Source organism: Bacillus atrophaeus, from assembly GCF_001584335.1.
Classification (GTDB): domain Bacteria; phylum Bacillota; class Bacilli; order Bacillales; family Bacillaceae; genus Bacillus; species Bacillus atrophaeus.
Genome location: NZ_LSBB01000017.1, coordinates 1 through 57,671, shown reverse-complemented (window position 1 = coordinate 57,671; position 57,671 = coordinate 1). Strand labels below are relative to the sequence as shown.

Below are 57,671 nucleotides of genomic sequence, written 5' to 3'. Positions count from 1 at the left end.
ACGGCACAGGTGTGTGCGGCGCAGTGATTCTTTTTATCGGTGCGTCCAGCAAATCAAACCCCTGGTCAGCGACAAACGCCGCAATATCTGTGGCGATGCTGCATCTGGGATTCGCTTCATCTATAATGATCAGCCTGTTCGTTTTCTCCAGAGAAACCAGAATAGCTTCTTCGTCAAGAGGAGACAGACTGCGCGGGTCGAGAACCTCCGCTTCAATTCCTTTGACCGATAATTGCTCTGCCGCTTCAAGGGCTGTATTCACCTGCTTCCCAACCGCAAACAGCGTCACGTCCGTTCCCTGCCGCTTAATGTCCGCCTTTCCAAGCGGTATCGTGTAATACTCCTCAGGCACTTCGCCTTTCATGTTGTACGATGTTTTGTCCTCGAAAAAGAAAACCGGATCATTGTCTTCAATGGCTGAAAGCAGAAGGCCTTTGGCATCATAAGGATTGGACGGCACAACGGTTTTCAGACCGGGTATGCTTGTAAAAAGGCCGTAGAGCGCCTGTGAATGCTGGGCGGCCGCCCTGAATCCAGCTCCATATGTGGTGCGGACAGTGATCGGCACCTGCGCTTTTCCGCCGAACATATAACGGAATTTGGCTCCTTGGTTAATGACCTGATCAAAGCATGTGCCGATAAAATCATTGAACATCAGCTCGGCAATCGGTCTGAGACCTGTTGAAGCCGCCGCCATGGCCGCACCCATATACCCCGCTTCTGAAATTGGCGTGTCGAGCACTCTGCTGCGGCCGAACTCCTGAACAAGTCCTTTGGTGACACCTAAAACGCCGCCCCATGCTTCATCATCTTGAAGATGATCCACATCTGCGCCCCCAGCCACATCCTCGCCGATTAACAGTACGTTTTCGTCATTTCTCATCGCAAGCTTCATGGCCTCATTGATCGCGTCTGACATGCTCACTATTCTCGCCATTTAAATTCCTCCCTTTTAATAAGATACATATACGTCTGTCAGCAGCTCAGACTCACCCGGATAAGCACTTTCCTCACTGAATTCAACTGCTTTTTTTATTGAATGTGCCACATGTTTTTCTATCTCGGACAGCTTATTCTCGTCTGTTTGCTCTTGTAATAAATAGTTTTTAAAACCTTTAATAGCGTCCCTTTTTTCAAGATGCTCCGCTTTTTCTTCTTTGGTTTTATAGGTTTGGGCGTCTCCCTCGAAATGGCCGTAGTTTCTGTACGTTATACATTCTATTAAAGAAGGTCCTTCACCATTTCTTGCCCGACGAACTGCCTCCTCCGCCGCCTGATAGACTGCTAAAATATCTTTTCCGTCCACAGTCACACCAGGCATGTTATAAGCGGCCGCCCGGTCTGCAATAGAATCACAGGCTGAGGCATATGAAAACGGCGTCGCTTCTCCATAGCCGTTATTTTCAGCAACGAATATAACGGGAAGATTCCAAACCGCGGCAAGGTTCAGTCCTTCATGGAATGTGCCCTGATTGTTCGCGCCGTCTCCGAAAAAGCAAACGCTTACATTATTGGTATTTTTGTATTTAGCTGTCAGCGCAGATCCGCATGCAAGCGTAAAGCCGCCCCCGACGATTCCATTCGCCCCAAGCATGCCTTTATCCAAGTCAGCAATATGCATAGAACCGCCTTTTCCTTTGCATAACCCGGCAGATTTCCCGAATATCTCAGCCATCATACCGTTTAAGTCACAGCCCTTCGCAATGCAATGCCCGTGTCCCCGATGGGTGCTCGTAATGCTGTCTCCATCATCCAGATGGGCACACACGCCGGCTGCAACTGCTTCCTCACCGGCGTACAGATGGACGAATCCGGGAAGCACTCCTTCTGCGAACAGCTCATGCACTTTGTCTTCAAATCCCCGGATTTCCAGCATCTTTTGATACATCCACAGCGCCTTTTCCTCGGTTAATGACAAGCCTTCACGTTTTAACAGTTCCATGTAGTGAGCCTCCTTCTATTTAAGGTTCACTTACTATAGATGCAAAAACCGTGCCAGCTTTTCAAACAGCTAAAAAACAAGAAATAACGGGATTGTTTCACTTAGGTAAGGAGACAAAATGAGACAGCCGTCTCATTTTGTCTCTGTATGAATATGATGTGTCTCAAATTGTATATCAACTAAAAAAGACCGGACTTTCATCCGGTCTTTTGACACTTATCGACTATTTTATTTCCTCGGAAATTTCTTGTCCCTAGTTTCTTGTGAAAAGTCTACTGAATATTTCTCATAAAACCGATTCCCGTCCTTCTCCTTGTACCGCCTGAATAATAAGCGTTTTACGGCTTCTGTTTTTGTTTTGCTATTTATGTTTATCCATGAGGGCTTCTTTCCGCTAATTGATTTCTTTCATTTCCTCAACAGACTTGTTCAGTGCCTGGAGCATGTAACCAATGCCTTTGTAAGCTGACAGTGGGTAGCTGATGCGTTGGTGTTCCCCGGTTACGGCGCTAAGCACACTGCGATATTTTTTTCCGCCAAGCATGACAAGCTCTTCATGCTGCAAAAAGCCTTTTTTGCGAAATTGCGAACTGAGGTCCTCCGCTGACATGATCTCGGAATGATTGGTTCCGAACGTTACATCGTAATTTTCCGGCACGATGTCATCTGGGCGCAGGAACCCATGCTTCGCCGACAAAATCACCCACTCATCGAAAAAGGCTTTCGCATATCGCTCACACGCCTGATGAAACGGGCTGAGATAAGCGTCCTCCGCCCTTTCCGGCCCGGCATTAGGATGGGCATCCCAAATTTTTTTCTTGCCGCAGGGAATGATGCATAGTCGTTTCATTTTTTTCTCCCCTTGATAAGATATCTCTTATCAATGTACCATTATTTTATTTTCACTGCATGTCTAAACAAAAAAAAGAGAGGTCTCCCCCCTCTCCTTCAGCAGTTTATTACCGCCCGCTCCAGTTAGCTGGACACTTCACGGTAGACGGAAGCCCTTGGCAAACGGAACATAGTCCGTATCTGCGCTATTTGTAATTGGGAGCGCGTCTATATTAAAACCCCCATTTTCACCCTTTTTCGGTTTAAAATCGACCGTTTTTCGCCTCTTTTTCACCTTTTTTCTCATTTAAAATAAAGATTTCCGAAAAGAAAACGAAGAGAAATTCGAGAAAAGACAGCTAGGACAAGAGCTGCACATGAAAAAGACCCGAAAATCGGAATTATTTATTTTACCGAAATCCAGGTCTTATTAGGAGATGTTTATTTAGTTAGACATAGTTGAACAAAGAATTAGGATACTTCTACTGTTGCTCCACCCCATCAAGATACTTTATCTCAAAGTCATCGAGCAATGCCCGCACTTCATCCGTTGACTTTGTGTTCATGCATTGATTTCTTAATTCACTCGCCCCGCGGAATCCACGGAGATAAATCTTGAAAAAGCGAGGAAGAGGCTTATACGGTCGGGCTTCTAATTTTGAATATTTATCATGAAGATCCAGGTGCAGCCTTAAGAGATCAAGCAATTCCTTACTGCTGTGCTCTTTCGGCTCCTTTTCAAAAGCAAATGGATTTTTAAAAATACCGCGGCCAATCATAATCCCATCAACACCGTACCGTTGAGCGAGTTCCAAGCCAGTTTGACGGTCAGGAATATCCCCATTGATCGTCAAAAGAGTATCTGGTGCCACCTCGTCACGAAGTTTCTTAATCTCCGGGATGAGTTCCCAATGCGCATCCACTTTGCTCATTTCCGCTCTTGTGCGCAAATGAATGGAGAGATTAGCAATGTCTTGTTTCAAAACGTGTGTCAGCCAGTCGCGCCATTCGTCCACATCCGTGTAACCAAGCCTTGTCTTCACACTTACAGGCAATCCCCCTGCTTTTGCAGCTTGTATTAATTCTGCTGCAACTTCAGGGCGACAAATAAGGCCGCTTCCCTTCCCATTGCCTGCCACATTAGGTACAGGACAGCCCATATTGATATCTAGACCCTTAAATCCTAGTTCCGCCATACCAATACTCATTTGCCGGAAGTTTTCAGGTTTATCTCCCCATATATGAGCCACCATTGGCTGTTCATCCTCTGTAAAAGTCAAACGCCCGCGCACACTATCCTTCCCATCCGGGTGACAATAGCTCTCCGAGTTTGTAAACTCTGTAAAAAACACATCCGGTCTGCCTGCTTCACTTACTACATGGCGAAACACAACATCTGTCACATCTTCCATTGGTGCCAGTACAAAAAAAGGCCGTGGTAATTCACGCCAGAAATTATCTATCGTCATTACATTCAAATCCTTTCATTATAAGTACCAAAACTTATATCCCAAAAATAAAACAGTAAAAATGTTCTTTCCTCTTATACACTTATAGCATGATTAAGCTCTTTTTATCAAATGACAGTAAATTTTGTACATATTAATACGTGTAATTAAAAATGGCAAAGAAAAACTGATAAGAAGTGGAAGGTTAGGTACTTTATCTAGGTTACTACATTATATTCCTGAAAAATCAGGCTCTCACATACTTAGTATTGCTCAGATACTGAATTGCAGAAGCGAATAATAAGGTTTTTCGATTAAGTCCCATTTCAACTGTCTTTAAATCAAAAATGTTCTTTTTTTCGCCTATTCTCCTCCTTTTTTCACCTACTAAAATTAGGATTACTGAAAAGAGAAAGAAGAGTAATTTGAGAAATGACAGTCAGGGCAAAGGCTGCGCATGAAAAAGACCTGGAAATCGGAATTGTTTATTTTACCGAAATCCAGGTCTTATTAGGAAAAGTTTGTTTTTACTGGGAAGAGTTTATTTTAGTTAGACATAGTAGAAAAAAGAGTTATAGAGATAAGAAAATCCAAAGATATTATTTAATATAACTAACTTGAGATAACATTTTTTTGTAATTAACTTTATTAAGTAGTGGTTTAGTCAATTTCATTATATTATATGTATCTAGGTTAGATAAGTACTTTAAGTTTTCAGAGATAGTTGCAAAAAAAGTTTGATTAGAATTAGACAACACATACCTTTCAACTTCCTTGAAAGTTATTGGGACAGTAGCTTCATCAATTTCATTCTTTACAAAGGAATCTATTCCAAATGGGATAGTGTATATACCGTATTCTGCCACCAGTCTCATGTATGTAATATACAATGCTAGTAACGTTTTATTATTATCCATCCCACTTCCTTTAACTTCCTTAAAATTAAAGAATTCAACCTCACTTAATTTAGTGCTACCAAAACGAAAGTTAATATCACTTAATATCTCGTTATATTTTTTACTTATTTCAGCCTTTCTCTCCTTCTGATCTTTTTTCAGCTCCCTTATTTCTTTTGCCAGCCTCTTGATTAGTTCTTCTATGTTAGTTTTATTTGTATTAAGGTTGTCAATAACTTTTAAGAACTCTTCATTTGCTAATCTTTTGGACTCCAAATCAATAAACTTTTGTAGGCTTAAAATATTTTGAATTTCCTTTTTCTGTTGGGTTAAAATTACATAATTCGAACTCAAATCTTTAATTTCGGTTTGTAACTCCTCAATACCTAATTGTAATTTTTCATTTTCCTTTCTATTAGAATCAAGCATATTCTGTATTTCTAATAGATTATTTTTTAACTTTAGCCTTGTTAGTGACTGTTCAAGAGTTAATTTTGAGTGACAATGCACACATTCTAGTTCAACCTCTTTGTATGTTTTCTTGTTAACTTTTAATATTTTCTCTAGCTCCACATTATCTTGAGAGTTTAAATCTTGATTTGCTTTCAAAGAAAGCATCTTATTCTTTTTGTTTGAAATTTCTTTAGATACTCTACTTAACTGTTTTAAGTGATTATTAAAAGTTACCTTGAGTTCATCAATATCATAAGGTGATGAATCTATCATTTCGGTTTGTTCAGCATATTCTTCTTGGAGGCTGTTTAATACGTTTATTTTCGAAGTAATTTGATTAACTTGTTTTTGATTATTTCCTTTTTCAGTTTCTTTCTCAAGTATTTCCTTGTTAGAAATACCCAGAACATACTCTAGAATATCTTGGGGAATATTTGAATACCGCCCTAATGAATCTGAGGTATTCTTAAATATATATCCATTCCACGATTTATCCTGATCAAGGTAAAATGGTGTCAATATTTCTGTTGCATAAACAGATGAAAGTTCATTTGTAGTAGAATTTCTTAATTTTAACATCATGTTCACAGATAGCTTTTGCTGTAACCATTCTGAAAACTCCGTAAGGGTTAATGCACCTTCTGAATCTGAAACATAGAATAATGAATTATCTCGAATAATAAAATAAGCTGATTCGTTAATTTGCACATCTAAACGGAATCGCATTGTTTTAAAATTCCACCCATGTGGAAATTGCTTAATCTCAAATCCTAAAGCATAATACAAAGATTTGATCAAACTTGATTTTCCAACGGTGGTACCATCACTAGTAATTACATTAACATTTTTAGAGAAATTAAATTCATTTGCAACTTCATTTTCATAATCTAATATTATCAATCTTTCTATAATCATAGTCCTTCACTCATTTCCGCCAAGACTTCAATCACAATCGCTTTCTTAGATGGATCGTTTAAACTCAGGAATTCTTTACTTTTATTACAAATTCTAACTGCATTTTTAATTACTTCATCTTCTGTCCCACTAAACAAATCAAAACCTATCAATTTTTCTTGAGCAGCTTTCTTTTCGATTGAGTAAAAGTGTGTTATTTTCAACTGTTCTTTTTTAATTTGTTTTTTTAAAAAGAACGAATCCAAAGTAGATTCCAAGAGTTCATCAAATGCGTCTAAGGTAGAAGACAGTTTAAAAACTTTTTTTAGGTCCTCCTTTAAAATCGCCTTTTTCTGAAAATCCTCCTCACTTTTCACAATATATTCGCTTTTTTGATCAATAAGAGTAAAAAGTTCATTTACCGCTATTTGTCCCCTTTTATGGCTAACATCGATTTCATTCAAGGCCATTTCACCAAGTAACACAGGAATAGCCTCAGCAAGTTTATCTTTAAAAGGTGGGATATAAATATAACTAGATAATAACTTGTCTTCAAACTCTTCTATCTTCTCACTATTTTTTAGCTCATCAAGAATAGATTTCTTTTGTTCGTCATTGTACGAGTATAAAGGTGTACAAATATTTCCTTCAGACAATTCGATCATTTTTTTTATATCCGTTTCAGCGAATGATTTAACAAATATTTTAAAATATGAATTTTTGTTTCCATTACTTAGATTTTTTTCAAGGATTGACTTTCCATCTTTAGTATTTAATAGTTGGTTTAAACTTAGTTTTTTACTTTTCACTTGAATATAAGCTTCATAACCATCATACTTTACTTCAAAATCGTCTTTAGCTTCTACAAATATATGAAAGTTAGGTTTATGGTAATTTTTAATTGCTATTAAGCTAATTGCTGCCTTTTGGAAATTAAATCCCTTAATAGCAACCGCCCCTCCATTTTCAAATTCAGACATACAAATTTCTCCCCATCGTATTGTTATAATGATATGGTAAACGATTCCAATCTTTATATCAATAAACTCTAATATTTGTTTTTCTCAATTAGTACTATATAATAAGTATTTCTTTACTACTTATTTAGAGAAGTAAAATATGGGCTAGTTTACTATTATCTCACTTTTTCCATACATGGCCACGCTCGCATAGGTACGAATACCCTTAATACATATTTACTCCAACATAATTCATTTAGGATTTGACCTTTAATGGACGAGGAAGAACATTTAACAGGATATATATTCATTAAATCCTTCACTGACCATCCGGTTATGTTCATGCCAATTAACATAAAAGTGATATTAGGAATTCTTTATATAGTATTTATCTTTTAATTTATCTATACTCTTTCTAAATTCACCTACATGTTCTTCTCTTATACCTCTAGAAATAGAATCTATCTCAAAATTCCCATAAATTGATTCATCTGAAACATCTAATATATATAACATATCTTTCATTTCCTTTACACAAACATTTGGAATAAATATCTTATATATATCTCTTTGTATACTAGAATAAAAATCTATTGGCCAAATATTGAACCCATGTACAGTGAAGTTACCTGATTGTCTACATATTCTCTTATCAATTGGAGTTCCTTTAATACAAGAAGGGGTTAGATATTTATCATTTCTTCCTAAATATCCTTCTATAATAGAGTAACTCTCATATGTATCTAATGGAAAATCAACAGGTTTATCAGGATTACCACCTTTAAAAAAAGGTGATAATCTTTCATTTATTCTACCTGGGTCGATAACAAATATTGAAGCACCTAATTCACTAAAGGGATTGTTTTTATAATCATTAATTGCCTCCTCAATCGACGTATTGTTGTTACTATCATTATTAGTGGTAGCAAAGAACAAGGCAACTAAAGGATCCGTTGTCCAATCAAGCAAAGTAGTTGGAATTCCATAATGTTGAGCAAGAAAATACCACTCCAAATCATTATCAGGCTTAATTCTGAAATAACCCTCGGTCAATTCTTTAAACTCATTTATCATATTTTCTATATTAATATACGCTACTCTATTACCCTTAGTATTGTAACTAACGATTTGTGGCTCCACTAACTCACCATATTGGTTTTCAGTCTCGTAAGCATATCTTAACGCACTTGGGATTAATCTATAACTTGCATTTGGTTGTCCTCTAAACCACAACTCATTATCGTTCTTCCTGATTAATTTCAAGACCTCTAAATATTCTACAAAATTAGTTACAATAGCAGTTTTAAAACTGTCTTCATTTTCCCATATAAGTGGATTATCAATATTAATACTCACTTTATATACACCCCAATCACTTGAAAAATAACACTACTATTATATAACATTTATGTAAATTTATTACATTTTATATTTATTGATTCAATAGAGACTTCTCGTATACTTAAAACAACAATATGGAGTATACTATTTGCAAGATCCCAAATTTCTCTATTGTTTTTGGCTTTGGTGTAGCAGTAAAGGCAAAGTATGAAATGTTCTTGAATTTCAGATTCATAATGGCAAAGGGAGTTTTTATACTTTTTAAGCACTGTCTTTTCATCCCACTTTAAAGCATCTAGATATTGATTGAAATATTAGAAAATATAGTTCATACACAATTGCATATTTTGAGCTTTTGAATCAATATCAAATTCATTCATCGATCTTCCTTTTTCCTTTATGAAATATACTCTTCAAGTGAAAGCATCCTTATTCTATTCACATCCCAATTTAGCTTCCTGTAACTTTTTTATTAATACTAAATTTGCCTTCCTATTTTCTGTTATAAAATAACTATGTCCCGCATTTCACTGATTTCAACTTGAAATTGTATGGGTAAGTGACAGTTCTGAAAGAAACTGAATGAAAAACGGAATACTAGAATAAAAGATAGCTCCCCTTCCCAAAAATATTCTTTTAAAAGAAGTTCCCTGTATTCAAATCCATTAGATCCTTCTGAGAAATGGAAGCATTAAATTGTTCGCCATATTCACCATTTCGAGTTTGTTCGTCATATTTAAAGGAGATACTACAATACTTTCCAGACTTAGTTTTAGGTACTAAACCATTACTAATTAAATACTTAGCCAACCCCTTTAAATCCTTTTTTTCATCAGTAGAATACCAAACAATCACCCATGAACCATCTTTTGAATGTGGATTAAACATTTCCTAAATAAGACCTCTCCAACCTGCATTCAACCGTTGCAGTTAAAATATAGTTTTCCGATAAAAGAAGGAAGAGAAGATCAAGAAAAGACTGGAAGGGGCAAGGTTTGCGCATGAAAAAGACCCGGAAATCGGAATTGTTTATTTTACCGAAATCCAGATCTGATTAGGAATTGTTTATTTTAGTTAGATGATTTCAATACAAGCTGCGCAACCGCTTCGACATGAGCCGTCTGCGGAAACATATCCACAGGCTGAATATACTCCACTCGGTAATCCTTCGACAGCGTCTGCAAATCTTTCGCTAATGTTGATGGATTGCAGGAAACGTAGACAAAGCGTTTCGGTTTAACTTTTTTGATCGTATCCAGGAACGTAGTGTCACAGCCGGTTCTTGGCGGGTCAACGATGACGACGTCCGGGCGGAAGCCTTCTTTCGTCCATTTCGGGAGCCAGTGCTCAGCTGTTCCTGTTACGTACGTAGCATTTGTCATGCCGTGTTTTTTGGCATTTTTCTTGGCATCGTCAATCGATTCTTTGATGACGTCCATGCCGCGGACTTCCTTCGCTCCGTCCGCCACCCACATGCCGATGGTACCGACGCCGCAGTAGGCGTCAACGACTTTTTCTTTCCCTGTCAATTGAGCTGCTTTTTTCACTTCGTCATACAGCTTGACGGTCTGTTCCGGGTTGAGCTGGAAGAAGGCGCGGGCGCTCAATTCAAATGAAACATCGCCCAGCACTTCTTGGATCACCGTGTTTCCGGCAAGTGCTTTTGTTTTGTCTCCGAAAATAACAGATGTTTTTGCTCCGTTCACATTCTGAATGATCGATTTGACTTCCGGCAGGCGCTTTTGGATGGCTTGGACGATTTCTTCCTTATGGGGAAGCGTTTCTTTGGACGTAATCAGCACAACCTGTACTTCGCCTGTTTCAAAACCGACTCTTGTCACGATGGTGCGGACGTCGCCTTTTCGTTTCCGTTCATTATAAACAGATACATTGAAGTCCTCCAAAATCCGGCGTACGATGCCTGTTGTTTTGTTTGTGGCCGGATGCTGAACTTTACAGTCCTTGATCGGCACAATGTTATGGGAATCCATCCCGTATAAACCGGCGATGATGCTGCCGCTTTGTGAGCGTCCGATCTGGAATTGGCTTTTGTTACGGTAATTCCACGGATTGTCCATTCCGATTGTTTCTTTAATATTCATGTCTTCAACTTTAAATTTCGTATGTCGTTCAAGAGACTGGATCACGATATCGCGTTTTTCCCGAAGCTGTTGTGTGTATGCAAGGTGCTGAAGCTGGCAGCCGCCGCATTGCTCGTATACCGGACAAGGCGGTGTGACCCGATGCTCCGAAGGCTTGCGAATCTTTTTAACCCGTCCCTCCGAAAACTTAGGCTGAACGTTCGTCGCTTGGACCACAACCTCTTCACCAGGCAGTGCGCCGGGGACAAAAACGACCTTTTTCTTAAAGTAACCGACGCCTTCCCCGTTAATGCCGAGACGCTTAATGGTCAGCGGAAAGGTTTGTCCGACTTTTAGTTCGACGGGCGCCTTTTTGTTTTGTTGGTTCACGTTGTTCTCTCCGTTTCTATATAAAGCTTTCTGCAAGTTACAGAAAGTGATATTGTGTTCTATCACATCTCTTTAGTATAACACGCATACCGGAAATCCTTCATATTTTTCAAATGCTTTTCCAAATTTACTCAATAAATCAGTAAGTTAACCGATACACCTTAAGTATACTATTTGATAAAAGAGGGATTCGATGAGGAAATTTCTAATTGCTGTCTGTGCATTGGGATTGATGTTCAGCGCGGCAGGCTGCGGAAACAGAAGCGAAAGCTCTGCTAAAGCAGAAACAAAAGAAGTAGACGAAAGCAAAAACTTAGATTTGCTGAAAAAGGGTTTTAACAGCATTACAAAAGAAGAATGGAAAAAAATCCGCATTTCCAAAAAGGATTTCAACGGAGCTATTGAAAAAATGACAGAAGCCAATTCCAATGGAGAAAAAGTGATTAAAGAAGCGGATGTGAAAAAGAACAATACAGTCGTTGTCACCTTTAATAATTCAGACGGAAAATCCATGGAAAATGGTCTATTGGCGATTGTCTTTGATCAGTTTCTTCGCGCTTTGTATACGCATTCATCTTACTACGACGGCAGCGAGCCGACAATTCGATTTGTTGATCTTAAGAATCAGCTGGTTCAGGAAAGTGATAAGCCGATGGATACCGACAATGAAACAGATGATTCAAGCCAAGACAGCGGGCATAAAATTCTTTCCAAGCCCGGTGAAACATCCACCGAGGACAATGGAGAAATTGTGACATTAGACAAAATTGCTGATGTCCAGAAACAGACAGCAATGAAGCCCTTAACGATTACTGTCGACCAAGTAAAATTGCTGTCACGTACAAATATCAGCCCCTTCCAGCTGAAACTCTTTAAAAGAATGACAGATCAAAAAGTGACTGAACCGCTTCGATACATTCAGATCACTTATAAAGCTGAGAATACAGGAGACACACAAATTGATTGGCAAGGTATCGAATCTGTAGAAACAGATAACGGACAAAAGCTGACAATTGCTGATAATAATATACTAAAAGGCAATGATCATGTTTTCGCACCGCACACAGAAAACGAAGGTGTGATAGGAGCTGTATACAGTGGAAAAGCGGAAGATATCCATCAATTAAAAATTGCATTTTTCCCTGTTAAAAGTGACGATTCAGGCCAAAACATCACAGTGAAGCTAGATTAACCTCCAGCTGCGGCTGCCAAAAAGGCAGCCGTTTTTCATTCGATACTCCTCCACAAATACAACGACGCATAGCTTAAATACGGCTCCCACTCCTTGCTCATCGCCAACATGACATCTTTCGCCGGTTTATCATCGAGAGCAAAATGGCGTTTGATTGCGTTTTGGAGCCCGATATCAGCAAGCGGGAATAAATTAGGGCGCCCAAGTCCGAACATGAGCACGTTTTGCACGGTCCATGGGCCGATGCCTCTGATTTTGATCAGTTTTTTCATAATTTCTTCATCGGTCAATTGCGCCGGCTCTGATAAGTCGAGTATTCCTTCTGTGATCATTCTTGATGTATCAATTGCATATTCCGCTTTTCTCATACTGAACTGCAGATCGCGTAAGTCTTGGTAATCCAGCGCCGCAATCGTTTCAGGCTTCGGATAGCACCACACGCCGTCCTTCTGCTCGCCGAACGTATGGACAAACCGTTCCGTTAATGTGTAGGCGAAGGATAGATTAAGCTGCTGGTGGACGATGCACTTCATGATACAATTGTACACACTGTAATCCAGCACAAGCGGCGTGCCCGCATGCTCTTCAAAAATAGCCGAAAGACTCGTTTTCGAGAAATGATCGAGTACGTGCCGAAGGTCATTCTCCCATTGAAAAATTCGCTTAATTTCCATCATCATGTCTTCCTGATCCGTTTCCCCGCTGACAAGAAACTCAGGTTCGTCTGCATGGCCTAACGCTTGCACCTTCACAATACACACGTCTCCGGCCCGGTTCCTGATCGGCACACGAACGTTCCGCGCTTTGATATCAACCGCATTCAGCGGATCTAACGACAATCTGTCCAACACACGATCAAAATGGTACGGCGGTGTAACTGAAACCTTTTCCTTCCACATGTGATCAACCCTTTTTCCATTTTTTTGTTCAGTATAACACGTCCCGGGAACCGGATTGAAAACAGTATACTTTTCTCGAAAACACCGCATGATATAATGGCAATCGGAGGGTTGTTTATGATCAACATTACCGCAATCACAACACAGCATCAGCTTCTGAAAAATATACCGATCGAACGGGTTGAGCAGCCGGATATTGCATGGTATTGGGTTGATTTTTTCGGGCCTGAGGAAACAGAAACCGCATTATTGAGGGATTTTTTTCATTTTCATCCCCTTGCGATTGAGGATTGCTTCCAGCATATGCAGCGGCCGAAGCTTGATCATTATGACGGCTATCGTTTTTATGTGCTGCATGCGTTGAATCAGGATACGCTGGAAACAGAAGAGGTTGATATCTTTCATGGCGAAAACTATGTCGTTACCTTTCATTTGCATGAATCACACGGAATTGCCAAAGTGAGAGAGCGTGTTTATGCGTCACCGGACATTTTAAAGAAGGGCCCCGGGCATATTTCATACATGGTGATAGACCAGCTTGTGGATGAGTATTTCCCTGTGCTTTATAAAATTGAAGACCGGCTGAATGAGATTGAAGACAGCCGCAGCCATAAGACATACGGCACGCTGATGAGCGAGGTGTTTGACCTGAGGACAGATCTTCTGCACCTCAGACGGACCATTATTCCGATGCGTGACTTGCTGTATCGGATTTTAAGCCTTGATCATGTGAAAGACCAGCGCGAAACAAAAGCATATTTCAGCGACATTTACGATCACTTGTTGAAACTGTCGGAGCTTGTCGAGTCGAACCGCGACATGACGTCTGATTTAAGAGACAGCTATGTGACGATGAATTCAAACCGGATGAATGCCATCATGATGACATTAACTATCGTGTCGACGATTTTTATCCCGCTCACGTTTATTGCCGGCGTTTACGGAATGAACTTTGACAACATGCCGGAACTTCACTGGAAATACGGATATTTTGGCGTGCTTGGTGTAATGGGAGCCGTAGTTGTCGGTATGATGATTTGGTTTATACATAAAGGATGGTTCAAAATATTTAAGTAAAGAACAGCTTTAGGCTGTTCTTTTTTTATCCACATCCTTATAATGGTAATTAAAAAGCCTCTGGAGAGGATGACACGTATGGTTTCCTATAGAGGGGTAATTGCCCTCTGTCTGATGATGGTCGGATTGCTCACTTCCATCCCCCTTTACAATGGCACAACTCTTGGCGATCTTGTTTTTCAGCTGGCCGGCCTTTCAGATTGGACGAAAAAAGGCTCGCATATTAGCGCGGTTTACGGACTGGTTTTGTATTTGACCGGTTGGGTTTGGAGTTCGTTTCATTTTGTGAAAAAGCTTCCCGCGGCGGGCTTTACATTGTTATTACTCAGTTTTACAGCCGCTGCCGCTTTGCAGCCCTTATCTGAACATATTGTTTTTTTCATTAAAAGGCCGGCTGAGGGCAGCAGCGCTGTCGAATACATTCAGCCGCGCAGCTATTGCCACAATAGAATAGAACAAAAGAAAGTGCATATTACATGTACTCTCCGAATCAATCACTACGGAAAACAGGCTACCGAAGTAGCGATTCAGCCTTATTTTGATAAAGAAATGATAAAACCTCAGGATGTCAAAATAAAAGCAAAAACCTTTACCCTCAGTCCCCGCTCTAAAACAAATCTAAACATCCGATTTACCGGGATTTCAAAAAAAGATATACAGATGGAAGGCGATTCTGCTGACATGAAGTTGACCGTTACGAACCATACAGAATGAGCAGAGTCATGCTAAGGCAATTTTAATGCTGTCACTTCCCATTAAATATATAATGTGAAAAAACCTATAGTGGAGTGATACAAATGAAAATTGCAATCATCGGTCTCGGCAACATGGGCCGCCCCATCGCCGAAAATGTCATACAAGCGGGCTATGAATTGATTGTGTACAACAGAACGAAACAAAAAGCGGAAGAACTGATATCAAAAGGAGCGCACACAGCGGATACGCCGCGCAAAGCAGCGGAGACAGCAGACATCGTTCTGACAATGCTTGCTGACGACGAGGCTGTCAGCGCCGTAACCTTCGGAGTCGACGGAATTTTAGAAGGCTTATCAGAAAGCGGAATTCACATTTCCATGAGCACGATCAGTACCGAATGTTCCCAACAACTGTCGTCAGCTCATAGAGAGAAGGGCCAGTTCTTTCTCGCGGCGCCTGTACTCGGCCGCCCCGATGCCGCAGAGAAAGCCGCACTTCGCATCATCGTTGCCGGTCCTGAGGAAGCAAAGAAAAAAGCGAAGCCGCTTCTTGAAAGCTTAGGCCAGCAATTGTTTGACGTCGGCGAAGAAAGCCGCACAGCCAATGTCGCCAAAATCGGGAACAACTTTTTGCTTGTTTCCATGCTGGAGGCTTTATCAGAAGCTTTTGTCATGATGGAAAAGTACGGATTGGAGCAAAAACAATTTTTAGAAATCACAAACGCGCTTTTTGGCTCTCCAGTGTACCAGAATTACGGAACCATTATGGCCGAGCAGACATTTGATCCTGCAGGCTTTAAACTCAAATTAGGATTAAAAGATACAAACCTTGCGCTCGCCGCGGCCGAACAGGTCTCCGCCAAGCTCCCGACAGCCCAGCTTGCAAAAACTCATTTTGAAAGCGGGATAGACAAAGGCTGGGGAGATTTGGACTGGGCCGCTCTCATCAAAAGCGTTGAGCTCTTGTCAAAACAAAAATAACGCGCTATCAAACAGAAGCCTCTCCCTTTAATTGCGGGAGAGGCTTCATCAGCATTAAAACTTGGGCAAGCGCATTTCTTTTTCAAACATCAGATCGTCAATGCTTTTAAACGTATACCCTTTTTTCTTCAAGTCAGTGATCGCATCATCAAGCGCTTCTGAATTGTCTTTTGAGACGGTATGGAGAAGATAAATCGCCCCGGGATGCGCCTGCTTCATCATATGGTCGTAGGCATATTGTTTTCCCTTCTGATGATTGATTTTCCAGTCCACAAACGCAACTGACCAAAACACCGTTTGATACCCGAGCCGTTTTGCTTCCTGAAGCACATATTCGCTGAACACGCCGCGCGGCGGACGCAAATAAAGATTGTCCTGTTTCCCGGTAATCTTATACACTTCTTCCTTCACCGAATCCAGTTCATCCTGAATTTCATCGGCCGTTTTGGTTGTCAGATCAGGGTGATGAAAGGAATGATTGCCGATAATATGGCCTTCATCAGACATGCGTTTGATGAGTTCCGGCTGATCTTTAACAAAATGTCCCGTCACAAAAAAGGTTCCAGTCACGTGATGCTTCTTCAGCACATCGAGTACTTTCGGCGTATAACCGTTTTCGTAACCGTTATCGAATGTTAAATAGATCGTCTTTTCTTTAGTGTTTCCTAAGTAAAACGCGTCATATTTTTTGATCAGACTGTTCAGTTGTTTGCCCGCGTCAGCCGGCGTGTGATTGACACTTCGTTTAAATCCCCAGTTTACCGGTTCGTTTGATACTGCTTTTGCACCGCTCACTCCGCCTGTGAGCAAAGCGGCAATGCAGCATACAGAACAAATCCATTTCATGGTCAGCGCTCCTTCTGCAGTTTTTCTTATTTTGCAGTAGAGCGCTTTGTTTTATACCATTGCTTTCTTTCCAGGTCTGTATGTCCGTACAGCCGTTTTTTGGCATAAAAAAAACCGCGGCGTCCGCCCCGGTTATTCCCAATCTTTTTTGAATCGTTCATATTTGGCTTCAAGATCGTCAAGCATGCTGATGAGGCGGTCTATATCTTCAACGTCTGTTGATTCAGGGTCTAATGAATCAATCACGTTCATAAACATATCCAGTCTGTTCTTCAAATAATCAATCTGCTGATCCTTGTTGTTTATTGCATTCCCCATTTTTCTCCTCCTTTCATTTTTTTAATGGTAGCTCATTTTTTCCTGTTTTTCAACGGCTTCGCCCCTTGCGATCTTTGTGGATCAGGTCTAAAATTAACAGTTGGCAGACGTTAGTATGCCCCAATAATAAAGGAGTTAGATATGATGCAAAATACGAAGCTCCGTCCGATTACGCCCCAATTTGATCCGTGGGAAGCGTATATGGACGTAGACCAATATGGAGACATGCAGCTGACGAACGTTGAATTCACAACGACGACACTGTGCAATATGAGATGTGAGCATTGTGCTGTCGGTTACACGCTGCAGCCGAAGGACCCCAATGCTCTTCCGATAGATCTTTTGTTACAGCGGCTTGAGGAAATTCCGCTTCTTCGGTCCATCAGCATTACCGGCGGTGAACCGATGCTTTCATTAAAATCGGTGAAGGAGTACGTTGTCCCTTTATTAAAATACGCTCATGAACGCGGCGTGCGGACACAGATTAATTCCAATTTAACGCTTGATATCGAGCGCTATGAATGGATCATTCCTTACCTTGACGTTCTGCATATTTCCCATAACTGGGGAACGGTTGAGGATTTTGCCGATATCGGTTTTGCGATGATGGATAAAAAACCGACCTTCGAACAGCGCGCCCGATATTTTGAAAAAATGATTCAAAACAGCCGCACCTTGGTCGACGCCGGCGTAATGGTCTCAGCGGAAACCATGCTGAATAAACGCACACTTCCCCATATCGAGCATATTCACCGGCAAATCGTTGAAGAAATGAAGTGCCAGCGCCATGAAGTGCATCCGATGTATCCAAGTGATTTTGCCAGTGCACTTGATTCACTCAGCTTAAAGGATATGAGAAAAGCCATTCACAAACTGCTAGATGTGCGTGATGAAAACACGTGGATGCTGTTTGGCACATTGCCGTTTTACGCGTGCAGCCCTGATGAAGAAGATCAGACATTATTAAAGCGGCTGCGCCAGGCGAAAAATGTGACAGTGCGAAATGATCCCGATGGCCGTTCACGCCTGAATGTAAATATTTTTGATGGGAATATTATTGTGACAGACTTTGGGGATACACCTCCGCTTGGCAATATCCAGACAGACAGCCTGCCTTCCGCTTATGAAAAGTGGAGAGAAACGAAGCTGGCTAAAGAGCTGAATTGCCATTGCCCGAATGTGCGGTGCCTCGGCCCGAATGTTCTGGTGAAAAACAGTTATTATCAAAATGAAGATTTTTCAGTACGCCAAGCCAGGAGTTAGATGCGGATGAAAGAAACGTTTATTGACATTCTGAAAAGCAAAACATTCGATATACTCATTGTCGCCGCCCTGCTTTGGGTTGGTGTGTTTATCATCAATCGGTTTGTGCAGGCGTTTTTTAAACGGACTGACTTTATTGAAGAACGGAAAGAGAAAACAATTGAAAGCCTTGTTCGTTCGCTTACCCGTTATTCAGCGACCATCGGCTTTATATTGTATGTAGTTTCACTGTTTGTGGATGATTTCGGAAAAATACTCGCAGGAGCCGGTGTCGCGGGTATCGTTATCGGGTTTGGCGCCCAATCGCTGATTAAAGATATAGTGGCCGGGATTTTCTTAATATACGAGCGCCAGCTCCATAAAGGCGATTATGTGACGGTGAACAATTTGTTCAGTGGCACTGTGGAAGAAATCGGCCTTCGTTCGCTGCAAATCAGGGAATGGAGCGGGAAGCTTTTAACCATCAGCAATGGGGAAGTCAGACAAATTGAAAACTACAATATTAATTACATGCGAATTACTGAGTCTCTTCTTGTGAGCTTTAAGGAAGATCCCGAGCGCGTGTATCGCGTGCTTGAGGAAGCGTGCGATATGCTGAACCAAGAGCTTCGCGATTCCTTAAAAAGAGACGAGTTTCTAAACCCGGAAGAACCGTTTCAAGTACACGGCATTACAAGCCTGAATAAGATCAATCGCGGGATCGAGTTTACAGTGAAGGGCATGGTGAAGGATCAGGATTATTTCAGCGCCAGCCTCACAGTAAGACGGGTCCTTGTCCGTCAGCTTTATCAACATAACGTACAAATGCTTGAGGAAGCGATCCGGGTTGACAAAAGCCAATAAAAAACTGATTCCGTTTAAGACGGAATCAGTTTTTTTATTACCTCGGCTGTGCAGAAAGCTGGAAGCTGAAAGTGACGTGGTCTTGAACGGGGATCCAAGCGCCGATCCCTTGTGAAGTGACATTTTTCACAACGAGCTTTCGTTTATTGCCTTTCAGCACCAAGTACACTTCTCCGTATGTGACTTTCCCCTTTTCATTCACGGCCGGAGCATAAGCGTTTAGGTAACCAAGTTTTTTGGCTGCTATTTTATACATTTGGTCACGCTTCGTTCCGGCTCCCACAACTGTCTCAAATGCGAGCGGAAGGCTGGTTTTCTTCATGGCTTTTTGCATCATCATGCTTCTGACATCTTCTGCGTTTGGAACCTTTGCCGTCAAATCGCCTTTTACTCTGAATTGCCGCTCCTGAGAATATCTCATTTCAGCCGTTTGCTCTCCGCCTCGGTTGTCAGCGCGGTTTGTATTGATTTTTTTGTACTCCCAGTTGGCGACGGTTTCGTTTGATTCGTACCCGAGCGCCCATTTCCCGAGAAATACTGTCGCCCTGTAGCCTACAGCAAGAGGCGTTCCGGAGATGGTGGACTCGTTCAACATTTTAATCAGATGCGGGTTTTCAATTGCCACCTCTGATGTATCTAGCAATTCTTGCGCCAGCTTACTCGGCTGGAGAGTCGGCTGATCTTGCGAAGCATTCGGATACGTATTTTCCTTAGAAATGCTTGCAACAGAATCAGGGATCTTAAACGGTTTTGTAGCATGGATAGGCTGAACGCCGAAAAAACTAAAGGATAATAACACAATGAGTGTGGCCTTACATAGCTTTTTCATCATATCACTCTTTCTATGGCATTTTCCTTTAGTCTTTTCCGCCCTCTACATTGTTATCCGTTATTTTTTCAGGTTAAAGCAGGAAAAAACCGATCGCCATAATGACATATGCCGCAAGCAGGGTGGCTCCTTCAAACCAATTGGAATCACCGTCATTTGAAATGGCAATCATCAGCAGCACCGCCGATACCATTGAGACGAGCTCCGGCAGCGTAAAGACGAGCGGCATGCTTGTCGGGAAAAACAGCGAACAGATGACGAGTATCGGTGCAACAAACATCGCAATCTGCAATGTGGAGCCGACCGCAATTTCAACAGCCACGTCCATTTTATTTTTATAGGCCATAATAATAGCAGACGCGTGCTCCGCCGCGTTTCCGACAATGGCGACGATAATGACCCCGATAAAAAGTTCGCTCCAGCCGAATTGCGCTGCAACCGAATGGAAGGTGTGCACAAGATTTTCTGAAATGTAGGCGACGACAATGGTTGCCGCAAACAATACCGCAGTAGCCGCTTTCAGTGACCATTCCGGCTGTTCCTCTTCCTCAGGTTTTGCTGTTTCATTTTTCGGCTGATAGACGCCTCGGTGCGTGACAAGCTTGAAATAAAGAGCAGCCACATACAGGAGAATCATGATCACGCTGATGCCGACACTTAAATTAAGCTTGCTTGTATGCCCCATACCGATTGAAAAAATCTCAGGAATAACAAAAGCGACGATAACGGCAAAAACCAAAAGGCCGGAATTATGGCGTGCATCATGAATATTGAATACCTGCCGCTTGTATTTCAAACCGCCGACAAAAAACGATAAGCCGGCAACCAAAAGTAAATTTCCTAAAACAGAACCGGTCAAAGACGCGAGCACGATGCCCGTTAATCCTTCCTTTAAAGCGAAAATCGAAATGATAAGCTCAACTGCATTGCCGAAGGTCGCGTTTAAAAGCCCGCCAATTCGGGGCCCGGCAATAATGGCCAGCGATTCTGTCGCCCTTCCCATATAGCTTGCCAGCGCTATAATGGTGATACAATAGATGGTAAATAAGATTGCCGCAGGCCAATGCACCAAACTGCCGATGACTGACAGCGGCACCCCCGCCGCCACTAAGATGAAAAAGATACGATTCATTTGATTGGCTCCTTTTATCATATTGATTTATTTTTTATTCTTCTCAAAAAACATCATGATTACACCAAGTCACACGTTTCAGCCCTCACCTCCTTCACGTGCCGAATTTCCTGTTGCCGTCTTTTGGAAATCGGTGTACGATCAAGAATAGATCCCATCTAAGGAGAAAACGCGATGTCACGATTTCATTTCTTTATTCTTGTGCTGCTTGTTTCAATTTCAGGATTTTCTCAAGGAATGCTGCTGCCTGTGATCTCAATTATTTTTGAAACACAAGGCGAATCAGCCGCTGTAAACGGATTGCATGCGACCGGATTATATATCGGCGTATTGCTCGCGGCGCCTTTTATGGAGGCGCCGCTTCGAAAGCTTGGGTTCAAACCGCTCATTGTGATCGGCGGCGCCCTTGTTATTGTCAGTTTATTCAGCTTTATATGGCTTCAATCCGTCTGGATCTGGTTTTTCCTGCGCCTTTTAATCGGAATCGGAGATCACATGCTTCATTTTTCCACTCAAACATGGGTGACCTCCAGATCGTCTAAACAAAATCGCGGAAAAAATCTTTCACTGTACGGGCTGTCATTCGGCCTTGGGTTTGCCGCGGGCCCTTTCATGGTGCCGCTCGTTCAGTCAAATCCAGCGCTGCCTTTTATCGTATCCGGCTGCATCAGTCTGTTGGCGTGGCTTTTTGTGTTCTTTCTACAAAATGAATACCCGGAAACCAGTCCTCACGAAACCGGGACGGAAAATAGTTTTTCACGATTTTATCAGGCTGTGCTTTTAGGGTGGATCGCCTTTATGCCGACCTTTGGCTACGGTTTTTTAGAAACAGCGTTAAACGGCAGTTTTCCCGTGTACGCGCTGCGTCTGGGAATTTCGGTTGATGCGGTGGGACTCATTCTGCCGGCTTTTGCCATCGGAAGCATTGTGTTTCAATTTCCGCTCGGCATAATAAGTGATAAATACGGCAGAAGGAACGTCCTGCTCATCATTCTATTAACGGGCGCATTGTGTTTTTTGACAGCCGGTCTGTTCCCGTCGCCTTATGTATTGGGGTGCTGTTTTTTCATTGCCGGAATGGCTGTTGGGTCAACCTTTACACTCGGGATCAGTTATATGACCGACCTTTTGCCGTCCCACCTTCTTCCGGCGGGGAATTTGCTCTGCGGTATCTCATTCAGTCTCGGAAGCATCATCGGTCCGATCGCCGGCGGCTGGTATATGCAGATATTTGAAAATGCCAATCTGTTTTACTTCATCACCTTTGTTTTATCAGTTGTTTGGATTGCTATTGCTTTTGGCAAAACAAAACATCCTTCCCATAGTGGGTCACACTCTGTCACCCATTAAAAAAAGAGCTGACGCTAAAAGCCAGCTCTTTTTTTTAGGGGTGTCATCCCCTCTGTATCTAATGGTAACCGTTTTGTCCGTTGGAACTTCCGCTCGTTTTTTGTTTCGGTTTGCTTTTCGAATTTTGTTTGTTATGGCTTCCGCCTTTTTGCTTTGTCATGATGATCCCTCCGCATGCCTGATTGAACAATACCTGTTCGTTTATAGGTTGCTCGAATCAACCGGATTTTCATCAGGAAGCTTTTTACGTTTATGTAAAAGCGCGTTGATTTCTCCTCCTAAAATAATTAAAATCCCGCTTAAGTAAAACCAGATCATCAGCACGATAATTCCCCCGATGCTTCCATATGTCGCACTGTAATTCGCGTAGGTGCCCACGTAAAAGGAAAATAATGTGCTGACCGCGATCCAGCCAATGGTCGCAAACAGCGCGCCTGGAAATACGAAACGCAATGACAGTTTTTTGTTCGGGGCGAATAAATACAAAGCGGAAAATACGATCAGCAAAATCAAAGGGCTGATTCCCCAGCGCACCGCGGCCCATACCGCTAAAAACATATCAGACGCGCCGACAAATTCAGCGGTTAAAAGCCCGATCTGCTTACCGAATACCGGCAGCAGCAAGGCAACTAAAATGGTAAATACCATCCCGATCGTTAAGAAAATAGAGGTTAGACGAACAATGATAAAAGAGCGGTTTTCCTTAACTTCATACGCGTGGTTAAACGCTCTGACGATGGCGTTCATCCCGTTTGAAGCCGACCAGAGAGCCGCGATGATTCCGAAAGAAAGCAGCCCGCCGTTGCGGTTGTTTAATGTTTGCTCGGTAATAGATTGTATAAGCGACATAGCGCCGTCCGGAGCATATTGATCCACTACTCCGAGCACGTCATCCGATGTCAGCGGGAGATAGGCGGCAAGCGTTAAAATAAAGATCATAAACGGAAACAAAGATAGAAGAAAAAAATACGCCAGCTCTGCTGATTTGCTTTGCCCTTCATGCAGGGTAAATCTCCCGAATAGCTCTTTTATAAAGTCCATGTCTGTCTCACCTCAGCTCAATTGTCAGTTGTTTTCTTTGAAAAATGCTCCTTGGTTTCCTCAACAAGCTCCATGACTTTCGGTGTTGTTTTCTTTAATTCGCTTACTTGTTTATTCAAAAAACCTAAATCATCTGAAAGTGATTGGGCGAGCTTTTTTGTATCATCCAATTTTGTGATCATCGAATTTTTCAAAAGCTCCGGATTGCTCCGATACAGCCGGACCTTATTTTTGCACATCATCCATTTCAACCCGCACGCGTCCCTTGTCGGTTTATGAAAAAGAGACAACGCGGCGCCGATGGATGCACCGATCAGCATATTCTTCAGCATCATTCGTTCATTTTTCATCATACAAAACCCCTTTCGTTTTCGATTACAGATTTTGTTCTTTTCTGATGGATTCCAGCAAATTCCGGCAGCCTGACTCAACCAGCTGATAAACTTCATCAAAATTTCCTGTGTAATAAGGGTCCGGCACGTCGGCCGCATCTGACTCCTTCACATAATCAAGCAGCCTTCCCAGACGGGGCGCTTTTTTAAAACCCGCCATGCTTCTCAAATGTCCGATGTTTTCCGCATCCATCGCTATCACGTAATCAAAATCAGCCAAATCCTGCTCACACACTTGGCGTGCCAGCATGCCTTCAAAGCTGATCCCCTTCCTCCGCAATATCTCCTGTGTCCCTTCATGCGGAGGGCTGCCGATGTGCCAGCCGCCGATTCCGGCAGAATCTGTTTTGATCTGCTCTTGCAAACCGTTTTTTTCGGCCAAATCCTTGAACACTGCTTCTGCCATGGGTGACCGGCAAATATTCCCCAAGCAAACAAATAAAACTTTTATCATGTTGTATGACCTCCCTAATCTTTCCCCACATTTCTTTAAAAAGAAACCTTTAGGATATCATAGTAAGAAAACCGAAATGTTTTCAACCATATGCCGTCATTTTTTTAAAACTGTCTGCGTCCTGTACAAGCCGGTTTGATGCTTTATATTTTATGTGGTCTGCGGACTCATCATTCTCTTTTCGGAAATCGCCGGAGAAACAGCCCCCTAAAAAGATACGCCAGCTTACATACTAACCACTGCGAAAACGCGCTTTTTTTCTCAGGGAATTCTGTTAGAATATAAAGGACAAATATGGCCTAAAGAAAGGATGGATGCATTTGTCCAGCCAAAACACAGAGACATTGAACCAAATGATTGAAGAGATTTCCCAAAAGCTCAACATGCTGAATGTCGGCGTGATCAGAGCGGAAGATTTCAGCGATGAAAAAATTGAGGATCTTACCTACCTTCATAAAATGGTAATGAAAAAAGCATCATTCAGCCCAAGCGAAATGCAGGCGATCGCTCAAGAACTTGCCTCTCTTCGCAAATAACAAAAAGACTTGCCGTAAACCGGTAAGTCTTTTTGTATGCCCTGGTTTAAATAATAAATTCTCACTTTAAATAATAAAAAAATATTTGTTCACAAGTTTGACATAGATAAAAAGAAGGAGTATGATAACTGTGAGTTTGGTAGAACGATATACTAAACAGAATAAAATATCGGCTAAGCAACAAACGGACCGTTTTATTTCTGGGATATTAGTTCACAAAGTGAAATTCTTTATTCTTTAGTATAACGATGTACCTAACAAGCTGCTCTCTGTTTTTATCAGCTTGTTAATCACCAAGTTACATGAAAGGCAGGGATTATATCAGAAGAGGAAAGCGCTTTAATTACACACTGTTTTAAACCATTCGATTCTTTATTAATTCACATAGGGGATGTCATCATGAAAAATCAATACACAAAAATGGCAATTGGTTTGTATATCAACTACTTTTTATTAGGTATGGTTAATATCATCCTTGCCTCAAATATGGAATCTCTTTCAAAACAATTAGGCACCACTGCCGCCGGGATCAGCTATTTAGTATCAGCGATCGGAATCGGGAAATTAGTTTCATTGGCCGTGGCTGGAAGGCTGTCTGATAAATACGGCAGAAAACCATTTGTCGTTGCGGCATCATTTATTTATCTGATCTTTCTTATCGGCATACCGCTTGCCCCTAACTATGCGTTAGCGTTTATCTTTGCGGTCAGCGCGGGAATTGCGAACTCATTTTTAGATTCAGGTACGTACCCTGCACTTATTGAAGGATTTCCGAAAAAAGCAAGTTCTGCGACTGTACTGGTCAAAGCCTTTGTATCCATCGGCGCTACATTGCTGCCGTTTTTCATCTCATTCATTGTGGCGAAAGATTTGTTTTACGGATACACGTTTTTCTTGCCGGCTATTATCTACTTTATTAATGGATTCTTCCTGTTAAAAGTCGCTTTTCCGAACCATAACCAAAAAGATGCGGCCGGAACATCAGGCGCTTCGGCGCAAGACCAATTTAAATCTCAGCCTAAATTGCGGCAAGAAGGGTTGGCCATCATTATTTTAGGCTTTACATCAACGGCGTTATTCGTGCTTGTTCAAGTATGGCTTCCAAAATTCGGACAAGAAGTATTGGGAATGCCTGAGGTGCAATCCGTACAATTGCTCAGTTACTACAGCGTCGGGGCGCTTGTTTCAGTCTTATTATTAGCTGTTCTGTTAAACAAAGTCATTAAGCCTGTTACTGTCATGATTGTCTATCCGGCTATTGCGCTTGTGTCATTATTGGCTCTGTTGTTTATCCATCAGCCGGCGGTTTCTGTTATCAGCTCGTTTGTCATCGGATTATCAACCGCAGGTGTCTTCCAATTGGCGATGACGGTTATGGCAGAATTGTTCCCTGCCAATAAAGGGACCATTACATCATTTGTAAACACCGCAGCCAGCCTAGCGTTCATTCTGATTCCGCTTGTTACCGGCATCCTTTCAAAGAGCGCCGGACTGACTTCTGTATTTATGCTTGATGTCGGCATTGCCGTCATTAGTATTTTATTAGCACTATTCATTGGTTACCGCTATAAGCAAGTCATGAGATAGAAAAGGAGTTTACGCGATGAAAACCATTACGATAAAAAACACAACCATCGGCGAAGGTGTGCCGAAGATTATCGTGCCTTTAATGGCGGCAACAGAAGAACAGCTGCTTCAAGAAGCTGAATCCGTTACATCATTACATCCTGACATCATTGAATGGCGCGCGGATGTATATGAAGAAGTCGATCGCTTAGAAGCTGTTGCCGGCATGGCAGCAAAATTGAGAAAGGCTCTGCCTGACACGCTTCTTCTCTTCACCTTCAGAAGCCATAAAGAAGGCGGAAATAAAAAAATTGAAGACAGCTATTATATTGAATTGCTGAAAACAGTCATTAGAACAAAACAAATTGACCTTGTAGATGTGGAATTATTTTATGATGAATCCGATGTGAAATCTGTTGTGAAAACAGCGGAAAACAATGGTGTTTACGTCATTATGTCAAACCATGATTTTCATCAAACGCCTGAAAAGGAAGAAATCATTGCCCGTCTCCGTAAAATGCAGGAGTACGGCGCGCATATTCCAAAAATTGCAGTCATGCCGCAAACGACGGAAGATCTGCTGGTGCTGCTAGATGCCACACATACGATGAAAACAAAGTACGCCGATCGTCCGCTGATTACGATGTCAATGGCAGGGACAGGCCTTGTCAGCAGGCTCGCCGGAGAAATTTTCGGTTCAGCTTGTACGTTCGGCGCCGGAAAAGAAGCATCCGCGCCAGGCCAAATACCTGTGCCTGAATTGCGTGATGTACTGAATATATTGCACAAAAACCTTTAATCTTCGCGTTTTCTTCTTGCTTATCCGTAAGCTTGATTTGAAAATAGATCATTTGCCATCATATGAACTGGAGGAATTTTATCATGACGAAAGAGCTTGGACGGATTAATGGAAAAACACAATTAATTGGACTTTTAGCAACACCAATCGGACATTCTTTATCACCGACAATGCATAACCTAGCATTTAAAAAACTAGGTTTGAACTATGCTTACCTAGCATTTGAAGTCGGCAATGAACAGCTTGAAGACGTTGTCACTGGAATGCGCGCTTTAGGCGTAAGAGGATTTAACGTTTCTATGCCGAACAAAATGAAAATCATTCCTTACCTTGATCAGTTAGCTGACAGCGCTAAATTTTCCGGAGCCGTCAACACAGTTGTCAATGATAACGGAACACTGACAGGACACAGCACAGATGGTATGGGCTATGTAAGAAACTTAAAAGAACATGGCGTAGACATTGCAGGCAAAAAAATGACGCTGATCGGTTCTGGCGGAGCGGCTACTCCGATCGCCATTCAATCTGCTTTAGAAGGTCTTGCTGAAATTTCAATCTTTGCCCGTAACGACGCGTTTTTTGAAAAAGCGGTGGAAAACGTGCGCATTATTAATGAAGATATGAAAGATTCCAACTGCAAAGCAAATGTGTACCCGCTTGAAGATCAAGAAACATTGCGAGCTGAAATCGCTTCAAGTGATATTTTAGCCAATGGGACAGGCGTTGGCATGAAACCGCTTGAAGGGTTAAGCGTCATTGAGGATGTTTCTATGCTCCGCCCTGATCTCATTGTATCGGATGTTGTCTACAATCCGGTAAAATCCAAGCTGCTTGAGCAAGCTGAAGAAGCTGGCTGTAAAACGATTAATGGCTTGGGAATGATGGTTTGGCAAGGGGCTATGGCATTTGAATTATGGACTGGAAAAGAAATGCCTGTCGCTTACATCAACGAGCAAATGTTTGAATAAAGCAGGATTCACCTATTATTTAAACCAGACAATCGGACATGTTGAGCTAAGAAAATCCGGGGTTAAATCCCGCGTTTTCTTAGCTCTTTTTTAGGGATGTATAGGCAGCATCTTTCCAATATAGCGGATTGTATGTTCCATTATTATCGCCGATAATAGGTATATCATCTTTCTGCTGCTTATATCACCTAAAAAAATGCAATGTTTATTAATGATGCAGGCCGAACAAGCCTGATAGAATTCTATCAATTCTTTATTATGCAGTGCTATCATGATGAACAAACAGGGGGTTAATAATGAAGAATCGATATATGAAAACTGCGTCAGGAATGTACATCAATTACTTCTTGCTGGGGATGGTCAATATTATACTTGCTTCCAATATGGGCCCCCTCACCCGACAATGGGATACTGACCGCACTGGAATCAGTTATCTCATCGCGGCAATCGGCGCGGGGAGATTGCTGACATATGGGATATCCGGTGTTTTATCAGATAAATTCGGCAGAAAACCGTTAATCGTTGTTTCTGCTGCGGCCATGGGAATCTTTTTGGTCGGCATTCCCTTGTCCCCGAGTTATGAATTAGCCTTTGTGTTTGCTTTGCTTGCCGGTATTTCTAATTCAGCTATGGATGCGGGCACATATCCCGGGCTGACTGAGGTATTCCCGAAATCTCCCGGCTCAGCGAATGTGATGGTGAAGGCATTTGTTTCCTTGGGGGCAACGATTCTGCCGATCATGATTTTGTTTCTTTCCAAGCATCATCTCTTCTATGGATTTGCCTTTTTCATTCCGGCCGCTGTTTATTTTTTAAACGTAGTGTTTTTGTCCACGCTAACTTTTCCGAAAATTAAGCTGGGACAAGCCGGCCAAGAAGGCGAGTTACAACTGACATCCTTTTTGACTGAACCGGTATTTCGAAAAGAAGGGACCGCCCTGATTGTTATAGGGTTTACTTCTACTGCTCTATTTACGGTTTCACAAATCTGGCTGCCTAGCTATGGCCAGGAAGTGGCGGGAATGTCCGCTGACGCTTCGATTCAATTACTCAGCTTCTATAGTGTCGGCTCTCTCATTTCTGTTCTTCTTTTAGCTGTGATGTTAAACAAATGGATAAAACCCGTTATGGTGATTTTGCTTTATCCAATGATTACGCTGGTTACGCTTACGATCATTCTGACAGTTCATATCCCGATCGTGCTGACTGTTACTTCCTTCTTTTTAGGTTTTTCAACAGCAGGCATCTTCCAGCTGACCATTACAACAGTGACGGAATTGTTTTGGAAACGAAAAGGAACGGTGACCGGGATTGTAGCGACAGCCTCCAGCCTGGCGTCTATCGCCTTGCCGATTGCGACAGGTTTAATTGCAAAAAATGGCGGTATTGCCCATATCTTTGTATTTGATTGCTTTATTGCAGCGGCCGGAATCTCAGCTGCCTCCTTCCTGTACTACAGATACAGCAAATTAACCAAACCTCGGTCCCAAAAGATATGGAGAGGGAATGAACATTGATGATGAACGCTTTCCTGCATCCATGGGAGAGCGTTTTTTACTGATTCACTGCGTACATGAGGACATATTTCTTTATAAAGGCCAACAATTTGATTAATGAAAGCCAGCTTTATTATGGTTACGTTATGATGTAACATAGGTATCAAAATACAATGTAAGTGGTGAGTTCATAGTATGAAACAGTCTAAAAAACGCAGAGTCACATTACAGCAGGTCGCCGAGCATGCCGGCGTCTCAACGTCGACGGCTTCTCTTATTGTCCGCAATAATCCGAGGATATCAGAAGCAACTCGTCAAAAGGTGCTGCAGTCTATGCGTGAACTGGGATATGTTTATGACCGGGTGGCCGCCAATCTCAGATCGCAGAGTTCTACTACCGTCGGTTTAATCATAACGGATATTTCCAATACATTTTTCTCTGAATTTTTGATAGGTGTCCACGATGCGTTAGAAGAGGTCGGATATACGGTGCTTCTGGGAACAACGTTTGACTCCATTGATAAGCAAGACCATTTGATTTCAACCATGCTGGAACATCGAGTCGGCGGTCTGATTCTATGCCCTGTCTCGGGAACGGCCCAAGAGACCGCCCTCCGCTTAGAACAACTGGACATTCCGGTTGTATTAGCCGTAAGAGAAATACCTGAAATAAAGTGTGATTATGTAGGTGCTGACTATAGAGAAGGCGCGCTTAGTGCTGTGAATCATTTAATCCAAAAAGGCCATAAGAGAATTGCATTTTTAGGAGGAATAAGAGAATCTTCCACGTGGGTCAAACGGATGGAAGGATATCAAACAGCCCTTCTTGAAGCAGGAATAGAAGTCGATGATTCACTTGTCATTGACAGTGCCCCTACTCGCGAAGGAGGATTGGAGGCTCTGTCAAAAATTCTTCGTCTCTCAAAACGTCCGACCGCTATTTTTTGCTTTAGCGATTTGATCGCATTTGGTGTGATGCAAGGGGTAAGACAGGCAGGCCTGATACCTGGTGAGGATGTGGATATTGTCGGCTTTGATAATGTACCTGAAGCGGAAATTTCCCACCCGCCTTTAACAACGGTCTCCTCATTTCCCCGCCGTTCCGGGACCGAGGCGGCAAACCTTTTGCACCACAAAATGTCCAATACGAATCATAAGCAGCAGCGGATTATTTTAAAACCGGAGCTGATAATCCGGGAATCTTCTTGATCAGAGTACGGAAGCAACAAAAAAGCGGACACCAGCACGGGCGCCCGCTTTTTTTATTAAGTTAGGCGAGTAATTTTAAAGACTCGCGGTTAAACGCTGGAATATCATCCGGCGTACGGCTTGTCACCAATTGGTTTTGGCAGACGACAACTTCTTCATCCACCACGTTCGCGCCGGCGTTTTCCATATCGACACGAATTGATGTAAATCCTGTTGCTTTGCGGCCGTCAAGCGTTTTTGCGTTGATCAGCAGCTGCGGCCCATGGCAAATGGCAAATACAGGTTTCTTGTCATCCATAAAGGATTTCGCAAACTGTACAAACCGATCATCCGCGCGCAGCATGTCAGGTGAGAAACCTCCCGGAATGAGAAGCGCATCGAAATCTGAAGGATTTACTTCATCAATAGACGCGTCAACCGTTACTTCCGCATCACCTTGTTTTCCTTTTACAGTCTTCCCTTTTTCATTTTCAATAACTGTTAAGTCATGGCCCGCTTCTTTAAATGCTTTTGCAGGCTCAGTGTACTCAACATCCTCAAAATAATCCGTTAATACAACTGCAATTTTTTTTCCCATCGTTGATTACCTCCTGCTCAATGTGTCTACATAAAACAATGTACCCCAGCCACACTAAAGTAAAACATTGTCTTCTAACAACAAAGGAATTCTGAGCAATAAGGCTCATTCAGCAAGTCGGACACATGCGCCATTATCCTCATTTTTTCACCCTTTTACAATAATCGAGGCGAAACATCTACAAAAGTTTACAAAACATTCTTACAATAGGGAATGTGACATAAATTTGGTTGAAAGGTGGAGAACAGGTGGGAATACAGAAAAGCCGAGGCAATAACAAAACGATTCTCCGTATTCTGCTATCCTCAATTATGATACTTAGTCTAATCCTCCCAGCATCACCCATTCGAGCAGAAGAAAACGCCGATCCTCATGTGAATCTTAGTATTTTAGCGACAACGGACATTCATGCCCACATGATGGATTATGATTACTACAGCGACAAAGAAACAGCGGAATTCGGCCTCGCAAGAACAGCTGAATTAATCGCAAAGCACCGCAAAGAAAACCCAAACACCCTTCTCGTTGATAACGGAGACTTAATTCAGGGGAATCCGCTTGGCGAGTATGCGGTGAAATACGAAAAAGACGACATTATCTCGGGCGCAAAAACCCACCCGATTATTGATGTCATGAACCACTTGGATTATGACGCCGGCACACTCGGCAACCATGAGTTCAATTACGGCCTCGACTTTTTGGACGGCACGATAAAAGGCGCCGGTTTTCCGATTGTAAACGCCAATGTCAAAACACTCAGCGGCAAGCATCGCTTTACGCCGTATGTGATTGATGAAAAAACCGTAACAGATGAAAACGGAAACGAGCAGCGCATTAAAGTCGGCTATATCGGCTTTGTTCCGCCGCAAATCATGACATGGGATAAAAAACATCTGGAAGGAAACGTCCAAGTTCAGGATATTGTCGAATCGGCCAATGAAACGATTCCGCAAATGAAGGCGGAAGGCGCAGATGTCATTATCGCCCTCGCCCATACCGGTATTGAAAAACAAGCACAGTCAACCAGAGCGGAAAATGCGGTATTCGACCTTGCTACAAAAACAGACGGCATTGACGCCATCGTCTCCGGCCACCAGCACGGACTCTTTCCTGATGCAGAGTATGCCGGAATCGACAAGTTCGATGTTGAAAAAGGCACGATTAATGGCATTCCGGTTGTGATGCCGAGCAACTGGGGCAAGTATTTAGGCGTCATTGATCTTAATCTGGAGCAATCGGACGGCTCATGGCGGGTCGCTGATTCCAAAGGCAGCATCGAACCGATTGCAGGTACAGTCACAAGCAGAGATGAAACGGTAACAAACACAATTAAGCAAACACATGAAAACACGCTGGAGTATGTCAGAAAACCGGTCGGGCAAACGGAAGCTGATATCAATAGCTTTTTTGCACAGGTGAAAGACGACCCATCCATCCAAATCGTGACAGACGCGCAGAAATGGTATGCGCAGGATGTCATGAAGGATTCAAAATATAAAGACCTCCCGATTTTGTCGGCAGGAGCGCCCTTTAAAGCAGGCGGGCGAAACGGGTCCAATTATTACACCAACATCGCAGCAGGCGATCTGGCAATTAAAAACGTAGGTGATTTGTATCTGTATGACAATACCGTGCAAATCGTAAAACTGACCGGAAGCGAGGTTAAGGATTGGCTGGAAATGTCCGCAGGCCAATTCAATCAGATCACACCAAATAAAGGCGGGAATCAGGCTTTGCTGAATGACAGCTTCCGTTCTTACAATTTTGATGTGATTGACGGCGTCACCTACCAAGTTGATGTCACAAAACCTGCTAAATTTAACGCAAACGGCAAAATGATCAATTCCGATTCCGGCCGAATCATCAATCTTTCCTACGAAGGAAAACCGATAGACGCCGATCAAGAGTTTCTTGTCGTCACAAACAATTACCGGGCTTCGGGCGGCGGAGGCTTTCCTCATTTGTCCAATGATAAAATTGTGTATGCATCAGCTGATGAAAACAGACAGGTGCTGATGAATTACATTCTTGATCAGAAAAAGATCAATCCAAAAGCGGATAACAACTGGTCCATCGCCCCTGTAGCAGGAACGAACCTTACGTTTGAGTCCTCTCTGCTTGCTAAACCGTTCGCAGAAGAAGCTGATGACGTTGCGTATCTGGGCGAATCATCTAATGAGGGCTATGGATTGTACAAGCTGCAGTTTGATGATGATCCGGTGACAAATCCGCCGGATGATGACATATGGAATCTAACGGTTATGCATACCAATGACACGCACGCCCACCTCGATGATGCAGCAAGACGGATGACGAAAGTAAACGAGGTGCGTAACGAAACAGATCACAATCTTCTGCTTGACGCGGGAGATGTGTTTTCCGGCGATCTTTATTTCACAAAATGGAACGGGCTCGCTGACCTTCAATTCATGAATAAGATGGGATATGACGCGATGACTTTTGGGAACCATGAATTTGACAAAGGCCCGAAAGTGCTTGCTGATTTTCTCAGCGGAAACAGCACAGCCGTCGACCCGGCGAACCACTATCAATTCAAAGCGCCTGAGTTTCCGATCGTCAGTGCCAATGTGGATGTCTCCAAAGAGCCTAAACTGAAGCCATTCATGAAAGATCCGCAGACATTCACCGCGGGAGAAAAGAAGGAAGCAGGCATCCACCCATATATTTTGCTTGACGTTGACGGCGAAAAAGTCGCCGTATTCGGACTCACGACAGAAGATACCTCGACAACATCCAGTCCGGGAAAAAGCATTGTTTTTAATGATGCCTTTGAAACAGCGCAAAACACAGTGAAGGAAATTCAGGACAAAGAGAAGGTCAACAAAATTATCGCCCTGACCCATATCGGGCATAATCGTGATCTTGAGCTGGCCAAAAAAGTAAAAGGCATCGACTTGATTGTCGGCGGACATTCTCATACGCTCGTTGACAAGATGGAGGTTGTGGACAACGAAGAACCGACAATCGTGGCGCAAGCTAAGGAATATGGCCAGTATTTAGGCCGGGTAGATCTTGCGTTTGATAAAGACGGAATCGTTCAGACAGACAAATCAAATCTCAAAGCTCTTCCGATCGATGAAACCATTAAAGAAGACCCAGATGCAAAAAAACAGCTCAGCAAGTTCAAAAACGAGTTAGAAGACGTAAAAAATGAAAAAGTCGGCTATACCGACGTGCCGCTCGACGGACAGCGTGAACATGTGCGAACGAAGGAAACCAATCTCGGTAACTTTATCGCTGACGGCATGCTGGCAAAAGCGAGAGAATCAGCGGGCGCACAAATCGCCATCACAAATGGCGGCGGCATCAGAGCGGGCATTGATAAGGGCAAAATCACACTCGGAGAAGTTCTGAACGTCATGCCGTTCGGCAATACCCTTTATGTCGCAGACTTAACAGGAAAACAAATTAAAGAAGCCCTCGAGCAAGGCTTGAGCGGCGTGGAAGACGGAGGCGGTGCTTTCCCTCATGTGGCCGGCATTGAATATACTTTCACGTTACAAAATGAGCCGGGAAAACGCGTGATTGATGTCAAAATGGTAAATGGCGACGGAAGCACAGAGAATCTAAACGAGGAACGCACCTACCGTGTAGCGACAAATAATTTCGTCGGAGCGGGCGGTGATGGGTATTCCGTCTTTACAAAGGCTTCCCGCGGAGAAGACTTAGGCTATGTTGATTATGAGATTTTCACGGAACAGCTTGAAAAAGAAGAAAAAGTTTCTCCGAAAATCGAAAACCGCGTCAAGGAAGTCTACCTGCCGACAAAGCAAAAAGATGGCAGCTGGACGCTTGACAATGATGAATTGTTTTCCGTTTATGCAAACAACGCAAACAAGGCGATGGTCTACTTTGAAAAGGACGAAGGCACTGCAAACAAAATCAATCTCAAGCTGACGAAAAATCAAATAGATTTGTTAAAAGCACGGAAAACCGATCCGACTGTCACGATATTTAACCATTGGTTCGGCATGAAGCTTCCGCTTTCCAACATCGAATCAGCCGAGGCCGCAATCGGGATCGAATCGACAGAAGATATGGACGCTGCACTGACAAATGTGTACGATTTCAGCATTGAGCAAAACGGAAAAGACGTTAACACCTTCAAGGAACCGGTTCAGCTGTCCCTTCGGATCAATGATATGAAAAAAGCGAAAAATCCCGCGGTCTACTATATTGACCGGAAAAAGAAACTATTCACAAAAACAGACAATGGCTCCGTTCGGCATGACGTTGTCACCGGATATACGAATCACTTTAGTGAATACACCGTCTTAAACGCCGGAGCTGACGGCACACCGCCTGATTTTCCAGCCGATAACCCGTCAGATGGGAACCACGGCAATGATGGCGGCGGCAATGACGGAAAACAGCCGAATGATGGCAGTGACACGCAAACACCGCCAGGCACCGAACCGACAGACACAACAGGAGGTTCAGGAGATGACACGCCGGGCGGCGGCTTACTGCCTGACACCGCCACCTCTATGTACTCCATTCTGTTAGCCGGATTTTTGCTCAGCGCACTCGGCACCGCTCTGTATCTGTATCAGCGGAGAAAGCAGAATAAAGCGGATCAAGCATAAAAAAAGAGCTGCTCATAACGAGCAGCTTTTTTTACACCCACTTCACAACATCTTCAACAGCCGATCTTGTTTTCGGACGAGGTTCTCTGACACGGTAGCCGAATGCCGCCATAACGGAGATGTCGAAGCTTCCGTTTTCAAGTAACCCTTCTTCCTCAAGAATACGGTGGATCTCGTCGTAATTGAATCCTTCGACAGGGCAGGAATCGATTCCGATTTGCGCGGCAGCGGTCATCATGTTGCCAAGCGCAATATATGTTTGTTTTGAAGCCCAGTCAAATATGGCTCTGTCGCTTTCTAACAAATGAAAATCATGTTTCTGGAATTCCTCTGTCTTTTTTAAGTATCCTTCATACATTTCTTCCGGCATTTGTTTCACTTCTTTTAAATGCTGTTTCACGTAATCGGAATCAAATGTGATATCCTTTGCCGTACGCGCGAGGATCAGCACAAAGTGGCTTGCCGTCGGCAATTGCTTTTGCGCGCCCCATGTATATTCGCGAAGCTTTTCACGCAATGCCGGATCTTGCACGACTACGAATTTCCAAGGCTCAAGACCGAGCGAGCTTGGAGACAGTCTGCCTGTTTCTAAAATAAATTCAAAATCACTTTCTGATATTTTTTTAGCAGGATCAAATTCCTTCGTCGCGTGTCTGAATTTGTATGCATCAATAATTTGTGTTTTTAAATCTGCCATGTCAGCACCTCTCCTTTTGGTTAATCTGATTTCTATTGTAGCCATTATTTTAAAAAGTAAAAGTACGCACATTTTTGTTGGATAGTATCAATTTTGATACCAATCAGATACAAAAACGCGGTCTGCCAAAGGCAGCCGCGCTTTATTTTCCCCGTCTCGCGAAATCTACAAAGCGGAATTTATCCAGACGGTGTCTGCTTTCCGTATATTGAAAAAGGGTTGTGTCCTCTAAGAAGACGTAGTTTTTTACGACCACCATATGATCATATCCGTACAGATCAAGATAGTCCCTGTCTTCATCTGTGCACGGCTCTGCGACGATTTCTTTTTGCGCGTAGCTGATCGTAAGACCAAGCTCCCCTTCAATATATTCGTAAATCGAGTCTTCGCAAATTTCCTTTGTCAGATGCGGGACATGTTTTCTGTAGAAGTAATCCTTGTCCAAGATGACGTGCTCGCCGTCAATCTTTCTCGATCTGATCACTTCCCATACATCTTCATCCGGCAGTGCCTGAAGCTGCTTTTGAATCAGATCTGGGGGAAGAATCAGTCCGAATTTATGAACGGTTGTTTCGGTTTCCTTGCCAAGCGTCTGCGCAAGTTCTTTGAAACTGACAAGGCCTGAGACGGGAAATTGCATTTTTTCCCTGTTCAGAATGACCGAGCCTTTGCCTTTGATCTTCTGAATATAACCGTTTTGCGCAAGCATGTTGAGCGCCTTGCGGACGGTTTCTCTGGATGTATCGTATTGTACGGACAGGTCATTTTCAGACGGGAGAGTCTCCTCCGCCTTCCATTTTTCCCATTCAATGTGCTGTGCGATGTCTTTATAAATCGAAATATATTTATTTGCTTTCATTTATTACCACCCAGAATAGTTTAGCACGGTTTTGTCAGATGATAAACGATGGATTCATATGGGCGGAGCGTAAGCTGTTTCGGGCATCCTTCCCTCACTTCTTCGTCGTTTGTGAGAAGCACCATATACGTCCATTGTTCAAGCTCAAACTGCTCAGGACGTGTAAAAACCGCCTCCGTGCCATAAAAGTTATTGATGACGAGCAATTTTTCATTCTCACCGTGCCTTACATACGCAAAAATGTTCGGATCATCTTTGTCAATCAGTTCGTACTTCCCATCGGTGACAATATCATATTCTTTTCTGATCTGGATCAGTTTTTTGTAATGGTGAAAAATCGAGTTTTTGTCCTTGCGCGCGGCTTCGGCGTTGATCTCCCGGTAATTGTCTGCAACCGGTATCCATGGCGTCCCGGTTGTAAAACCCGCATTCGCCTCGCTGTTCCACTGCACAGGGGTTCTGGAATTATCACGGGATTTCTCTCTCAGTATTGCCAGAATCTCCTCTTCCGCCACACCATTTTTCTTCATAAGACGGTACATATTCAGCGATTCCACATCCCGGTAAGAGCTTATTTGCTGAAACTTCGGATTGGTCATGCCAAATTCCTCACCTTGATAAATGTACGGAGTGCCCTGCATCATATGAATCGCGGTTGCCAGCATTTTTGCTGACTTTTCCCGATACATTCCGTCATCTCCGTATCTGGAGACAATTCGCGGCTGGTCGTGATTACACCAAAACAAAGCGTTCCAGCCTCCGCCGGCATGCATTTCCGTCTGCCAAGCCGACAAAATCTCCTTCAATTTCAGAAAATCAAACGGAGCCAGCGCCCATTTTTCTCCATTCGGATAGTCTACTTTTAAATGGTGAAAGTTGAATGTCATATCAAGCTCTTTGCTTGCCGGATTTGTATACCGGACGCAATGATCAACCGATGTAGAAGACATCTCCCCGACGGTCATGCTGTCATAATGGGAAAACACTTCTATGTTCATTTCATGAAGATATTCGTGCGCCCGAGGTCCGTCAGTGTAAAACGAACGCCCATCGCTACCGTCCTCTGCATCAGGAAAACGCCGATCTTTGGAAATCAAATTGATGACATCGAGCCGAAAGCCGTCAATGCCCTTTTGAAACCAAAAATGCATCATGTCATATACATGCTTTCTGACTTCTTCATTTTCCCAGTTCAGGTCAGCCTGCGTCACATCAAACAAGTGCAAATAATACTGCCCGCTAAAAGCGTCAAATTTCCATGCGGAGCCCCCGAATTTCGATTCCCAATTAGTCGGAGCCGAGCCGTCTTCCCTCGGGTCCTTCCAAATATAAAAATTACGGTACGGAGAATCCTTTGAAGAAGCGGCGTCCTTAAACCATTGATGCTCAACTGAGGTATGGTTCACAACAAGATCCATCACAACCTTGATGCCTCTATTGTGCGCTTCATCTAATAAGCGTTCAAAATCTTCCATTGTACCGTAGTCCTTATAAATGCTGTAATAATCCCTTATATCATAGCCGTTATCATACTGCGGAGAGTCATAAACAGGCGTCAGCCATATGACATCAACAGAAAGCTCCTTCAAATAATCAAGCTTTTCTATCACACCATTCAAATCGCCAATGCCGTTTCCTGTCGTATCGTTAAAGCTTTTCGGATAAATTTGATAAACCACGGCTTTTTTCCACCATGGCCGTTGCGTTGTTTTCATATTCAGCACCACCACTATTTTTTTCTATTGAAAGGGGAAAAGGGACTGCTGTATATGCGTCCCGCTCCCGTTCTATTATTATTTTCGCTTCAATCTTGCGTAGGCGTATGTGCCCGCAAACGGCACGATCAGCACAATCGCCATTCCGATCGCAAACGCGCCCCAGTACTGGCTCATGATGGAGAAGATCCCCGGCACGCCGCCGACGCCGACTGAACTTGCCAATACACCTTGTGTAGAAATGTACATGCCGGCCAGCCCTGAGCTGATCATGGCGATGATAAACGGAAATCTGTAACGGAGGTTCACCCCGAATATCGCCGGCTCCGTAATGCCGAGATAGGCAGAAATTCCCGAGGTTAAAGAAAGTCCTTTTTGTTTCTCATCCTTTACGATAAACATCATCGCTAACGCAGCTGAGCCTTGTGCGATATTCGAAAGCGCAAGCATCGGCCATAAGAACGTGCCGCCGAGCTTGGAACCGATCAGCTGAAGATCGACTGCTAAGAACGTGTGATGCATTCCTGTAATAACAAGAGCCGAGTATAACCCGCCATACAACAGACCGCCAAGCGCGGAGAATGATCCGAAAATCGCAATGAGTCCTGATGTCAATACGTTGCCGATCGCAAAAGTAATCGGTCCAATAATGATAAAGGAAGCAAATCCGATGACAAGCAGAGTGATCGGCGCTACCACCAATAGCTGTATGCCCTCAGGCGTGCGTTTTGTTAAAAACAGCTCCAGCTTCGCCAATAAATAGGACGCAAGCAGGATCGGAAGCACTTGGCCTTGATAGCCGACCTTTTGCACCTCTAGGCCGAATAAATTCCAGACCGGAATCTCGCCGCTTTGCTCTGCCGCACCGTAGCCCCACGCGTTTAACAAATCCGGATGTACAAGCATTACGCCAAGCACAATACCGAGCAGAGGATTTCCCCCAAATCGCTTCACCGCCGACCAGCCGATTAAAGCAGGCAGAAAGGTAAAGGCCGTTCCCGCAATCAAGTTGATCATATTTGCTAGGTCCGCCCACTGCGGATAGACTTGAACAATTGATTTGGAGCTGAAGAAAATGCCCTGAGCGGTTAAAATGTTGTTAATCCCCATTAGCAAACCCGCTGTAACAATCGCAGGCAAAATCGGGATAAAAATATCAGCAAGCGTTTTCACAGCACGCTGCAAAGGATTCATGTTTTTTTCTGAAGCTTTCTTTACCTCATCCTTTGACGACTCACCGATTCCCGTTTCCTTCACCAGTTCCGCATATACTTTATTGACTGTTCCCTGGCCGATGACCACCTGAAACTGGCCGTTTGTTGAAAAAGATCCCTTTACCACATCAATTTGATCAAGCACCTCTTGATCAACCTTGCTATCATCCAGTAACGCAAACCGTAAACGTGTAACACAATGAGTCGCCGCTGCTATATTTTCTCTTCCGCCGACAGCATCGACAATCTGCTGTACAGATCTAGTAAGCTCACCCATGCCAACCCCTCCGTAACCGTTTTCATTTCTATTGATAAACTTGTATATACATGTTATGAATCTATTGTATTCTTGTATATACATGTAGTCAACAACTTTTTATAGCGCTTTCATACCAGAATCGTGCCAAAAGACCTTTACACACAAAAAAAGCCCTGAATATCAGGACTTTACGACTTTCTCAGATGATTTTGTTTTTTTTATATCCCGTAAATAAAACTGTTCGGATTGAAAGAATTCGTCAAATAAGGCGCGGACTTTCCTACTTAATAGAAGCAACGCGATAATATTAGGCAGAAGAATGCCGCACAGCGCAAGATCAAGAAAACCCCAAATCAGCTTCGCGCCGCCGACTGCACCCACAATGATGGCTGCTAAATAAACAGCCTTCATCACGGGGCCTGCTTTTAAGCCGAATAAAAATTCTGCCTGTTTGGCTCCGTAAAAAATCACAACCAATATTGTTGAGACCACAAAGAATACAAGAGATACGGCAACCAAATACCCGCCAAAAGCGCCGAAATAATGTTCAAAGGCTGCTGCTGTCAAAGAAGAAGGATCAGACGCTGCATTCTCTTTCGTCCATACCCCTGACGACACCACGACAAACGCTGTCACCGTACAAATGATCAGTGTATCAATGACAATTCCGATAATCGACCAGAAACCCTGTCTGACAGGATGATCGGTCATCGCCGCGGCGTGGGCAATCGGAGCTGTTCCCATTCCCGCTTCGTTGGAATAAAGCCCCCGGGCGAAACCCCAGCGGATCGTTTCCGCCAATGCGGCGCCGCCAAAACCGCCGACAGCGGCAGAAGGCTGAAACGCGTCAGAAAATACCAGTGAAAAAAATGCAGGAATACTCGAGCCGTTCGTTACCATAATCCATACGCCCGCTCCTATGTAAATTCCAGCCATCAGCGGAACGAACCACTCCGTCACTTTCCCGATTCTTGTAATCCCGCCAAGCACGACAAATCCAACAATAACAGCCATGACAATGCCTACAGCCCATTCATTGAAGGAAAAGGTTAAGGCAAGCGATGAAGAAACGGAATTCCCCTGTACCATAATGCTTGGAATCAACTCCACAATAAGTGCAACTGAAAAGAAGACGCCAAGCCATTTCATCTTTAACCCTTTTGTTATGTAATACATCGGTCCCCCGACAAATTCGCCCTGTTCATTTTTTTCTCTGTAATGAACGGCAAGCACGCTTTCCGAAAACTTAATCGCCATGGCAAACAGCGCGATCAGCCACATCCAAAAGACTGCTCCCGGTCCGCCGAACATAATGGCTGCCGGCACACCGACAATATTAGCGGCCCCGATAGTCGAGCTTAGAGCCGACGTCAATGCCTGCAGCGGCGTGACCGTCCCCTCTCCCTTCGGCTCTTTTCCTACACTGCCGATCGTTTGTTTGAAAATATATAACGGATAACGAAACTGAAAAAATTTCAATAAAATCGTAAAATACAGTCCTGTCCCCGTCAGCAATATAATCAGAGGAGGACCCCACATCCAGTCAGATACACTTTCCACCCATTGCAATAACTGATCCATCCCATCACCCTTTTTTTCATTTATGGGTCATTACCACAATAGGAAGAAAGTAAACGTTGTTTGGCGTTTTTTAGGAACGGATTGAAATGACTATCGTCCCAGCTTGTCATCCACCTTGCTTTTATAAAAGGCAGAAGCCGGCTTGGCAAACATGTCTTTTTTGCTGATCAGCTTGTCGAGCCTGAGCTGTTTTTCCGTTTTCGTTCTGATTAAATGCTTTCGCTCTTCTTCGTCATAGCATTTGGCTATCAACTGGTTAATGGTCATCAGCTCTTTTTTGAGCGCGCCCTCGTCTTCTGCCATTCCGGCATTTTTCAAGATGCGGTATCCCATTCTGAGCGATTCCGGCAAGTGGGCTGCGTCATCCTTTGGAAGCGGCTTTCCCATCCCCGGCAGGTTTTGAAATTCTCCTTCTTGAATGGCGCGTTTGATTTTATCCTCAGCCACAATTTGCGCAAAATCCATGATCCCGCTCCTTTTTCATTTATTGTTTCTATTTTACCATATGCGTGCATACCGACCCATATCCATCCATATTTACAAATAAACAACATCGCAAAAAAGCCGGAAAAACCTATGATAACCGTTGATTCGACAGTGTTTTTCGGCACTTTACCCATAAACCGTTTTTCACTTTTCTAATCGCCGGATTCATGGTATATTTAATTACGTTCGTTTTTTCTATCGTTCCGCCTTGAACTGTGATCGGGAAAAAGGAGTGTAACAATGAAAAAATTTATAAAAGAAAAAGGACTGGCCTTCTTCTTGGTTGCCGCCGTCCTCTTATGGATCAAAACGTATGTCGCTTATGTTCTGAACTTTAATTTGGGAATTGACAACATGATCCAAAAAATATTGCTTTTTGTGAATCCGCTCAGCTCCAGCCTGTTCTTTCTTGGATTTGGACTCTTATTCAAGAAAAGATTACAGCAGACAGCCATTATAGTGATTCATTTTTTAATGTCTTTTTTACTGTACGCAAACATTGTGTATTACAGATTCTTTAATGATTTTATTACCATTCCCGTTATTATGCAGGCTAAAACAAACGGAGGGCAGCTTGGAGACAGCGCCTTTTCGCTGATGAGCCCGACTGACGTTTTCTATTTTATTGATACGGTCATTTTGATTATTTTGGCCCTCAAGATCAATAAGCCTGCCGAAACAACGTCGAATAAAAAATCTTTCCGCATTGTCCTTGCCTCTGCCGTGCTGGTTTTCTTAATCAACCTTGCCGTGGCTGAATCGGACCGTCCTGAATTGCTGACAAGATCATTCGACCGCAACTATCTCGTCAAATATCTGGGAACCTATAACTTTACGATTTATGACGCCGTGCAAAATGTGAAATCAAACAGCCAGCGTGTACTTGCGGATTCAAGCGATGTAACGGACGTTGAAAACTATATGAAAGCCAACTACGACGTGCCGAATAATGTGTACTTCGGCAAAGCGGAAGGCAAAAATGTGATTTACGTTTCTTTAGAATCGCTGCAGTCATTTATCATTGACTACAAAATTAACGGCAAGGAAGTCACGCCGTTTTTAAACAAACTGGCACACGATAACGAAACGTTCTACTTTGATAACTTTTTCCACCAAACGGGACAAGGCAAAACCTCTGATGCAGAGTTTATGATGGAAAACTCTCTGTATCCATTGTCTCAAGGATCGGTATTTGTAAACAAAGCGCAAAACACGCTTCAATCGGTTCCTGCCATTCTGAAATCTCAAGACTACACGTCTGCAGCTTTCCATGGCAATACGCAAACCTTCTGGAACCGGAATGAAATGTACAAAGCGGAAGGCATTGATAAGTTTTTCGATTCCGCTTACTATGACATGAGTGAAGAAAACATTAAAAACTACGGTATGAAAGATAAACCGTATTTCAAAGAATCCATGCCGCTTTTGGAAAGCTTACAAGAACCGTTCTATACGAAGTTCATTACGCTGTCCAACCACTTCCCATTCGGAATGGATAAAGAGGATACAGACTTCCCGGCCGGAGACTTTGGCGATTCTGTCGTCAACAATTACTTCCAGTCCGCGAATTACCTTGACCAGTCGATTGAGCAGTTCTTTAATGATCTGAAAAAAGACGGTCTGTACGATAAATCCATTATTGTGATGTACGGAGACCATTACGGCATCTCTGAAAACCACAATACAGCAATGGCAAAAGTACTCGGCAAAGACGAAATCACCGATTATGATAATGCTCAGCTTCAGCGGGTTCCATTATTTATTCACGCTGCGGGCGTAAAAGGTGAGAAAGTTCATAAATACGCCGGTGATGTCGATGTGGCTCCGACTGTTCTTCATTTACTCGGAGTGGATACGAAGGATTATCTAATGTCAGGCTCTGATATCTTATCGAAAGAGCACCGCGAAGTGATTCCGTTCCGAAACGGGGACTTTATTTCTCCTAAGTACACGAAAATATCCGGTAAATATTATGATACAAAGACCGGAGAGCTTCTGGAAGAATCTGAAGTCGATAAGAAAGAAGACTCGCTTGTCAAAAAAGAACTCGAAATGTCCGATAAAATCATAAACGGCGATTTGCTGCGTTTCTATACACCGAAAGGTTTCGAAAAAGTGAACCCGTCCGACTATGATTATACGAAGCATGATGAATCTGAAACAACTTCATCAGACGATAAAGATAAATAAAAAAGCGGAGAGGCTGCCCTCTCCGCTTTTTTTATTTCATCAATCTTTTACCGCAGCTTTTAATTCTTCCGCTGCAAATTCCACATTCGGCCCGATGATAACTTGCACCGAGTTGCTGCCAGCTTTCACAACGCCTTTTGCTCCCGCTTTTTTGAGCAGGGCCTCATCTATCAAAGACGTGCTGTTGACAGTCAGCCGAAGCCTTGTCGCACAGTGGTCGATGGTTTGAAGATTCGTTTTTCCGCCCAGGCCCCTCAGCATGAGGTTGTCATTGACGGAATTTGCTGTGTCCTCATCCAGCACTTCATCCGGATCATCATCTTCCCGTCCAGGTGTTTTCAAGTTTAATACCCTGATCAGCACATAAAAGACGACAAAGTATAAAACAGCGTAACACAACCCGACCACTAGCAGAAGCAGCGGTTTTTCCGCTATTCCGTAGCTGGTCAAATAATCAATGCCTCCGGCAGAAAAAGTAAATCCGGACCTTATTCCAAGAACATTTACGATAAATAAGGACAATCCCGTTAATATGGCATGAACAACATATAACAGCGGTGATAAAAACATAAAGGAAAATTCAATCGGCTCTGTAATTCCCGTAATGAAAGCGGTCAGCGCTAATCCAATCATCATGCCTGCCGTCGCTTTCCGTTTTTCAGGCTTAGCGGTTACAATCATCGCAAAACAAGCCGCGGGCAGACCGAACATCATAATCGGGAAAAACCCGGTCATATATGTGCCTGCTGTCGGGTCCTTGGCAAAAAATCGCGCCAAATCGCCTGTGACTCCATTAAACTCACCAAACTGGAACCAGAAAATATTATTCAGCACATGATGCAGCCCCACCGGAATCAGCAGCCGGTTAAACACACCGAATATTCCCGCCCCGATTCCGCCGAGTCCAAGCATCCATTCTCCAAAATCATTGATTGCCGACTGAATCGGAGGCCATACAAAACCGAATATTCCTGCCAGTATAACCGTCACGATAGCGGTTACAATTGGAACAAGACGCCTTCCGCTGAAAAACCCAAGGTATTCCGGCAGCTTCGTATCCTTAAAGCGGTTATACGTATAACCCGCGATTAAACCAGCGATAATTCCTCCAAACACCGCCATGTTGTTCGTTTTATCAATCGCTTTTGTCGCGGCATCCAGCATAACATAGGATATCGCACCCGATAAGGCCGCCGCTCCATTGCTGTCTTTGGCAATGCCGATAGCTATCCCGATCGCAAAAACAAGCGGCAAATGAGCAAAAACCGCTGACCCCGCTTGATACACAAATGGGATATTAAACAAATCCTCTCTCCCTATCGCAAGGATAATCCCGACTGCGGGCAGCACCGCAATCGGGAGCATAAATGATTTCCCGAGTTTTTGCAAAAACTGAAGCATAACACCCATCCCCCTCTAACCCTTTTTTTCAAATATACCACATAAGATAACTAGTTATCTATACCAATTTTCCTGTATCACTTTCATATTTATCAGGCCGGCGTGTTTCCTATTTTTGAACCAGTTGTGGTAAGCTTAAATGAGATTATGTAAAAAGAAAGCGGGAATGAAGATGATTGTAACAAACGATCAAGAATTAGAAGGCCTTAAAAAAATCGGCAGAATCGTTGCCTTGGCACGAGAAGAAATGAAGAAAAAAGCAGAGCCCGGCATGAGCACAAAAGATCTTGACCTGATCGGTAAAGCGGTGCTTGATGAACATGGGGCCGTGTCAGCTCCGGAAAAGGAATATGATTTTCCCGGTGTGACATGCATCAGTGTAAATGACGAAGTGGCTCATGGCATTCCGAGCACATCGACCATTTTAAAAGCGGGCGATCTGGTTAACATTGATATCTCCGCTGAATTCGGCGGCTTTTACTCGGATACCGGCATTTCCTTTGTTCTCGGTGAAGGAGAAGAACGCCTCCATAAGCTTTGCCAATGCGCTGAAGACGCCTTTCAAAAAGGGCTCCAGCAGGCCAAAGCGGGCAAGCGCCAAAACCAGATCGGAAGAGCCGTATATCATGAAGCCCGTTCTCAAGGCTTCACCGTCATTAAAACTCTGACCGGCCACGGTATCGGCAAAAGCCTGCATGAAGAGCCGAATCACATCATGAATTATTATGATCCGTTTGATAACGCCCTTTTCAAAAATGGCACGGTGATTGCGCTCGAACCGTTTATCTCAACGAAAGCAGAAACCATTGTTGAGAGCGGAGACGGCTGGACCTTTAAGACACCTGACAAAAGTCTTGTCGCCCAAGTTGAGCATTCGATCGTGATTACGAAAGACAAACCGATTATCTTAACAATGCTGTAAAAACAGGTCTGGACATCCGGCATGTTTATCCCCTTCAAGAACAGGTAAAACAATACTATCGGCGAAGGAGGGATAGTCATCAACAGAGATAAAGAAAAAATCCAAATCGAAAACGAAATGCATGCGATGCACGGAACAGATAAAAAGGACATTTTAAAAGACTTTGAAGAATTTAAAGCTTATTTGAAAAAACAAGTGGACCTAGGAAAGAAATTCGGATTAGATGATGGAAAAATCATCAAAAGCGCCGCCATCCTCGGGGACTATCTCGCCAAACACGAGGAGCCGCAAAACGGAGAAGAAATGCTTCTGCAAGAGTTGTGGCGAGTGGCAGACGAGGATGAAAAGCAGCGTTTGGCCCAGCTTCTTGTCAAGCTGGTTGATACAGAATAATAGGCTGCCGGGCACAGTACAGTGCCCGGCATTTTTAATGTGCGCCCCAGGCTCAAGGCTTTCCATTATGGTACACTATACATGATGTTGCGAAAGGAGCCAGCCCGCATGTGGTTTATTATTTTTGGGATCATTTTTTTCATTGAGAGCATCATCCTGACCTTTTTTGGAATCAAGAAAAAAAACGGGATGCTGATCTATATCGGAATCGTGTTCGGCATTATGACGCTTGGCATCGTTATTTTAAAATTGACCGGCCATTAAAGCATGAAACGCTTGTCCTTTACATATACATGTTAGAGAACTTCACACCTCTAGACCGAAAGACTCAGTTTGCCAAACACCCCTTTTCAACGTCTTTTTATAGATGTTACAATGCCAAAAGTTTGGTAAAAAACTGAACAAACTCTCCTGTGCAGGAGATGGGAAAGGAGTTTTCTGACATGCATTATGGCAGTAAAGGCTGGTATGTAGAAGAATTAAAAAAACACGGTGTAACACACTATGAAGGAAGAAAGCTTCAAAGCTTTAAAACCTATTTTCTTGCCAACTTGCTTGAAACGAGAAAAAGCCAACAATCCTAACGTTTAAAAGCCGCGCACATTAAGTGCCCGGCTTTTTTTGCGGTCAAGCTTGCAGCAGTCTGTCCCGTTTCTTGATAAAAGACGTTCTCCAGCTTTCTGACAGTGTGTCCTCACGCAGGATCGCTTCAATCGCCGTCAGATTTTTTGCGTCATGGTATTTTACTTGGTTCGCATACGAGACTGAAATCTTTTGCGCGCCGCGTGACAGCAATTCCAGCTCAGCACCCGGCGAAACGTTCCCTTCCTCAAGCACTCTGAAATAAAAGCCTGTATATCCCGTTTTCTGAACTTGAAGCACCATATCCTTCACACCGTATTTCTTCGCAAGCTTCACACAGGGCTGGCGCGGCTGGCTGACCTGAACAACCGCTTCGTCCAGCTGATACACATCTCCGATCCAGACGTCCCGCTCCGTCAGTCCTTTTACCGTCAGGTTTTCGCCAAACGCCGCTTCCGGCAGCCGTCTTGCCAGGGCGTTCTCCCAATATGGATAATGCTCGGACGGATATACACAAACCGCTTTATCACGGCCGCCGTGATTGACCAGGTCGGCTTGTCCGTCTCCTGCAAAATTCTCACGGTACAGCATGACAGCCGACTCTGCCGGGCGCTTCACAATCCCGGTTTCCACTTTTCCCCCTTCAAATTCATAGATTTGCGGTTTGCCGATATTAATAGAAAGAATGGGAAAACGCGTTGAATTCATATAAACACATCCTTTGCAGTGATAGGAACCATTCGATTATCATAATAAGAAAAGGTGGTTTTGACATGCTCCAATATCGAATCATTGCAGACGGCCGTGTCCAAGGTGTGGGTTTTCGCTACTTTGTTCAATCAGAAGCGGATCGCTACAAGTTGGCCGGCTGGGTGAAAAACCGGGATGACGGCCGGGTCGAGATTCTGGCGGAAGGTTCCGAAGAATCCTTGAAGCCTTTTCTGAACGCTGTCAAAAAGGGCAGCCCTTTTTCAGAAGTCACAAACGTCTCTGTTTCAGAATCGCGCACCCTTGAAGGCCATCACAAGTTTTCCATCATTTATTGATAAGGCTTATCTTGGTAGAAATAATTCGGTTTGACGATCGTGTTGTCATAGCAACGGTGAAAAATATGGGTGGAAGCGGGAGATATCGGCGGAATCAGCCACGTCCAATCTCCCGTCAGCTTCCTGCCAGCCTCTTCTTCCTGTTCTTCAAACCGTTTAAATTGGCTTGCGGCTGTATGATGGTCGACAATACTCACCCCGTGTTTTTTGTAAGAATAAAGCACGGCTTTGTTCAATTCCACAAGCGCCTGGTCCTTCCACAGATCGGTATTAAAATCAGCGGCAATTCCCAAGATGGAGGCGATTTTTTTCAGCATATCATATCTCTTTTCATCAGCGAGGTTCCTTGCTCCGATCTCCGTTCCCATGTACCAGCCGTTGAACGGAGCGGCGTTGTAATGAATGCCGCCGATTTCAAGCTTCATATCCGAAATAATCGGCACACCATACCACTTCAGCTCTAAATCTGAGAACGACTCTATTTCGGGGTGCGAGAGCGGCACCTCTATGACGAGCGAACGGGGCAGCTCATACCAAACCGGATGCGCCTCACCCTTCAAGCGGAAGACGATCGGCAGCAAATCAAAGTCGGTTCGTTCCCCGCGCCAGCCGAGCTTCTCACATGCAGCCGTCAGGGAAGCGGATGCCGTGTCACCGATTCTACCGTCTTCGGATTCATATCCGGCATAGCGGATTAACTGATGGTTCCAGATTTCAATCTGTTTTTCTCCTTGGCACTCTGGGGGAAAAATCGTAATTGTCGGCTTGATTTTCCCGTTATTTGTTGCGGTTTCAATATGTTGGAATAATGCGTCACGCACCTCTTCCTTCGTCCGGACATCCCGCCTGTCAATGACATTCAGCGAGTTCCAAAACAAACGGCCGATGCAGCGGTTGCTGTTTCTCCATGCCATCTTTGCCCCGTGTTCCAGCTCTTCTCTTGTATGTACATAACTTCCCGTCTGATCAATCTCGTTCTTAATGTCCTCAAGACGTTGTTTCGCTTCTTCCCCTCTTTTCCCCAATTCCTGATAGCAAACGGCAATAAATTCTTTCGCTTCGTACCAGAGCATTTCTAGATCTTTCAACAAACTCTCTCCTTCATATCACAATTCATGCTTTTCATTGTATCGTTTTTGTTATGGAACATAAATTGTTTTTTTGTATCTTTTGGTAAACTGGGCATAAAAAAACACCCGCTGGGGGTGTTTACGTAATAGCCGACAAACGTTCTGCCAATGCACTCAAGTCTTGGCGATAGTTCCTGCCCGTCATCGGTATGCCGTGTCCTGTCAGCAGCGCTTCCGGCTCGAGCTTCGCAAGCCTTTGAATCGACTCGGATGCCAATGCTGTGTCCATCGTAAAATATGCCGGCGGGCCATGAAGCTCCTGCTTTTGGATGACGACATCGGCCAATGATTCCTGTTCCACCGTGATGACGGCATCACCTGCCAGCAGCACACGGCCGGATTCACGAAATAAAGAAACATGGCCGGGGGTGTGTCCCGGCGTAAACAGCCATTCCCACTCCTCAAGAAACGGAACTGAGCCGTCTTCCGGCAGTGTGTGCACATGGGAAGAGATATTAATGGAGTGACGCGGGAACAGAGGAGACAGCTTTGCGACAAGCCCGCTTTTACTGTCTGGCCGGGCCGGCGGATAATCCTCTTGTCCCGTCACATACGGCAGCTCTTTTTCATGAACATAAACCGGGACTTTCCATTGCTCCAATATCTCCTCAATGGCTCCGATATGATCGAAATGCCCGTGTGTCAGAATAATTGCTTTACATGTACAATTGTCTCCAAACCTTTGTTTCGCTTCTTTTATAATCATGCCGGCTGATTTCGGCATCCCGGCATCTATTAATACAAACTCATGAGGCTGCGACGGATTTTGAACAAAATACACATTCACAATTTGCACAGTCAGACCATGCACGCCCTTTGCCGCTTCAAACCCCATACCGCTTCTCACTGATGACAGCGGCATATAAGGATCACTCATTGTTGGCACCTCCGTCATAACATTGAATGCCATTAGTCTGCGTCTTTTAAATTGAATTTATGTTTATACAATAGAAATCGCGCCGATTAAGAGAGCGCACACCGTCATCACGACGACAGCGAGAACGGCCCATTTCATCGCAAACTTCTGATGCTCATCAATTGATACGCCGACAAGGCCGACTAACAAATGTGTAGACGGAACCAGCGGGCTGAGCATATGAATAGGCTGCCCGATGATGGAGGCTCTTGCGATTTCAACTTTATCCACGCCATAGGCAACAGCCGTTTCGGATAAAATCGGAAGCACCCCGTAGAAATACGCGTCATTTGGCATGAGGAACGTAAATATGCCGCCCGTTAACGCTACAATCACCGGAATAAACCCGCCCATTTGTTCAGGGATCATAGACACCAGGGAAATCGCCATTTCATCGACCATTTTTGTTCCTGTTAAAATTCCGGTAAATACACCCGCCGCAAAGATCATTGATCCGATTGCGAGCACATTGCTGGAATGGGCAGAGATGCGTTCTCTTTGATGATCAAGCCTCGGATAGTTCACAATCAGGGCGACACAAAACGCGATCACAAACAGCACAGTCAAATTCACTTTTCCGGAAACTAAAAACCCTATTAATGTAAGCGTTAACAGTAAATTAAACCACCAAAGCTTCGGCCGTTTCCATTCGTCCTCTACTGCGGCTGCCGTTTCGTTCGTATGAGCGGGCTGCTTAAGCTCGATGACGCCGAGACGTTTTCTTTCCATTTTTCCCAGCCCATAAGCGACCGCAATCATACAAAGCATCCCGCTTGCTATAACAGGAATCATTGGTCCCGTCAGCTCAGCCGGATCAACTCCCAGCGCGCTCGCCGCTCTTGGTGTCGCACCGCCCCACGGAATCGTATTCATAATCCCCATGCCGACGCCGGCAATACCGGCTAAAATAATCGGCCGGATACCAAGCAGCAAATAAAGCGGAAGCATGGCGCTTGTCGTAATCATATAGGTAGTCGAGCCGTCTCCGTCCAAAGCGACAAGCATTGTCAGCACCGCAGTCCCGACCACGATTTTTAACGGATCGCCTTTGACCAAATTTAATATTTTCGCGACCATGGGGTCGAACAATCCTGTATCAATCATAATACCGAAATATAAAATCGCAAACATAATCATGACCGCAGTGGGCGCCACCTGCTGAATCCCCGATATCATCATGTCACCGATAGCGTTGAATCTAAACCCGGCAATCAGCGCAAATATAATTGGCGTCAAGACTAATGCCGTCAGGACAGAAAGCCGTTTCGTCATAATCAGCACCATAAACACAAGCATCATAAAAAAGCCTAAGATTGCTAACATAGTATCCCCCCAAGTTATGAATCCGCTTTCATTTCGAAAGGCTCTGCTCCCCTTTGCTTTGCCTTTTTGTCATCTTATGAGAAAAAAATACTAAAGTAAATATTTTGAATTTTATATATATTTAATTTTTTATAACCTTTTTGTTCATTTTGATCATAAAAAAAGTATTCTGCGAGTTTACAGAATACTCATTGGTCTCCGCTCATGATGTCTTTATAGAACCTTGATTGTTCTTCTAAGAACCGTTTCGTTTCCCGGCTGTTTAAATAAAAGCTTTCCCAGTCCTGCTCCTTTATTTTCAGCTTCCATTCAGCTGATGATGTGACTTTTTTTAACGCCTGATCCCAATATAAAATCTCTTCATCCGACATGTTTTTCGGTCCCATGATACCTCTCCAATGAGAAAAGACAAACGGAATGCCTTGCTCTTTCCAAGTCGGCACGCTGCGAAAGCCGGCGAGCCTTTTTTCTGATGTCACCGCCGCTAATGTGATCTCGCCGGTCTTGTAGTATTTTTTTGCTTCAGATGCCGTCATCGACGCCGCTTCTATCTCATGGCTGATGAGCCCCTGAATCAGTTCTTCGCTGCTGTCGTACTGATAAAATTGGATGTCAAAGGGGTCAATGCCGTACATCTCAGCCGCCCTGACGAATGATAGCTGATCATCATTTCCAAGTCCGGGCGCAAAGCCGATTTTGACCTCGCCTGGATATTGCTTAATATGGCGCAGCAGCTGTTTTCCGTTTTGTATCGCCGACCCTTTTGGCAGGGCGACAGTCTGCCATTCTTTTGCGAGAATGGCTAATGGAGTGAAATCGTCTGGCTTCAGTTTGCTTTGGCCGAGAATGTAATTGCTTAGTATCAAGCTAGATGTCATGCTGATGGTGGGTTTATCCTGTGTGTTCACGTAATTCCAGCCTTTATCACCGCCGCTTCCGGGCTTATACACAATGTGAACGGAGTTTCTTACAATGTCTTTTTGCTTGAGCACAGACTGGATAGCCTGTGCTGTTAAATCCCAGCCTCCGGATGGCTCTGCGGGCACGACGATTTCAATCGGCCCGTCCGGCAAACGGGGAGCGGTTTTGTGCCGTATATCCCCTGACAACACGATCAGACTAACGATGAACATAAGCCCCAGCTTCTTCATATCTCCCCGTCCTATTCCGCTGCCAGATAATATTTTCTTTCGGGTCTGCCGATAATGCCGTATTCCAGTTCAGCGCGCGCTTCTTCCTTAGAGACCAGATACTCGGCATAGCGGCGGGCTGTTGTCCGTGACGCGCCCATTTTTTCTCCCAGCTCTTCAGCCGTCATTCCCTCTTGTGCATCGCGCAGCGTATCTTTTATCTTTCGCAGTGTAATGGAGCTGATGCCGGTGGGTAAGTCCTTGACTTGCTCAGCTTCTTTCACACTGGTGCTTCCCCCGAAAATATAGTCAATCACAGACTGGCTCACCTCTGTTTGAGACAGCAGCATCTGTCTTTTTTCTTTATACTGCAAAAGCACCTGTTTGAATTTATCTGCGGTTACAGGTTTAATGAGATAATGTGAAATACCCGCCCGAAGTGATTCCTGCAGAAGACGGGTTTCTGTGGCCGCTGTAATGATCATAATATCCACTGCCGGAAAACGGCTTCGAATCACCGGAAGTAATGCTGTTCCCAGTTCATCAGGCATATAAATATCTAAAAGCAGCAGGTCCGCCTTTTGGGCGGCCAAAAGCGACATGGTCTCTTTTGCATTGGCCGCTTTGCCTATGATATTGAATCCATCAAGCTGTTCAATCAATCTCTCATGAATTTGCGCTACTCGAAAATCGTCCTCCGCAATCACGATGTGAATCAAATGGATTCCCCCCTTTGTTTATTTCTCCTTCGGTATAAATACAGTAAATACCGCCCCGCCGTTTTTTTGATTTGTCAGTTCGACCCATCCGTTGACTTCATTTACTGATTCCTTAACATTGGCTAACCCATAGCCTCTCTTCATCCCCTTTGAAGAGTATCCCCTTTGAAACACGGTATCCATTTTGTCAGGCGGCACCCCGTCACCTGTATCGGACACTTCTATCACAATGTCATGCCCGATATCCGTGATGAAAAAAGAGACCTGCCGCATTTTCTTATCAGCCACAGCTTCGAAAGCGTTATCAATTAGGTTTCCGATAATCGTAATCAAATGTGATAAACCGATATGCTCTGGGAGCGGTTCTAACGTGCTGTTTTCATCAATGAAAAGCTTGACCTTTTTTTCAGACGCCTTGCCCATTTTCCCTAATAGAATGGCTTGTACCTGCTGTGAATGAATGTTTTGGAATAAGATATCGTGCTGTTCATTTTGGATAGCGTATTCTTCTTTAATCAGGTCGATCGCCTCTTCAAACTCACCAAGTTCAAGAAGTCCCAATATCGCATAGAGCTTGTTTGAAAATTCATGTGTTTGCGCCCGGAGATCTTCTGAGTATTTCCGCACCTCTGTCAGAGCATCAATCAGCTTTTTCAGTTCTGTTTTTTCCCGAAAGCTCACAACAATCCCGTATGCTTGTCCGCCTTGTGTCATGATCTTTGTATTTAAGATAAAGACTTGATCATTGACACAGACCTCCTGATTCAGCAGCATCTTTTCTTGATGGAGGACAGACATCAGCCCGGCTCCCGGCATCACATCATCAATAGGACAATGAATGACCGGCTCGGGAAGCTTGAGCATCTCGGCTGCCGATACGTTCATCATCGTGACGACACCTTCACGATTGGTGGCGATGATTCCTTCCTTAATCGCACGAAGCATCGCATTCCGTTCCCGGTAAAGCGAGGCAATTTCCTGAGGTTCAAGACCGAGCGTATCCTTTCTGATGCTTTTGGCGAGCGCAGCGGCACCCCCAAAACCTAACAGCAAAACGAGCACTGCCATATAGCTTAAATCGCGTAAGTGATCTTTAATTCCTTGTTCGGTTTCATTTTGCAAGAAATCAACAGACACACTGCCAATAATCTGGCTATGTCCCTTATGCTCTTGCATAATGGGCGCACTTCCTCTGATCACTTTGCGGTCATCGTCTTTTGTTCCGGATACGTGAGATCCCCCGAATAATATCGCTCTGCTAGGGGTCAGCCTTGTTTTTCCGCTGTTTTCTGAAGTTGTTTTAATTTCTCCTTTTTCATCCAATACATAAATCGCATAGGCGCCGGTCTGTTCTTTCATTTGCTCAATGACCTCTTGTGCCTCTTTCATCCTATTGCCTTCTGTATTTATGGATTCCTTAACCGGGGGCATATACGAAATGGTACGCGCCGTCTGGACCGCGAGCTGTTCTGCCTGTTTTTGGCCTTCCTTTGTTTGCTGAACAGCAAACGTAACCGTCAGCACCCCGATCACAAACATGAGGAGCACCGCAATCAAACCCATAATTTTTGTTTGCAGAGAAAAGTTGAACCGCTTTTTGACCACAGACACCAGCCCCTCCTTTCTACCTAAAATGATACCATTTTTCTATTCAGAAATTTTAATGTTTTTAAAAACTTCTTTCCTTGTTATTGTTAAACTGAGGTTAAAGTTGTATTTTTACATAATAAAATAAGAAGGATTTTATGATGCAGGATGATTGGTTGGGAGGAAATTGTCACGAGTACGTATGCCATCAGCGAGTATAAAACCATTGGGAACAGGTTTACTCTATCATTCTGATAGGCATACGGGATCGGGGATCGATCAGCATATTTGAGCGTGAGAGGGGATATCTGTTTGCTGTGATCTTCGGCCTCACACTACAAGCTTGGCCTGTTCTTGAGAAAGCTGGTCATGCCGTTCAGTATTTAAAAGAAATAGACCTGGCCGCATATGGGACAGGTCTTCATACCTTGGTTTAGTGTATAGTTTTTGGAGTTAAAAAGTAATACTATTCCGCAAAAATAAACGGGACATGTCATATCGTTGAAAATGGGGAGCTTTTCGAAAGTAGCTTAAGAAAAACGAATTGCGTTTATATCTAAATTTAATGCACTAGCGGAACTGACATTACTTACTGATGTAAATATAATTCTAACTTCATAAGTTGTGGCTCCGGTAGTAGCTGCTGTATTTACATTGGTCGAAGCTATTGGAAATCTAGAAGTTATTGCAACGTTAACATTCCTTTGTACTGTTCGTGTATCTAACAAAGTCCCATTTCGATACGTTCTCACTTGAAAAGTAAAGTTAGAGTTAGCTGTTGTGACAACATCTACTGATATTGCAAAATCCACTTTTATATTTTGACCGATAGTGGTTGGCACATTTAATGAACCTATTGTTGTTTCAGTGCTATTAACTGCGACAGTAACTGGGCCTGCAACTTCTGTGAAAAATAGCTGTGGACTTTCACTTGTTGGTCCTGTGACTCCAGTTGCTCCCGTTACACCTGTTGGTCCAGTTGCACCTGTTGATCCTGTTTCTCCTGTTACTCCGGTTACACCTGTTGATCCGGTTGCTCCTGTTGATCCGGTTGCTCCTGTTACTCCGGTTACACCTGTTGCTCCGGTTGATCCTGTTGCTCCTGTTACTCCTGTTGATCCTGTTACACCTGTTGGTCCGGTTGATCCCGTTACTCCTGTTACACCTGTTGGTCCGGTTGATCCTGTTACTCCTGTTGATCCCGTTACACCTGTTG

52 protein-coding genes and 1 pseudogene (1 of these 53 running past the window's edge) are annotated in these 57,671 nt (G+C 43.6%); 20 read left to right on the top strand and 33 right to left on the bottom strand.

Annotated elements, in window-relative coordinates; translation table 11 throughout:
* The 9 genes from AXI57_RS08400 to rlmD all read right to left on the bottom strand — a co-directional run.
* On the bottom strand, positions 1-937 hold the 5' portion of the coding sequence (locus AXI57_RS08400; RefSeq protein ID WP_061669803.1) for an alpha-ketoacid dehydrogenase subunit beta. The gene continues 92 nt to the left of window position 1, outside the view; 937 of the gene's 1,029 nt are visible here — the first part of the coding sequence; it begins with the start codon at positions 935-937; its stop codon lies beyond the left edge, outside the window.
* A 15-nt stretch (positions 938-952) separates the two neighbouring features.
* The gene (locus tag AXI57_RS08395) at positions 953-1,942 is read right to left on the bottom strand and encodes a thiamine pyrophosphate-dependent dehydrogenase E1 component subunit alpha (protein WP_004430515.1); all 990 of its coding nucleotides are present in this window, start codon (positions 1,940-1,942) and stop codon (positions 953-955) included.
* 394 nt (positions 1,943-2,336) lie between these two features.
* Positions 2,337-2,792 carry a DUF6884 domain-containing protein gene (locus AXI57_RS08390; protein WP_061669802.1) on the bottom strand — a complete coding sequence of 152 codons (456 nt, stop codon included), beginning with the start codon at positions 2,790-2,792 and terminating at the stop codon, positions 2,337-2,339.
* A 463-nt stretch (positions 2,793-3,255) separates the two neighbouring features.
* Positions 3,256-4,242 carry a tRNA dihydrouridine synthase gene (locus AXI57_RS08385; RefSeq protein WP_061669801.1) on the bottom strand — a complete coding sequence of 329 codons (987 nt, stop codon included), beginning with the start codon at positions 4,240-4,242 and terminating at the stop codon, positions 3,256-3,258.
* Positions 4,243-4,820: 578 nt separating this feature from the next.
* Positions 4,821-6,485: a coiled-coil domain-containing protein gene (locus tag AXI57_RS08375; protein WP_061669799.1), complete on the bottom strand. Its 1,665-nt coding sequence runs from the start codon at positions 6,483-6,485 to the stop codon at positions 4,821-4,823.
* Complete coding sequence (locus AXI57_RS08370) at positions 6,482-7,444, bottom strand: hypothetical protein (RefSeq protein ID WP_061669798.1); 963 nt, start codon at positions 7,442-7,444, stop codon at positions 6,482-6,484. The genes AXI57_RS08375 and AXI57_RS08370 overlap by 4 nt, the downstream gene beginning before the upstream one ends.
* Positions 7,445-7,789: 345 nt before the next feature.
* Positions 7,790-8,779 carry an FRG domain-containing protein gene (locus AXI57_RS08365; RefSeq protein ID WP_061669797.1) on the bottom strand — a complete coding sequence of 330 codons (990 nt, stop codon included), beginning with the start codon at positions 8,777-8,779 and terminating at the stop codon, positions 7,790-7,792.
* A gap of 621 nt (positions 8,780-9,400) precedes the next feature.
* A complete protein-coding gene (locus tag AXI57_RS08360; protein ID WP_174522101.1) occupies positions 9,401-9,652 on the bottom strand; it encodes a hypothetical protein in 252 nt (83 codons plus the stop codon).
* Between the two features lie 182 nt (positions 9,653-9,834).
* The gene (gene rlmD / locus AXI57_RS08355; RefSeq protein ID WP_061669796.1) at positions 9,835-11,235 is read right to left on the bottom strand and encodes a 23S rRNA (uracil(1939)-C(5))-methyltransferase RlmD; all 1,401 of its coding nucleotides are present in this window, start codon (positions 11,233-11,235) and stop codon (positions 9,835-9,837) included.
* Between the two features lie 193 nt (positions 11,236-11,428).
* Here rlmD and AXI57_RS08350 point away from each other — a divergent pair, with 193 nt between their 5' ends.
* A complete protein-coding gene (locus AXI57_RS08350) occupies positions 11,429-12,427 on the top strand; it encodes a hypothetical protein (RefSeq protein ID WP_174522100.1) in 999 nt (332 codons plus the stop codon).
* A gap of 35 nt (positions 12,428-12,462) precedes the next feature.
* On the opposite strand, the gene AXI57_RS08345 is transcribed toward AXI57_RS08350, so the two are convergent.
* On the bottom strand, positions 12,463-13,326 hold the full coding sequence (locus tag AXI57_RS08345; RefSeq protein WP_061669795.1) for a DNA-3-methyladenine glycosylase family protein: 864 nt from the start codon (positions 13,324-13,326) through the stop codon (positions 12,463-12,465).
* A 117-nt stretch (positions 13,327-13,443) separates the two neighbouring features.
* Here AXI57_RS08345 and corA point away from each other — a divergent pair, with 117 nt between their 5' ends.
* From corA to AXI57_RS08330, 3 genes are all read left to right on the top strand, one after another.
* Positions 13,444-14,403 carry a magnesium/cobalt transporter CorA gene (corA, locus tag AXI57_RS08340; RefSeq protein WP_004430503.1) on the top strand — a complete coding sequence of 320 codons (960 nt, stop codon included), beginning with the start codon at positions 13,444-13,446 and terminating at the stop codon, positions 14,401-14,403.
* 78 nt (positions 14,404-14,481) lie between these two features.
* Positions 14,482-15,117, top strand: a complete 636-nt coding sequence (locus tag AXI57_RS08335) for a hypothetical protein (protein ID WP_061669794.1) — start codon at positions 14,482-14,484, stop codon at positions 15,115-15,117.
* 83 nt (positions 15,118-15,200) lie between these two features.
* Complete coding sequence (locus AXI57_RS08330) at positions 15,201-16,079, top strand: NAD(P)-dependent oxidoreductase (protein WP_061669793.1); 879 nt, start codon at positions 15,201-15,203, stop codon at positions 16,077-16,079.
* Positions 16,080-16,133: 54 nt separating this feature from the next.
* On the opposite strand, the gene pdaA is transcribed toward AXI57_RS08330, so the two are convergent.
* Together pdaA and AXI57_RS08320 are read right to left on the bottom strand one after the other, a co-directional pair.
* Positions 16,134-16,925, bottom strand: a complete 792-nt coding sequence (gene pdaA, locus AXI57_RS08325; protein WP_004430495.1) for a delta-lactam-biosynthetic de-N-acetylase — start codon at positions 16,923-16,925, stop codon at positions 16,134-16,136.
* A 132-nt stretch (positions 16,926-17,057) separates the two neighbouring features.
* Positions 17,058-17,243 carry an SE1561 family protein gene (locus AXI57_RS08320; protein ID WP_004430493.1) on the bottom strand — a complete coding sequence of 62 codons (186 nt, stop codon included), beginning with the start codon at positions 17,241-17,243 and terminating at the stop codon, positions 17,058-17,060.
* A 141-nt stretch (positions 17,244-17,384) separates the two neighbouring features.
* Between AXI57_RS08320 and yfkAB the strand changes: the two genes are divergently transcribed.
* Together yfkAB and AXI57_RS08310 are read left to right on the top strand one after the other, a co-directional pair.
* On the top strand, positions 17,385-18,506 hold the full coding sequence (gene yfkAB / locus AXI57_RS08315) for a radical SAM/CxCxxxxC motif protein YfkAB (protein ID WP_010787952.1): 1,122 nt from the start codon (positions 17,385-17,387) through the stop codon (positions 18,504-18,506).
* Positions 18,507-19,349: a mechanosensitive ion channel family protein gene (locus AXI57_RS08310; RefSeq protein WP_141292194.1), complete on the top strand. Its 843-nt coding sequence runs from the start codon at positions 18,507-18,509 to the stop codon at positions 19,347-19,349. It abuts the gene before it with no gap.
* Positions 19,350-19,386: 37 nt separating this feature from the next.
* Here the strand turns inward: AXI57_RS08310 and AXI57_RS08305 are convergent, their stop codons facing one another.
* The gene (locus AXI57_RS08305; protein WP_010787950.1) at positions 19,387-20,181 is read right to left on the bottom strand and encodes a YfkD famly protein; all 795 of its coding nucleotides are present in this window, start codon (positions 20,179-20,181) and stop codon (positions 19,387-19,389) included.
* A gap of 70 nt (positions 20,182-20,251) precedes the next feature.
* A complete protein-coding gene (gene cax / locus AXI57_RS08300; RefSeq protein ID WP_004430481.1) occupies positions 20,252-21,310 on the bottom strand; it encodes a calcium/proton exchanger in 1,059 nt (352 codons plus the stop codon).
* Between the two features lie 174 nt (positions 21,311-21,484).
* On the opposite strand from cax, the gene AXI57_RS08295 reads away from it, so the two are divergent.
* Positions 21,485-22,660 carry an MFS transporter gene (locus tag AXI57_RS08295; protein ID WP_061669791.1) on the top strand — a complete coding sequence of 392 codons (1,176 nt, stop codon included), beginning with the start codon at positions 21,485-21,487 and terminating at the stop codon, positions 22,658-22,660.
* Between the two features lie 201 nt (positions 22,661-22,861).
* Here AXI57_RS08295 and AXI57_RS08290 read toward each other — a convergent pair whose 3' ends face one another.
* Genes AXI57_RS08290 through AXI57_RS08280 form a run of 3 tightly spaced genes read right to left on the bottom strand, consistent with a single transcriptional unit; the run spans position 22,862 to position 24,547 of the window.
* Positions 22,862-23,701, bottom strand: coding sequence for a YihY family inner membrane protein (locus AXI57_RS08290; RefSeq protein ID WP_061669790.1), 840 nt, complete (start codon positions 23,699-23,701; stop codon positions 22,862-22,864).
* A 17-nt stretch (positions 23,702-23,718) separates the two neighbouring features.
* Positions 23,719-24,051, bottom strand: coding sequence for a hypothetical protein (locus AXI57_RS08285; protein ID WP_004430473.1), 333 nt, complete (start codon positions 24,049-24,051; stop codon positions 23,719-23,721).
* Between the two features lie 25 nt (positions 24,052-24,076).
* Complete coding sequence (locus AXI57_RS08280) at positions 24,077-24,547, bottom strand: low molecular weight protein-tyrosine-phosphatase (protein ID WP_061669789.1); 471 nt, start codon at positions 24,545-24,547, stop codon at positions 24,077-24,079.
* 320 nt (positions 24,548-24,867) lie between these two features.
* On the opposite strand from AXI57_RS08280, the gene AXI57_RS08275 reads away from it, so the two are divergent.
* From AXI57_RS08275 to AXI57_RS08250, 6 genes are all read left to right on the top strand, one after another.
* On the top strand, positions 24,868-25,083 hold the full coding sequence (locus AXI57_RS08275) for a DUF1128 domain-containing protein (RefSeq protein ID WP_004430468.1): 216 nt from the start codon (positions 24,868-24,870) through the stop codon (positions 25,081-25,083).
* 399 nt (positions 25,084-25,482) lie between these two features.
* Positions 25,483-26,670, top strand: a complete 1,188-nt coding sequence (locus tag AXI57_RS08270) for an MFS transporter (protein WP_013390438.1) — start codon at positions 25,483-25,485, stop codon at positions 26,668-26,670.
* A 16-nt stretch (positions 26,671-26,686) separates the two neighbouring features.
* Positions 26,687-27,448 (top strand): type I 3-dehydroquinate dehydratase, encoded by a 762-nt coding sequence (gene aroD / locus AXI57_RS08265; protein WP_061669788.1) that lies wholly within the window; start codon positions 26,687-26,689, stop codon positions 27,446-27,448.
* 83 nt (positions 27,449-27,531) lie between these two features.
* The gene (locus tag AXI57_RS08260) at positions 27,532-28,416 is read left to right on the top strand and encodes a shikimate dehydrogenase (protein WP_061669787.1); all 885 of its coding nucleotides are present in this window, start codon (positions 27,532-27,534) and stop codon (positions 28,414-28,416) included.
* 296 nt (positions 28,417-28,712) lie between these two features.
* Positions 28,713-29,933 (top strand): MFS transporter, encoded by a 1,221-nt coding sequence (locus AXI57_RS08255; RefSeq protein ID WP_061669786.1) that lies wholly within the window; start codon positions 28,713-28,715, stop codon positions 29,931-29,933.
* A 174-nt stretch (positions 29,934-30,107) separates the two neighbouring features.
* Entirely contained in the window at positions 30,108-31,121 is a 1,014-nt protein-coding gene (locus AXI57_RS08250) for a LacI family DNA-binding transcriptional regulator (RefSeq protein WP_003328640.1), read from the top strand.
* Positions 31,122-31,182: 61 nt separating this feature from the next.
* Here AXI57_RS08250 and AXI57_RS08245 read toward each other — a convergent pair whose 3' ends face one another.
* On the bottom strand, positions 31,183-31,698 hold the full coding sequence (locus AXI57_RS08245) for a type 1 glutamine amidotransferase domain-containing protein (protein WP_003328639.1): 516 nt from the start codon (positions 31,696-31,698) through the stop codon (positions 31,183-31,185).
* 248 nt (positions 31,699-31,946) lie between these two features.
* Between AXI57_RS08245 and AXI57_RS08240 the strand changes: the two genes are divergently transcribed.
* Positions 31,947-36,305, top strand: a complete 4,359-nt coding sequence (locus tag AXI57_RS08240; protein ID WP_061669785.1) for a multifunctional 2',3'-cyclic-nucleotide 2'-phosphodiesterase/3'-nucleotidase/5'-nucleotidase — start codon at positions 31,947-31,949, stop codon at positions 36,303-36,305.
* A gap of 31 nt (positions 36,306-36,336) precedes the next feature.
* On the opposite strand, the gene AXI57_RS08235 is transcribed toward AXI57_RS08240, so the two are convergent.
* The 6 genes from AXI57_RS08235 to AXI57_RS08210 form a co-directional block, all read right to left on the bottom strand.
* Positions 36,337-37,002 (bottom strand): NAD(P)H-dependent oxidoreductase, encoded by a 666-nt coding sequence (locus tag AXI57_RS08235; protein WP_010787938.1) that lies wholly within the window; start codon positions 37,000-37,002, stop codon positions 36,337-36,339.
* A gap of 142 nt (positions 37,003-37,144) precedes the next feature.
* The gene (gene treR / locus AXI57_RS08230; RefSeq protein WP_003328635.1) at positions 37,145-37,861 is read right to left on the bottom strand and encodes a trehalose operon repressor; all 717 of its coding nucleotides are present in this window, start codon (positions 37,859-37,861) and stop codon (positions 37,145-37,147) included.
* A gap of 20 nt (positions 37,862-37,881) precedes the next feature.
* Entirely contained in the window at positions 37,882-39,576 is a 1,695-nt protein-coding gene (gene treC, locus AXI57_RS08225; RefSeq protein WP_061669784.1) for an alpha,alpha-phosphotrehalase, read from the bottom strand.
* 78 nt (positions 39,577-39,654) lie between these two features.
* Entirely contained in the window at positions 39,655-41,067 is a 1,413-nt protein-coding gene (gene treP / locus AXI57_RS08220) for a PTS system trehalose-specific EIIBC component (protein WP_061669783.1), read from the bottom strand.
* Between the two features lie 162 nt (positions 41,068-41,229).
* Positions 41,230-42,630: an alanine/glycine:cation symporter family protein gene (locus tag AXI57_RS08215; RefSeq protein WP_061669782.1), complete on the bottom strand. Its 1,401-nt coding sequence runs from the start codon at positions 42,628-42,630 to the stop codon at positions 41,230-41,232.
* A gap of 90 nt (positions 42,631-42,720) precedes the next feature.
* Positions 42,721-43,095 carry a DnaJ family domain-containing protein gene (locus AXI57_RS08210; RefSeq protein ID WP_061669780.1) on the bottom strand — a complete coding sequence of 125 codons (375 nt, stop codon included), beginning with the start codon at positions 43,093-43,095 and terminating at the stop codon, positions 42,721-42,723.
* A 261-nt stretch (positions 43,096-43,356) separates the two neighbouring features.
* Here AXI57_RS08210 and ltaS point away from each other — a divergent pair, with 261 nt between their 5' ends.
* Positions 43,357-45,306: a lipoteichoic acid synthase gene (gene ltaS / locus AXI57_RS08205; protein ID WP_061669778.1), complete on the top strand. Its 1,950-nt coding sequence runs from the start codon at positions 43,357-43,359 to the stop codon at positions 45,304-45,306.
* Positions 45,307-45,345: 39 nt separating this feature from the next.
* On the opposite strand, the gene nagE is transcribed toward ltaS, so the two are convergent.
* On the bottom strand, positions 45,346-46,707 hold the full coding sequence (gene nagE / locus AXI57_RS08200) for an N-acetylglucosamine-specific PTS transporter subunit IIBC (protein WP_003328629.1): 1,362 nt from the start codon (positions 46,705-46,707) through the stop codon (positions 45,346-45,348).
* Positions 46,708-46,879: 172 nt separating this feature from the next.
* Between nagE and map the strand changes: the two genes are divergently transcribed.
* From map to AXI57_RS20760, 4 genes are all read left to right on the top strand, one after another.
* Positions 46,880-47,629, top strand: a complete 750-nt coding sequence (gene map / locus AXI57_RS08195; protein WP_061669776.1) for a type I methionyl aminopeptidase — start codon at positions 46,880-46,882, stop codon at positions 47,627-47,629.
* A gap of 78 nt (positions 47,630-47,707) precedes the next feature.
* Positions 47,708-48,022 (top strand): DUF3243 domain-containing protein, encoded by a 315-nt coding sequence (locus AXI57_RS08190; protein ID WP_034718078.1) that lies wholly within the window; start codon positions 47,708-47,710, stop codon positions 48,020-48,022.
* A gap of 108 nt (positions 48,023-48,130) precedes the next feature.
* Positions 48,131-48,286, top strand: a complete 156-nt coding sequence (locus AXI57_RS21320; RefSeq protein WP_141292193.1) for a hypothetical protein — start codon at positions 48,131-48,133, stop codon at positions 48,284-48,286.
* Positions 48,287-48,465: 179 nt separating this feature from the next.
* Positions 48,466-48,606, top strand: a complete 141-nt coding sequence (locus tag AXI57_RS20760; RefSeq protein ID WP_003328624.1) for a YflJ family protein — start codon at positions 48,466-48,468, stop codon at positions 48,604-48,606.
* 43 nt (positions 48,607-48,649) lie between these two features.
* On the opposite strand, the gene AXI57_RS08185 is transcribed toward AXI57_RS20760, so the two are convergent.
* Positions 48,650-49,312, bottom strand: coding sequence for an MOSC domain-containing protein (locus tag AXI57_RS08185; protein ID WP_061669774.1), 663 nt, complete (start codon positions 49,310-49,312; stop codon positions 48,650-48,652).
* Between the two features lie 65 nt (positions 49,313-49,377).
* Here AXI57_RS08185 and AXI57_RS08180 point away from each other — a divergent pair, with 65 nt between their 5' ends.
* Entirely contained in the window at positions 49,378-49,650 is a 273-nt protein-coding gene (locus AXI57_RS08180) for an acylphosphatase (protein WP_003328622.1), read from the top strand.
* On the opposite strand, the gene nosA is transcribed toward AXI57_RS08180, so the two are convergent.
* The 7 genes and pseudogenes from nosA to AXI57_RS08140 all read right to left on the bottom strand — a co-directional run.
* Positions 49,644-50,723, bottom strand: coding sequence for a nitric oxide synthase (gene nosA / locus AXI57_RS08175; protein ID WP_371845869.1), 1,080 nt, complete (start codon positions 50,721-50,723; stop codon positions 49,644-49,646). The genes AXI57_RS08180 and nosA overlap by 7 nt on opposite strands.
* 136 nt (positions 50,724-50,859) lie before the next feature.
* Entirely contained in the window at positions 50,860-51,657 is a 798-nt protein-coding gene (locus AXI57_RS08170; RefSeq protein ID WP_061669771.1) for an MBL fold metallo-hydrolase, read from the bottom strand.
* A 63-nt stretch (positions 51,658-51,720) separates the two neighbouring features.
* Positions 51,721-53,019 (bottom strand): Mg(2+)/citrate complex secondary transporter CitM, encoded by a 1,299-nt coding sequence (locus tag AXI57_RS08165; RefSeq protein ID WP_061669769.1) that lies wholly within the window; start codon positions 53,017-53,019, stop codon positions 51,721-51,723.
* Between the two features lie 188 nt (positions 53,020-53,207).
* Positions 53,208-54,170, bottom strand: a complete 963-nt coding sequence (locus AXI57_RS08160; protein ID WP_061669768.1) for a tripartite tricarboxylate transporter substrate binding protein — start codon at positions 54,168-54,170, stop codon at positions 53,208-53,210.
* Between the two features lie 11 nt (positions 54,171-54,181).
* Positions 54,182-54,868, bottom strand: coding sequence for a response regulator (locus tag AXI57_RS08155; RefSeq protein WP_061669766.1), 687 nt, complete (start codon positions 54,866-54,868; stop codon positions 54,182-54,184).
* Positions 54,816-56,473: pseudogene (locus tag AXI57_RS08150) on the bottom strand (sensor histidine kinase). Before AXI57_RS08150 ends, AXI57_RS08155 begins: the two are co-directional and overlap by 53 nt.
* A gap of 512 nt (positions 56,474-56,985) precedes the next feature.
* Positions 56,986-57,671, bottom strand: a 686-nt coding sequence (locus tag AXI57_RS08140; protein ID WP_162267642.1) for a collagen-like triple helix repeat-containing protein, incomplete at its 5' end; no start/stop codon positions are given.

Coding starts and splice junctions, on each gene's coding strand:
- AXI57_RS08395 (WP_004430515.1), bottom strand. CDS start 1,942: ATGGAACTGTTAAAACGTGAAGGCTTGTCATTAACCGAGGAAAAGGCG.
- AXI57_RS08390 (WP_061669802.1), bottom strand. CDS start 2,792: ATGAAACGACTATGCATCATTCCCTGCGGCAAGAAAAAAATTTGGGAT.
- AXI57_RS08385 (WP_061669801.1), bottom strand. CDS start 4,242: ATGACGATAGATAATTTCTGGCGTGAATTACCACGGCCTTTTTTTGTA.
- AXI57_RS08375 (WP_061669799.1), bottom strand. CDS start 6,485: ATGATTATAGAAAGATTGATAATATTAGATTATGAAAATGAAGTTGCA.
- AXI57_RS08370 (WP_061669798.1), bottom strand. CDS start 7,444: ATGTCTGAATTTGAAAATGGAGGGGCGGTTGCTATTAAGGGATTTAAT.
- AXI57_RS08360 (WP_174522101.1), bottom strand. CDS start 9,652: ATGTTTAATCCACATTCAAAAGATGGTTCATGGGTGATTGTTTGGTAT.
- AXI57_RS08350 (WP_174522100.1), top strand. CDS start 11,429: ATGAGGAAATTTCTAATTGCTGTCTGTGCATTGGGATTGATGTTCAGC.
- AXI57_RS08345 (WP_061669795.1), bottom strand. CDS start 13,326: ATGTGGAAGGAAAAGGTTTCAGTTACACCGCCGTACCATTTTGATCGT.
- corA (WP_004430503.1), top strand. CDS start 13,444: ATGATCAACATTACCGCAATCACAACACAGCATCAGCTTCTGAAAAAT.
- AXI57_RS08335 (WP_061669794.1), top strand. CDS start 14,482: ATGGTTTCCTATAGAGGGGTAATTGCCCTCTGTCTGATGATGGTCGGA.
- AXI57_RS08330 (WP_061669793.1), top strand. CDS start 15,201: ATGAAAATTGCAATCATCGGTCTCGGCAACATGGGCCGCCCCATCGCC.
- pdaA (WP_004430495.1), bottom strand. CDS start 16,925: ATGAAATGGATTTGTTCTGTATGCTGCATTGCCGCTTTGCTCACAGGC.
- AXI57_RS08320 (WP_004430493.1), bottom strand. CDS start 17,243: ATGGGGAATGCAATAAACAACAAGGATCAGCAGATTGATTATTTGAAG.
- yfkAB (WP_010787952.1), top strand. CDS start 17,385: ATGATGCAAAATACGAAGCTCCGTCCGATTACGCCCCAATTTGATCCG.
- AXI57_RS08310 (WP_141292194.1), top strand. CDS start 18,507: ATGCGGATGAAAGAAACGTTTATTGACATTCTGAAAAGCAAAACATTC.
- AXI57_RS08305 (WP_010787950.1), bottom strand. CDS start 20,181: ATGATGAAAAAGCTATGTAAGGCCACACTCATTGTGTTATTATCCTTT.
- cax (WP_004430481.1), bottom strand. CDS start 21,310: ATGAATCGTATCTTTTTCATCTTAGTGGCGGCGGGGGTGCCGCTGTCA.
- AXI57_RS08295 (WP_061669791.1), top strand. CDS start 21,485: ATGTCACGATTTCATTTCTTTATTCTTGTGCTGCTTGTTTCAATTTCA.
- AXI57_RS08290 (WP_061669790.1), bottom strand. CDS start 23,701: ATGGACTTTATAAAAGAGCTATTCGGGAGATTTACCCTGCATGAAGGG.
- AXI57_RS08285 (WP_004430473.1), bottom strand. CDS start 24,051: ATGAAAAATGAACGAATGATGCTGAAGAATATGCTGATCGGTGCATCC.
- AXI57_RS08280 (WP_061669789.1), bottom strand. CDS start 24,547: ATGATAAAAGTTTTATTTGTTTGCTTGGGGAATATTTGCCGGTCACCC.
- AXI57_RS08270 (WP_013390438.1), top strand. CDS start 25,483: ATGAAAAATCAATACACAAAAATGGCAATTGGTTTGTATATCAACTAC.
- aroD (WP_061669788.1), top strand. CDS start 26,687: ATGAAAACCATTACGATAAAAAACACAACCATCGGCGAAGGTGTGCCG.
- AXI57_RS08260 (WP_061669787.1), top strand. CDS start 27,532: ATGACGAAAGAGCTTGGACGGATTAATGGAAAAACACAATTAATTGGA.
- AXI57_RS08255 (WP_061669786.1), top strand. CDS start 28,713: ATGAAGAATCGATATATGAAAACTGCGTCAGGAATGTACATCAATTAC.
- AXI57_RS08250 (WP_003328640.1), top strand. CDS start 30,108: ATGAAACAGTCTAAAAAACGCAGAGTCACATTACAGCAGGTCGCCGAG.
- AXI57_RS08245 (WP_003328639.1), bottom strand. CDS start 31,698: ATGGGAAAAAAAATTGCAGTTGTATTAACGGATTATTTTGAGGATGTT.
- AXI57_RS08235 (WP_010787938.1), bottom strand. CDS start 37,002: ATGGCAGATTTAAAAACACAAATTATTGATGCATACAAATTCAGACAC.
- treR (WP_003328635.1), bottom strand. CDS start 37,861: ATGAAAGCAAATAAATATATTTCGATTTATAAAGACATCGCACAGCAC.
- treC (WP_061669784.1), bottom strand. CDS start 39,576: ATGAAAACAACGCAACGGCCATGGTGGAAAAAAGCCGTGGTTTATCAA.
- treP (WP_061669783.1), bottom strand. CDS start 41,067: ATGGGTGAGCTTACTAGATCTGTACAGCAGATTGTCGATGCTGTCGGC.
- AXI57_RS08215 (WP_061669782.1), bottom strand. CDS start 42,630: ATGGATCAGTTATTGCAATGGGTGGAAAGTGTATCTGACTGGATGTGG.
- AXI57_RS08210 (WP_061669780.1), bottom strand. CDS start 43,095: ATGGATTTTGCGCAAATTGTGGCTGAGGATAAAATCAAACGCGCCATT.
- ltaS (WP_061669778.1), top strand. CDS start 43,357: ATGAAAAAATTTATAAAAGAAAAAGGACTGGCCTTCTTCTTGGTTGCC.
- nagE (WP_003328629.1), bottom strand. CDS start 46,707: ATGCTTCAGTTTTTGCAAAAACTCGGGAAATCATTTATGCTCCCGATT.
- map (WP_061669776.1), top strand. CDS start 46,880: ATGATTGTAACAAACGATCAAGAATTAGAAGGCCTTAAAAAAATCGGC.
- AXI57_RS21320 (WP_141292193.1), top strand. CDS start 48,131: ATGTGGTTTATTATTTTTGGGATCATTTTTTTCATTGAGAGCATCATC.
- AXI57_RS20760 (WP_003328624.1), top strand. CDS start 48,466: ATGCATTATGGCAGTAAAGGCTGGTATGTAGAAGAATTAAAAAAACAC.
- AXI57_RS08185 (WP_061669774.1), bottom strand. CDS start 49,312: ATGAATTCAACGCGTTTTCCCATTCTTTCTATTAATATCGGCAAACCG.
- AXI57_RS08180 (WP_003328622.1), top strand. CDS start 49,378: ATGCTCCAATATCGAATCATTGCAGACGGCCGTGTCCAAGGTGTGGGT.
- nosA (WP_371845869.1), bottom strand. CDS start 50,723: ATGCTCTGGTACGAAGCGAAAGAATTTATTGCCGTTTGCTATCAGGAA.
- AXI57_RS08170 (WP_061669771.1), bottom strand. CDS start 51,657: ATGAGTGATCCTTATATGCCGCTGTCATCAGTGAGAAGCGGTATGGGG.
- AXI57_RS08165 (WP_061669769.1), bottom strand. CDS start 53,019: ATGTTAGCAATCTTAGGCTTTTTTATGATGCTTGTGTTTATGGTGCTG.
- AXI57_RS08160 (WP_061669768.1), bottom strand. CDS start 54,170: ATGAAGAAGCTGGGGCTTATGTTCATCGTTAGTCTGATCGTGTTGTCA.